This window comes from Pseudoduganella violacea, assembly GCF_014191875.1.
Taxonomy (GTDB): Bacteria; Pseudomonadota; Gammaproteobacteria; order Burkholderiales; family Burkholderiaceae_D; genus Rugamonas; species Rugamonas violacea_A.
This window is the reverse complement of sequence record NZ_JACHXD010000002.1, coordinates 230,687-285,426: the sequence shown is the minus strand read 5'-3', so window position 1 is coordinate 285,426 and position 54,740 is coordinate 230,687. Positions and strand designations below refer to the sequence as shown.

Sequence of the window (54,740 nt, the reverse complement as noted above, 5' to 3'; positions counted from 1 at the left end):
AGCCGGGAAGCGTTCGATGCCGCGCTGCAAAGCGTGATCGACGGCTACGCGCCCGACCTGGTGGTGCTGGCCGGCTTCATGCGTATCCTGACGCCGGGCTTTACCGCCCATTACGCCGGCCGCATGCTGAATATTCATCCCTCGCTGCTGCCGCTGTTCCCCGGCCTGCACACGCACGAGCAGGCGCTCGCCTCGGGCCTGGCCCAGCATGGCGCCACCGTGCACTTCGTCACCGCCGAGCTGGACCACGGTCCTATGGTCGACCAGGTGGCGGTGCCGATTTTGCCGGGCGACACAGCCGACACGCTCGCCGCCCGCGTGCTGGAACAGGAGCACAAGCTCTATCCGCGCGCCATCCGCTGGTTTATCGAAGGTAGACTGACGGTTGAGGACGGCAAGGTCCATGTGGACCACACAACCCATTAACCAAGGATTTACATGAGATTGCCTCCAGCAATTCTCGCCAGCGCCGAAGAAGTGCTGCGCGAGATTCTGCGCTTTGCGGCGCCCGCCGACACCACCCTGTCCCGTTACTTCAAAGACCATCCGCGTTTGGGCGGCCGCGAGCGCGGCGCCATCGCCGAATGCATTTACGCGGTGTTGCGCAACAAAGCCTTCTTCACCGACTTCTCGGAAGCGGGCGGCGGCGCCACCATGCGCCGTCTGGCCCTGCTCGGCATGAGCGACGCCGTCGGCATCGACGCCTTGGGCGGCCTGACCCAGGACGAGCGCGAGTGGCTGGAGCGCGTGACCCAGATTGACCGCAAGCTGCTGCATAAATCGATGCGCACGAATATGCCGAAGTGGCTGTTCGACAAGCTGGTCGCGCAGTACGGCGAGGAAGAAACCCTGGTGCTGGCTGACGCCCTGAACACCCCGGCGCCGCTGGACCTGCGCGTCAATGCGCTGAAAGCCAACCGCGACGACGTGGTGGCTGAACTGGCGGCCGCGCCGATCGTCGCCACGCCGACGCCTTACTCGGCCCTCGGCCTGCGCGTGCTGAAGAAGCCGGCCCTGCAAAATCTGCCGCTGTTCAAATCCGGCGCGATCGAGGTGCAGGACGAAGGCAGCCAGGTGCTGGCCCAGATCCTCGGCGCCAAGCGCGGCGAGATGGTGGTCGACTTCTGCGCCGGCGCCGGCGGCAAGACCCTGGCCCTGGGCGCGCAGATGCGCAATACCGGCCGCCTGTACGCTTTCGACGTGTCGGAAAAGCGTCTGGCGAAGCTGAAGCCGCGCCTGGCGCGCAGCGGCCTGTCGAATGTGCACCCGGTTGCCATCGCCCACGAAAAAGATGCCAAGATCAAGCGCCTGGCCGGCAAGATCGACCGCGTGCTGGTCGACGCGCCATGCTCGGGCATGGGCACGCTGCGCCGCAATCCCGACGTCAAATGGCGCCAGCAGCAGGAAGCGATCGCCGAACTGCAGGAAAAACAGACTGCAATCCTGGACGGCGCCGCCCGCCTGGTGAAGAGCGGCGGCCGTCTGGTCTACGCCACTTGCAGCCTGCTCGATGAAGAGAACGATATGGTGGCCGCCAAGTTCATCGAAAGCCATCCCGACTTCGTGCTGATCCCGATGCACCAGGTGCTGGCCGAGCAGAAGATTGAGCTCGAGATGGGCGACTACCTGAAGCTGCTGCCGCACAAGCACCAGACCGACGGCTTCTTCGCCGCCGTCTTCGAGCGCAAACCGATGCCGAAGAAAGCGAAGGAAGAAGACGCCTCCGACGACTAATCTACCGCCGCGCTCGTGTCCACCATGGGGTCAGACCCCAATCGGACACGAGCTCGACCGGGGCTTACGGTTGGGATCATGTTCGATTGGGGGCTGTCGCCCCAAAAAAATCGGACACGAGCTCCGCCATAGGCTTCTGCTGGGTTCGTGTCCGATTGGGGTCTGACCCCAGGGTGGACACGGACTCGGCAGTGAATGGAATCTAAACCTATGAAACAAGTGCCATTGACGAATTTACTGAACGATCTGGTGGAGGATTTGCATAATCCCGGCCTGTTGTGGCAGTTGCTCGCCGTGGCCGCGTCGATCTTGCTGGGTTGGGGGCTGTCGCGCTGGCTGCGCGCGCGCGTCGAACAGCAGCGGGCGCAGACGAATGTGGGACGCTTCGGCGTCGAGAGCTTTGCGCGCGTGGTGGGGCCGCTGGCGATCGTCAGCTTGCTGGCGCTGTCGCAGGCGGTGCTGGCGCGCTGGCAGCATGTGAACCTGATCAAGGTGGCGCTGCCGATCTTCGGCTCGCTGGCGGTGATCCGCTTTACTTTCTACCTGCTGCGCCGCGTGTTCGCGCGCCAGGGCCAGATCGGCGCCACCATGCTGACCTTCGAGAAGCTGTTCCAGCTGCTGGTGTGGCTGGCCTTCGCGCTCTACATCACCGGCATGTGGGACGATATCTTCTACTTCCTCGACCATACCGTCGTCCCGCTCGGCAAATACAAGGTGACGATCGCCGCCATCCTGCAGGGCATCGTGTCGGTGGCGGTGACGCTGGTGCTGGCGCTGTGGGCCGGCGCGGCGCTGGAAGAGCGCCTGATGCACGTGGAAGGCATGCATTCGAATTTGCGCGTGGTGTTGGCGCGCATGGGCCGCGCCGTGCTGATCCTGGTGGCGGTGCTGGCCAGCCTGTCGATGGTGGGCATCGATCTGACCGTGCTGTCGGTGTTCGGCGGCGCGCTTGGCGTCGGTCTCGGCCTGGGCTTGCAGAAGATCGCCAGCAACTATGTGTCGGGCTTCGTCATCCTGCTCGACCGCAGCCTGACCATCGGCGACACCATCACGGTCGATAAGTACAGCGGCCAGGTCACGCGCATCAATACCCGCTACACCGTGCTGCAAGGCCTGGATGGGGTGGAATCGATTGTGCCGAACGAGATGCTGGTGTCGGGTGCGGTGCAGAATTCCTCGCTGTCGAACAAGAACCTGGCGCTGACCGCCAAGGTCTCGGTGGCCTACGATACCGACCTCGACCTGGCGCTCCGGTTGCTGGAAGAGGCCGCCGCTTCCATTCCGCGCGTGATGAAGGAGAAGCCACCCTCGGCCATGCTGCAGACTTTCGGCGCCGACGGCCTCGATCTGGCCGTGGTGTTCTGGATCGCCGATCCGGAAAACGGGCGTGGCGGCGTGACTTCGGATGTCAATCGGGCAATCTGGAAAGCCTTGAAAGAAAACAAAATCTCTGTACCTTTCCCGCAACGCGAGATGCGTATCATCGGCCCTCTGCCGGGCCAATCTGCCTAAGAAATAATCAGTGATTCAGGGAAATCCCCTCTCTGGGAGGGGCTGAATCAGCGTACAATTGCGCCAAGAAACACTGAGAACACCGGCCGCCCAAGGCTGGGATGGGACTTCACTCTGGAGCAGTAATGGATTTCAGCTTACACGCAGTACTTCAATTCATCGATCAAGGCCTGACCGGCTTTTCCGGCTGGCAGACCGTCGCCTTTACGCTGATCGTCACCCACATCACCATCGCCGCCGTCACGATCTATCTGCACCGCCACCAGGCGCACCGCGCGCTGGAGCTGCATGCGATCCCCAGCCACTTCTTCCGCTTCTGGCTGTGGCTGACCACCGGCCAGGTGACCAAGCAGTGGGCCGCGATCCACCGCAAGCACCACGCCAAATGCGATACCGAGGAAGATCCGCACAGCCCGGTCACGCGCGGCATCAAGAAAGTCTTCTGGGAAGGCGCCGAGCTGTACCGTGCGGAAAGCAAGAACCAGGAAACCCTGGACAAATACGGCCACGGCACGCCCGACGACTGGATCGAGCGCAATCTGTACACCCGCTTCAGCTGGCAGGGCGTGGCCCTGATGCTGATCGTCGACCTGCTGCTGTTCGGCGTGAAAGGCGTGTCCGTCTGGGGCGTGCAGATGCTGTGGATTCCCGTGACCGCCGCCGGCATCATCAATGGCATCGGCCACTACTGGGGCTACCGCAATTTCGATTGCTCGGATGCGGCCACCAATATCATCCCGCTGGGCTTGATCATCGGCGGCGAGGAGTTGCACAATAATCACCATACGTATGCGACCTCGGCCAAGCTGTCGTCGAAATGGTATGAATTCGATATCGGCTGGGGCTATATCCGCATGATGGAAATGGTGGGCCTGGCCAAGGTCAAGAAACTGCCGCCCGTGCCGAAGTTTGCTCCCGGCAAGGTGCAGGCCGACTTCGACACCCTGCAGTCGGTGATCTCCAACCGCTACGATGTGATGGCGAAATATGCCAAGTCCATCAAGCATGCCTGGAAGGAAGAACTGGAGCACCTGAAGGAAAAGGCGCAGCTGGAAAACCGCTTCCTGAAATCCTCGCGCAAGCTGCTGCAGCGCGAACCGGGCAAGCTGGAAGCGCCGCAGAAGGAACAATTAATCGAATTGTTCCAGCATAGTAAGGCGCTGGAAACCATGCACAATATGCGCGTCGAATTGGGCGTGATCTGGGAGCGTTCCCATTTCACCCGCGACCAGCTGCTGCAGAAACTGCAGGATTGGTGCGAACGCGCCGAAGCCTCCGGCATTAAATCGCTGCAGGAATTCTCCCTGCGCCTGCGCAGCTACGCTTGATAATCGCGTCGCTTAAAGCTAACGGCCCTTCGGGGCCGTTTTTATTTGACCCGAAGATTCGGCGTTTGATTGATCTCGGCTGAATGGGCACTTGGCCAGCGCAAGGGCCGGGCGCGGTGGGTTACCTCTGAGCGCGGGTGAAAATCGCGTCAGCAAATGGTTTGAACGAACTCATTTCTAGTTCGATAACTATATCGATGCGCCTTCGGACTTAATATGCCGGGCATAAAAAAACCGCTCCAGAGAGCGGTTTTTGCGGAACGCAGATCGATTATTTGATCTTGGTTTCTTTGTACGTCACGTGCTTGCGAGCTTTAGGATCGAACTTCATGATCTCCATTTTGCTCGGCATGGTGCGCTTGTTTTTGGTGGTGGTGTAGAAGTGACCGGTACCTGCGGTCGATTCCAGCTTGATTTTGTCGCGGCCAGTTTTTGCCATGATAGCTCCCTATTTAGACTTTTTCGCCACGAGCGCGCATGTCGGCCAGCACGGCGTCGATGCCGACTTTGTCGATCACGCGCAGACCGGCGTTGGACAGACGCAGGGAGACCCAGCGGTTTTCAGATTCAACAAAAATGCGACGGTTCTGCAGGTTAGGCAGGAAACGACGTTTGGTTTTGTTGTTTGCATGGGAAACATTGTTGCCGACCATCGGCTTCTTCCCAGTGACTTGGCAAACACGTGCCATGGTGCACTCCTTTGGTAACTTCCGAAATTGGAAAAAACAAGAGTATATAGAAAAAACTCTGCTTTTTCAATCACTTGCGAAAAACAAATGTGTCTCGCAACAATGAAAAAATTTAACATTTATCCTTGCCTGCGCCAACGCCTTGTTTCATAACGGTAAACCGTCAAATCTGCCCATGTTCGGCGAAGGAATGCACGGCCGGGCCGGCCACCACGAAATGGTCGAGCACGCGGATATCGACCAGGGCCAGCGCCTGGGCCAGCGCCCGCGTCAGCCGCAGATCGGACTCACTGGGATCGGCCGTGCCCGAAGGATGGTTGTGCGCCAGCATGACGCTGGCGGCGTTCTGGTTGAGCGCCTCGCGCACCACTTCACGCGGATAGACGCTGGTATGGGTCAAGGTGCCGCGAAACATTTCGCGCGCCGCGATCAGGCGGTTCTTGACGTCAAGAAAGAGCACGTGGAAGGATTCGTGGGGCTGGCTGGCCATGGCCAGGCGCAGATATTCCTTGACCGCCTGGGGCGAGGCCAGGGCATGGCCGCTTTGCAATTCTTCATTGATGGCGCGCCGCGCCAATTCCATCACGGCCTGCAGCTGGGCGAACTTGGCGCCGCCCAGGCCGGGGATGCGGCAAAACTCCTGGAGTCCGGCGCCGCACAGGGCGCGCAGGGAGCCGAAATGGCGCAGGGTGTCGGCCCCCAGTTCCACCGCGTTCTTGCCGCGCACGCCCACGCGCAGGAAGACGGCCAACAACTCGGCATCGGACAGTGCTTGCGCGCCGTGCCGGATCAAGCGTTCGCGCGGCCGTTGCTGTTCCGGCCAGTCTGCAATACCCATATCGCCTCCTGCTTGGTGGAAGAAGGCAATTATGGCGGCCCCTCAGGGAAGGGGTTTTGAAGCGGCGCAAGCCTGGGCTTGCAAAGACTTCAGGAACGCGACAGCACGAAGGCGCCGACAACGATCAGGCCGGCGCCGGCCAGGCGGGTCGGGCTCAGGTTTTCGCCCAGCATGACAAAGCCGATCAGCATCACCAGCAGCATGGTGAAGGCCGTCATCAGCGGGTAGGCCAGGCTGATCTGCAAGCGCTGCAGGGCGATGCTATAGCAGATGAAACCCAGGCCATAGGTGCCGCAGGCGCCGCCCAGATAGGCCAGGCGGCTCAGCGTCCAGCCGGCATCTTCCTGGTGTGATAGTTTGATTAATAGGGTGGCCATGGCGCTGGCCAGGGAGGCCAGGACGCTCCAAAAATAACCGCTCAGAATAGGTGTCATGGGTTTGTACGTGAAAAAGAAGGGGCGGCCGGCGGGCCGGGCAGCAGTATACCTCCAAGACCGCCGTTCAGGCCGGAGGGCTGGCTGGCGCTTGCCGCCAGCACATGGCGAAGGGGATCAGCAGCGGATACAAGCTCCACACCGCGCGCCCATCCACGCGCACCGACAGCGCCGCGTACAGTGGCGGCAAGGCCAGCAGCAGGAGCAGGCTTTTCAAGGGACGCAGGGCGGGCGGCGCCTGGCGCATGCCGAGCAGGGCGAGCGGCAGCACCACGCTGATGGCGGCGGCGATCGAGGCCAGTGAGCGCACGTCGAGCAGGGCATTGAGCAGCGTTTGCACGCTGGGCGTCCACACATAGCTGGGCAGGCCGGGAATCAGCCACCAGCGCACGGCCAGCAGCCAGCCGCCCGCCGTCGCCAGCGCGAGCAGGCCGGCGCCGAGTGAAATCTGGCGCGCCGCCAGCAGCCAGAACAGCAACACGATATTTTCCTCGCGCACGGCGGTGGCCAGGATGCCGGCGCCCGCCGCCAGCCAGGGTTGGCCCGAAACCACGGCCAGCACAAAGGCGGCGCGGGCGCAGATGGCGCCCGGGTCGACCAGCAGATAGGGCGCGTACCAGATGGTCGGCACCGATACGATGAGCAGCAGGCCGCCCACGATGGCGCGCTGGCGGCCCAATTGCAGGCGCTGCACGGTGAGCGCGGTCATCACGGCGGCGGCCGTGATGAACAACCAGTTGAGCGTGGCAAAGCTGTTATGCAGCTCGCCCGGCGCCAGCGCCGCCAGCGCCGGTACCAGCAGGCGGTAAGGGAAGGGCGCGCGCAGCTCGCCCACCGGAATGTCGCCGCGCAGGTAGCGCGCCGTGTCGTAATACGCCAGCGAATCCTCCACCGTGCCGCCCCAGCGCCACCACATCAGGGCCAGGGCCAGGGCGGCAAAGCCGCCAATCAGGGCGAGCAGGGGCAAGCCTTGCAAACGGGGCAGATGGGAGCGCGGGGAAGAGTTCTGCAATTTCGACAACCGGAGACGGGTGAAACTTGCCATTATAATCAAATTGGTGGTCGCTATTTCTGAATGGAAATTAAAGAAGCGCAGCCTGGATGGCAGCCGGCTGCGCTCTTGGCGCGCAAGCTGGCTTACAATACTGGTTTGCAAGCTCACTGAAACGCCATGTCTAACGCGCAAACTGCAGTCGTCACCAAATCGGCTTACCTCACTCTCCATTACCGTCTGGCCACGCTGGACGGCCAGGACATTGTCACCACCTTTAACGGCACCCCGGCCACGCTGATGCTGGGCCAGGGCCAACTGGCGCCGGTGCTGGAAGAACTCCTGCTGGGCCTGCCGGAAGGCACGCACCAGACTTTCGACCTGGTCGCCGGCCAAGGCTTCGGCGAACGCAATCCGGAGCTGGTGCGCGTCGTTTCGCGTGCCACCCTGGATGAAAACTCGGCCGCCGACGCCGATTACAAGGTCGGCGACCTGGTCGAGTTCAACGCGCCGGGTGGCGGCCGCTTTGCCGGCGTGCTGCGCGAGTTGGGCGAGACGGAATGCCTCTTCGACTTCAACCACCCGCTGGCCGGCCAGCCGCTGCGTTTTGAAGTGAACCTTATCTCGGTGCTGTAAAACACTATGGAAAAAGAAATCCTCCTGGCCCAGCCGCGCGGCTTTTGCGCCGGCGTGGACCGCGCCATCGAAATCGTGGAGCGCGCGCTGCAGCAGTTCGGCGCGCCGATCTATGTGCGTCACGAGATCGTGCACAACGCCTATGTGGTGGCCGACCTGCGCGCCAAGGGCGCCATCTTCATCGAGGAGCTGGACGATGTCCCGGCCGGCAACACCCTGGTGTTCTCGGCCCACGGCGTGTCCAAGGCGGTGCGCGCGGAAGCCGAGGCGCGCGGCCTGAGCATCTTCGACGCCACCTGCCCGCTGGTCACCAAGGTGCACGTGGAAGTGGCCAAGATGCGCAAGCAGGGTTGCGAGATCATCATGATCGGCCACGACGGCCATCCCGAGGTGGAAGGCACTATGGGCCAGACCGAAGCGGGCATGTATCTGGTGGAAACGGTGGCCGATGTGGCCACCTTGAACGTGCAGAATCCCGAGCAGTTGGCGTATGTCTCCCAGACAACGTTGTCAGTAGACGACACTATTGACATCATTTCGGCCCTGAAACAGCGATTCCCGCATATCATCGAGCCGAAAAAAGGGGACATCTGCTACGCCACCACCAACCGCCAGGAAGCCGTGAAGTTCATGGCGCCGCAAGTGGAAGTGGTCATTGTGGTCGGCAGTCCGAATAGCTCGAATTCCAACCGCCTGCGCGAAGTGGCCGAGAAGAAGGGTACGCCCGCCTATATGGTGGACAACGCGGCCCAGATCGACGCCGCCTGGCTCGAAGGCCGCCAGCGCGTCGGCGTCACCGCCGGCGCCTCGGCGCCCGAAGTGCTGGTGCAGGCCGTGATCGACCGTCTCAAGGAGCTGGGCGCGAAAAGCGTGCGGCCGCTGGACGGGGTGCAGGAAGCGGTGACGTTCCCGCTGCCTAAGGGTCTGGAAGGAAACAAGAGCGCCTCGGCCTGAATCGTGTTGCGGTCCGCTTCGGTTGTGTGAATATAATTTGGCGGTGTCCCCGTATTTTAAGTATTAGTTTTTTGTGAACCTCGCTATGATTGGCGAAGTCATGGAAGATTGTCGTTTCGACCTTTTTCTGCCAAATGCGGAAAAAAGCCGGCGCGGCCAAGGTGCAGTAGGGATATCGCAGTAGATGGATGCAGGACCGGCCAGCGGCATCTGGCCGGACAGGCGGCGTCAAACGGCGGCACCATGGGGTTCATCCCCTGGTGCCGTTTTTCTTACGCAGCCGCAGCAGTGTTTCACACAACGCGAACTGAAGGGGCAATCTCACGATGGATACCTTTATCCAACAAATTCTCAACGGCCTGGTGCTGGGCAGCATGTATGCGCTGGTCGCCCTCGGTTACACGATGGTGTATGGCGTCCTGAACCTGATCAACTTCGCCCATGGCGACGTGCTGATGATCGGCGCCATGATCGGCATGTCCATCCTGCATTTACTCGGCGTGTACGCGCCCGGCCTGCCTGGCTATGTCCAGCTGGCCATCGCCATCATCGGCGCCATCCCGGCCTGTATGCTGGTCAACATCCTGATCGAACGCATCGCCTACCGCCGCCTGCGCAATGCACCGCGCCTGGCGCCCCTGATCACCGCCATCGGCGTGTCGATCCTGCTGCAAACCTTCGCCATGATGATCTGGAAGCGCAATCCGCTGCCCTTCCCGCAAGTGCTGCCGACCGAACCGATCATGATCGGCGGCGCCGTCATCAGCCAGACCCAGGTGCTGTTGCTGGTGCTGGCCACCCTGTCCATGGTCGGCCTCGTGCTGCTGGTCGAGAAAACCCGCATGGGCCGCGCCATGCGCGCCGTGGCCGAAAACCCGCGCGTGGCCGGTCTGATGGGCGTGGATTCGAACAAGGTCATCGTCGCCACCTTCGCCATCGGCGCGGCGCTGGCCGGCGTGGCCGGCGTGATGTGGGGCGCCAATTACGCCACCATCCAATACACCATGGGCACGGTGCCGGGCCTGAAAGCTTTCTCGGCGGCGGTCCTGGGCGGCATCGGCAATATCTACGGCGCCATGATCGGCGGCCTGGTACTGGGCGTGATCGAAAGCCTGGGCGCCGGTTATATCGGCGAATTGACGGGCGGCTTCCTCGGCAGCCACTACCAGGACATCTTCGCCTTCGTGGTGCTGATCCTGGTGCTCACCGTGCGTCCTTCCGGCATCATGGGCGAGCGCGTCGCCGACCGCGCCTGAGCGCAGAAAGACAAGAGGACACAAATGGCACTCCTGAATTTCGACCTGCAAAAGAACCGCACCAAGGCCTACACCAGCATGGCCGTGGTGCTGGCGCTGATGATTATCTTCCCGTTCGCGGCGGCCCCCTTCGGCAATTCCTGGGTCCGCATCGTGGACCTGGCCCTGCTCTACATCATGCTGGCCCTGGGCCTGAACATCGTGGTCGGCTTTGCCGGCCTGCTCGACCTGGGCTATATCGCCTTCTACGCGGTGGGCGCCTACATGACCGGTATCCTGGCTTCGCCGCAATTCGCCACCTTGCTCGAATCGCTGATCAATATGCACCCGGCCTTCGGCGAGGCGCTGGCCGTCATGCTGGGCGAAGAGATCCGCACCAGCGGCATCCACCTCTCGGTCTGGTTCATCGTGCCGCTGGCGGCGGCGCTGGCGGGCCTGTTCGGCGCCATCCTGGGCGCGCCGACCCTGAAGCTGCGCGGCGACTACCTGGCCATCGTGACCCTGGGCTTCGGCGAGATCATCCGCATCTTCATGAACAATCTGAACGAGCCGATCAACTTCACCAACGGCCCGCAGGGCATCAACTTGATCGACCCGATCCGCGTGTTCGGCCTGTCGCTGGCGGGCGAGCCGGGTTCGCGCGCGACGGTGGTGCTGGGCGGCTTCTCCATGCCCTCGGTGAACGCCTACTACTTCCTGTTCCTGCTGCTGACCATCGTCACCATCTTCGTCACCGCGCGCCTCAAGCACTCGCGCCTGGGCCGCGCCTGGGTCGCCATCCGCGAAGACGAAATCGCCGCCAAGGCCATGGGCATCAATACCCGCAACGTCAAGCTGCTGGCCTTCTCCATGGGCGCCAGCTTCGGCGGCGTGGCCGGCGCCATGTTCGCCTCCTTCCAGGGCTTCGTCTCGCCCGAATCGTTCGCGCTCAATGAATCGATCGCCGTGCTGGCCATGGTAGTCCTGGGCGGCATCGGCCACATCCCCGGCGTGGTGCTGGGCGGCGCGCTGCTGGCGGCCTTGCCTGAAGTGCTGCGCCATGTGGTGGAGCCGGCGCAGGAAGCCATGTTCGGCCATGTGCTGATCGAAGCCGAAGTGCTGCGCCAGCTGCTGTACGGCCTGGCCCTGGTGTGCATCATGCTGTACCGTCCGGCCGGCATCTGGCCCGCGCCCAAGCATGAAGACCGTCCCGACGCGGACTCCGACACCAAACAGCAATCGAGCGGCGTGATCGCGGCGTGAGGATAGTAGACATGAGCAATGAAGTCCTTTTGAATATCGCCGGCGTCAATAAGCGCTTCGGCGGCCTGCAGGCGCTGACAGATGTCGGCATCAAGATCATGCGCGGCCAGATCTATGGCCTGATCGGTCCCAACGGCGCGGGCAAGACCACTTTCTTCAATGTGATCACCGGCTTGTACCAGCCGGATACCGGCACCTTCGAACTGGCGGGCAAGCCTTATTCGCCTTCCGCCCCGCATGCCGTGGCCAAGGCCGGCATCGCGCGCACCTTCCAGAACATCCGCCTGTTCGGCGAGATGACGGCGCTGGAAAACGTGATGGTGGGCCGCCATGTGCGCTCGCACCAGGGCGTGTTCGGCGCCATCTTCCGCCACAAGGCCGCGCGCGAAGAGGAGGCCTCGATCCGCCGCCGCGCGCAAGAACTGCTGGACTTCGTCGGCATCGGCCAGTTCGCCAGCCGCACCGCCAAATACCTCTCGTACGGCGACCAGCGCCGCCTGGAAATCGCGCGCGCCCTGGCCACCGATCCGCAGCTGTTGGCGCTGGACGAACCGGCGGCCGGCATGAACGCCACCGAAAAGCTGGCCTTGCGCGAGCTGCTGGTCAAGATCAAGGCCGAAGGCAAGACCGTGCTGCTGATCGAGCACGACGTCAAGCTGATGATGGGCCTGTGCGACCGCATCACCGTGCTCGAATACGGCAAGCCGATCGCCGAAGGGCTGCCGGCGGAAATACAAAGCAATCAGGCCGTCATCGACGCCTATCTGGGAGGATCGCACTAATGGGTGCCAATGTTCTGAAAGTAGCGGGACTGAAGGTCGCGTATGGCGGCATCAAGGCAGTCAAAGGCATCGATCTGGAAGTGAACAAGGGCGAGCTGGTGACGCTGATCGGCGCCAACGGCGCCGGCAAGACCACCACGCTGAAAGCCATCACCGGCACGCTGCCCGACTGCAAGGTCGAAGGCACGATCAGCTATATGGGCCAGTCGCTGAAAGGCAGCAAGTCCTTCCACCTGGTCGAAAAAAAGCTGGCCATGGTGCCGGAAGGACGCGGCGTGTTCACCCGCATGACCATCCACGAAAACCTGATGATGGGCGCCTACACGCGCGACGACAAGGCCGGCGTGGAAGCCGACATCGCCAAGTGGTACGACATTTTCCCGCGCCTGAAAGAGCGCTCGGCGCAGCTGGCCGGCACCCTGTCCGGCGGCGAGCAGCAGATGCTGGCGATGGCGCGCGCGCTGATGTGCCATCCAGAGCTGCTGCTGCTCGACGAGCCGTCGATGGGCCTGTCGCCGATCATGGTCGACAAGATCTTCGAAGTGATCCGGAATGTATCGAAAGAAGGCATCACCATCCTGCTGGTCGAGCAGAACGCCAAGCTCGCCTTGGAAGCCGCCGACCGCGGTTACGTGATGGATTCCGGCCAGATCACCATGACCGGCAACGCCGACGACATGCTGCACGACCCCCGCGTCAAAGCCGCCTACCTCGGCGAATAGCCCTTTGATCCAGCGCAAAAAATGTCCACCCTGGTGTCAGGCACTGGAGTAGGACATTCTTTGATCTAGATCAGCAAATGTCCCACCCTGGTGCCTGACACCAGGGTGGGACATTTTTTGATTTTGATCAAACGTTGGTGGCGAGCAGGGCGGCGAGGCGGGGCAGGTCGATGTTGCCGCCGCTGAGGATGATGCCGATGCGCTGGCCTTTTAACTGTTCTTTCATCTTGCGCGCGGCGGCGTAGCCGAGGCAGCCGGTGGGCTCGACCACCAGCTTCATGCGGGCGGCGAAGAAGCGCATGGCGTCGACCAGCTCTGCATCGCTGGCGGTCAGGATATCGGTCGCTTCGCGCAGCACGATGGGGAAGGTGTAGTTGCCCAGGTGCTGGGTCTGGGCGCCGTCGGCGATCGTTTGCGGCGTGTCGATGTGGACGATCTTCCCGCTGCGGAAGGATTGCTGTCCATCGTTGCCGGCTTCGGGTTCGACGCCGTAAACCTTGCATTGCGGCGACAGCGCGCGTGCCGAGAGCAGGCTGCCGGACGTCAGGCCGCCACCGCCCATCGGCGCGAACAGGGCGTCGAGCTGGCCCACTTCCTCGAACAATTCCTTGGCGGCGGTGCCTTGGCCGGCGATGACGTCGGGATGGTCGTAGGGCGGAATCAGGGTCATGCCATGTTTCTGCGCCAAGTCGCGGCCGATCTGCTCGCGGTCTTCCTTGTAGCGGTCGTAGATGATGACGCTGGCGCCGTAGCCGCGCGTGGCGGCGACCTTGGATTCGGGCGCGTCGTGCGGCATGATGATGGTGGCAGGGATGTCCAGTATCCGCGCCGCCAGGGCAATCGCCTGCGCGTGGTTGCCGGACGAGAAAGCCACGACGCCGGCCTTGCGCTGCTGCGCGTCGAATTTCGACAGGGCGTTGAAGCCGCCGCGGAATTTGAAGGCGCCCATGCGCTGCAGGTTTTCGCATTTGAAGAAGACTTCGGCGCCCAGTTCTTCGTTGACGGTGCGCGAGGTCAGTACCGGCGTGCGGTGGGCATGGCCTTCGATGCGGCGCGCGGCCGCTGCGACATCTTCGTAAGTGGGCAGTATCAGTTCGCTCATTGCTTTCCTTTCGTATTTACCAGGGCCAGGCGATGCTGCTGCCCGCGCCTTCCGTTACGGCGCGCCGGTACAGCATGCGCGCCACCGTCAAGTCTTGCAGGGCAAGGCCTGTCATATCAAAAATCGTGATGCTGTCGTGCGCCGGACGCTGGCCAGCTTGCGCCAGCAGCGCGCCGATTTCCTCGGCGGGCAACGCGGGCGCCCATTGCAGCTCGCCCACTTGCCGCGCTTGCGCCAGATCGTCGGCCCAGAGATGGGCGCGTTCCAGCAAGCGAGGCGGCAGCTCGCGCTTGCCGCGCGTGTCGGCGCCGACAGCGTTCAGGTGGGTGCCTGGCTGCACCGCATCGGCTGCAAATAAAGGCGTTTTGCTTGGCGTGGTGGTGATGACGATGTCGCTGTCTGCCACGGCGGCATCGGCGCTGACGCCGGGCGCGATATCGCAGCGCTGCGCGAACGCGGCTTCGAAGGCGCTGTCGCGGCGCGCATCGGAAGCGAGGTAGCGCACCTGGCGCAGGCCGGGCAGGGCGCGCAGCGCGTAGTCGAGCTGGGCGCGCGCCTGCACGCCGGTGCCGAAGACGCACAGGCGGCTGGCATCGGCGCGGGCCAGCGCCTGCAGGCCCAAGGCGCCCGCCGCAGCGGTACGCTCGGTGGTGACGGCGTTGCCGTCGATGAGGCATTGCGGCCGGCCCGTGGCGGGATCGTGCAGCAGGATGGTGGCCTGGTGCGCGTCGCCGCCCGCATTGCGGTTGGCGGGCCAGAAGCCGGCCGCCTTGTAGCCGAGCAGGCCTTGGGTCGGCACATCGCCGGCCTTGATGCCGAAGACGGCGCCGCCCGGCAGCGCTTCGCGCACCAAGGGGAAGATGCGGCCGGCGCGCTGCTGGTGCAGCAGGAAGGCTTCGCGCACCGCGTCCAGCACGGCGTCGGGATGCAGCAGGGCGGCGACCTGGTCGCGGTCGAGCAGGAGCAGGCGGGCGTTACTTCGCATAGTTGTACACCGTGGCACGTGAGACGCCCAGATGCTGGGCGGTGATTTCCATGGCGCGCCGCAGATCGAGCAGGCCCGCGCTTTTCAGTTCGCGCAGCAGGTTGCGGCGCTCGTCGGCTTTGAGCGCGCGCGGCGTGGTGGCCAGGCGCGCGGCAAACTGGTCGATGCGGGCGCGGATGGCGTCGGCGCCGGCTGGGTCCAGGCTTTCCTGGATAGCGGCGTTGGCGTCCACGCTGCCGAACTGGCCGAGCAGGCTATGCAGGCTGCGGAACAGGCTCAGGTCGACGTTCATGCACAGGGCGGCGACGTAGTTGCCTTCGTCGTCCTTGATGCCGATCGAGGTGCTCTTGGCTTGCCGTCCATCGGGGAAGTGGTTGGGGTAGTTGGCCAGCACTTGCGGATAGGCCGGGTCGGCGATGCGCGCCAGGCCCAATTCGGTGGCCGGGTCGCCGGGCTGGCGGCCCGACAGATTGTTGTGGATGGCCAGCACCGTGCTGTGCGGGTCGCGCAGATCGTGCAGCACCACTTCGCAGAACGGGGCCAGGGTCTGGCCCAGGCCGGCGGCGATGTGCTGCAGTTGCTCGATCAGGTGGTCGTGGTCTTTGCTTTGCATTTTTACAGATTATCTCGTTTTGGATTAAATGTAAACTGGAGTCCAATGCGGCGCGATTTAATATTGCTGTAAGGAAATGTTGCTAAGGTGATGTTTTGCCATTCAAGGGATGACTATGCAAAGCAAGATGATCTTTTCGGCCACGGTGCTGGCTGCGCTGCTGGCCGGCTGCGGCGGCGACAATGCGCCGGCCGGCGGCAAGACGGGTGTGGAAGGCACGCGCAGTGCTGCCGCCCCGCAGCGCGCAGCGCCGGCCAAGATGGTGCTGGCCTATTACTCCGGCTATGCCAATAACTACAAGGCGCTGACCACGCACTACGCCAACTTCAATGCCGTCGCGATCGACTACTGGAATATCACGGCCGAGGGCGTGGTGGTGGGCAATGGCGATCCGGCGCCGTCGAACGCGATTGCCTTCCTGAAGTCGAAAAAGATCCCGATTTACGGCTGCATCTCGAACGTGGACGGCGATTGGAGCCAAGCCATCGCGCACGGCGTGACCGGCACCTTCCGCAAGACGGCCATTGCCAATCTGCTGGCTTTCGCCAAGAAGAACGGCTTTGCCGGCATCAATATCGACTTCGAAAACGTCAACAAGGATGACCGTGCCAACCTCAGCGCCTTCATGGCCGAACTGGGCACGGTGCTGCATGCGAACGGCCTGAAGCTGATCATCAGCGTGCCGGCGTTCTCGGCCGTGGACGAGAACCACGAGTACAACCAGGCTTTCGATCTGGCCGCCCTCGGCCGCGCCGTCGACTACCTCCAGATCATGACATACGACCAGGCTATTCCGGCCTGGGATCCCGCACCGGTTGCCAGTTCGGGATGGATGGAAGATGCGCTCGACTATGCGGTCGCCAAAGTACCCGCCGAGCGCATCTTGAACGGTCTGCCGGCCTATGGCTATGACTGGGTTGCGGCCGGCAATGGCAGGCAAGTGTTCTGGAATGCCATTCCCGGCATGTTGAAGCAGCACGGCATCACACCGCGCTACGACATCGGCAGCAATTCCCTGACCTTCAGCTACACCGCCAGCGACGGCCTGCAGCGCACGGTTTGGACCGAAAACGCCCAGAGCATCACGCTGAAAGCCAGCCTCGTCAACGCCTACGGCCTAGGCGGCACCTCGGTCTACGCGCTGGGCATGGAAGACGCCAGCTTCTGGCAAGCCGTGCAAGCCGGCCTGAAAAAATAGACGGCGCACCGTTTGATCTAGCGCAAACAATGTCCCACCCTGGTGTCAGGCACCAGAGTCGGACATTCTTTGATCTAAATCAGCAAATGTCCCACCTTGGTGCCTGACACCAGGGTGGGACATTGGTTGATTTGGCGTAAAGGAGGGGCGAAAAAAAGCCCCGGGATGGAACCCGGGGCAGAAGAAAGCATCCGCTGGAGAGGAAACCACGGATGCCGAGGAGACCTTTGGACAGCGGGGAGGCCCGAAGGCCTTCCGTTTAAGCTTGCTTTTTGACGGCGGCAGCTGGGGCAGCCTTGGCGGCGGCGGCGGTGAATTGGTTCACGGCGGCGCTCAGGTTGGCTTCCACGGTTTCTGCGGCTTGCTTGGCGGTTTTGGTGAATTGCTCGTAGCCGGCATGGGCGCTGCCCAGGGCCGATTTGAACAGAGCCACGGCGTTTTCGGTGCCGGCTGGGGCGTTTTTGCTCACTTCTTCCACCAGCGAGATTACTTTGCGGTTGGTTTCGGCGATCTGGGTTTCAGCGGCTTTGCTGAACTCGGCTTGGGTGCCGGAAGCGATCGAGGCCAGGTGACGGCCATAGGCGATGGCTTTTTCAGCGGTCGGCTGGGCCTGAGCAGCGGTCAGCGAGAAGAATTCTTGCGGGTCTTTGGCAGCCAGCAGTTGCTTGGCGGTGACGGCGGACTCTTCCAGCGAGGCTTTGGCGGCGGTCAGGTTCAGGTCGACAAACTTCTCAACGCCTTCGAAGGCTTTGTTGGTCAGCGAGGAAAAGATGGCGAACTGGCTCTCGAAATTGGCCTTGGTCGCATTGGAAAATTGCTCAGGAATCGAAAACATTTAACTCTCCAGTAAGTAAATAGTCGTTGATTGAATACGCTGTTTGCTACCTGCAATGAAGCGTAAAACGGTTTTTCAGGGCCGAACAACAAATTGTGCAACGCAACAAACCCAATTTTACGGAACTGGGAAAAGATGTCAAGGAATATTTTGTGCGTTGCACAAAGGCATTAAATACTTGTTGTTACAGGGTTTTTTCTTGCTAGGGCAAGGTTTGAGTCAGGCAAAAATGCAGCGCTGCAGCGAAGCGGAGGAGGCTGGACGCTGCCGTGTTAGACTGCCTGTCCTGTTTCCAGCTTGCTAGCCGCCATGTCCGACACCTCTACAGCCAGCCCCGCCTCGGCTTTGCTCTCGCCGGTGCCGCTGTTTTTCGTCTTTCTGTGGAGTACGGGTTTCATTGTGGCCAAGTATGGTTTGCCCTACGCGCCACCGCTGACCTTCCTGCTGCTGCGTTTTCTCGGCGTGCTGGCGATCCTGGTGCCCGCCATTGTGCTGCTGAAAGCGCCGTGGCCGAGGGGGAGGGTGGGCCATATCGCCGTGGCCGGCATCCTGGTCCAGGCCGGTTATCTGAGCGGGGTGTGGTGCGCGATCAAGCTGGGCATGCCGGCCGGCTTGTCGGCCCTGATCGTCGGCATGCAACCGATCTTGACGGCTTTTGCCGCGCCCCTGCTGGGCGAGAAGGTGCGGCCACGCCAGTGGCTAGGCCTGGTGTGCGGCTTGGCGGGCGTGGGGCTGGTGGTGGCGGCCAAGATCACGCTGGTCGGCTTGAGCTGGCAGAGCGTGGCACTGTGCGTGGGCGCGTTGCTGGCGATGACAATTGGCACGCTGTATCAAAAACATTTCTGTCCGCGCTTTGATTTGCGCAGCGGCACGGTGATCCAGTTCTCGGCCTCCGTCCTGGTGCTGCTGCCCTTTGCCGTGGCGCTCGAAGGCCTGGGCTGGGATTTCGCCATGGTGCAGTGGACGCCGCAATTCCTCGGCGCCTGGGCCTGGTCGGTGCTGGCGCTGTCGATCGGCGCCATCTTCCTGCTGTTCGCCCTGATCAGCCGCAGCGACGCCACCCAGGTCACGAGCTTGATGTATCTGACCCCGCCCACCACCGCCCTGATGGCCTGGCTGCTGTTCGGCGAGGTTTTCAATCTGCTGGGCCTGGCCGGCATGGCGTTGGCCGTGCTGGGCGTGGTCTTCGTTGTGCGTCCATCCAAAAACTAAAGAGAATGCAAGCATGATTTCCAGTCCCGAACAGCAGGCGGTCGACGCCGCCATCACCTCGCGCCGCTCGATCCGCGCCTTCCTGCCGACGCCGCTGGCGCGCGAAGACATCGAACAAATCCTGCAAGTGGCGGCGCGCGCGCCGTCCGGCACCAATGTCCAGCCCTGGCGCGTGCATGTGCTGACGGGCGCGGCCAAGGAAGAGCTGAGTAGCCGCATCCTGGAGGCTTACCATGACCCACTCCAGGCCGCCACCCATACCGAGCCATATGCCTATTACCCGCGCCAATGGGTGTCGCCGTATATCGACCGGCGCCGCAAGGTGGGTTGGGATCTGTACGCGCTGCTGGGCCTGACGCGCGAGGACAAGGCCGGCATGGCGGCCCAGCACGGCCGCAACTACGCTTTCTTCGATGCGCCGGTGGGGCTGATCTTTACCATCGATAACATCATGGAGCAGGGTTCCTGGCTGGACTACGGCATGTTCTTGCAGAACATCATGGTGGCGGCGCGCGGCCGGGGGCTGGACACCTGCCCGCAAGCGGCGTTCACCCAATATCACCGGATTATCAGCGAATATTTGCGGCTGCCCGACAACGAAACAGTAGTCTGCGGCATGGCGCTGGGATATGCTGATCTAAGCAAGATTGAAAATACGCTAGTGACCGAGAGAGTCCCCGTTGCTGAATTTGTTAAATTTGCGGAGTAAATAAGCCGTTGCGCGCCAACGTCAAAGAATGAACATTGTGTCTTGCTCTTTGGCAAATTCTAGTGCCGCCAACCTTAATTTTGCTTGCGCTGGAGCAGTGTTTTGTTACACTGCAACGTAGGACCTTCTCTTCCGTACTGGGGAAAATCGAATGTATAAACTTGCAATCAGCGCCTTGATTTCCGCGCTCTTCATTTCCCTGCCCGTGGCGGCCGCTCCGGCCAAGCACGGGGCGAAGGCTGTCAGCGTCAAGAAGAACAAGGCCAGCGTGCGCCGCCAGGCCGCCGCCGATGAACCACGTATGGTCAAGCGCGTGGTGATGGTGCGCGGCAAGCGCAAGGTTGTCTACCAGCGCGTGGTGAGTGTGGGCGATGCCATTCCCGCCCGTCCCACCGTCGGCGATCTTGCCGGCCTGAACCTGACGCGCGATCCGCTCGACCTGAAATCGAATGTGGCCCTGGTGCTGGACCAGGCCAATTCCGAAGTGTTGTTCGAAAAGAATGCCAATGTGGCCCTGCCGATCGCCTCCATCACCAAGATGATGACCGGGCTGGTCGTGGTGGAAGCCAACCAGGACATGGATGAAATGCTGACCGTGAGCGAGGACGACGTCGACCGCGCCAAGTTCAGCAGCTCGCGCCTGAAAGTCGGTTCCCAGCTGAGCCGGCGCGATATGCTGCATATCGCCCTGATGAGTTCGGAAAACCGCGCCGCCTCGGCGCTGGGCCACAATTACCCGGGCGGCTTGCCGGCCTTCGTCGAGGCGATGAACGCCAAGGCGCGCCAGCTGGGCATGAGCGAAACCCATTACGTCGATTCCAGCGGCTTGTCGAAAAACAATGTGGCGAGCGCGCGCGACCTGGCCAAGTTGGCCCAGGCCGCTTACGAGCATCCGCTGCTGCGCGAATATTCGACGGCGCCGAAAGCGGTGGTGGAAGCGAATGGCCGTCCCATGCTGTTCGGCACCACCAACCGTCTGGTGGCGCCCAATTCGGGCTGGGAAATCGGCTTGCAGAAAACCGGCTTCATCAATGAAGCGGGCCGTTGCCTGATGATGCAGGCCGTGGTGGAAGGGCGTGCAGTGATCATGGTACTGCTCGACGCCAAGGGTTCGGCCGCGCGCGCGGCCGATGCGCTGCGCATGCGCAAATGGCTGAGCGCCTTGAAACCACCGGGCTTCTCCACCTCCACGGCGGCCAGCCCGGCCGTCAATACTTCTTACTCGGCAGCAGGCATGTAACCGAGCGTGGCGGAGATCTGGTTGGCGGTTTGCACCAGGTCTTCCAGCCACTCTTCCTGCAGACGGTCGGCCGGGGCCGAGATCGACAGGCCCGCCACCAACTTGCCCGAATCGTCGCGGATGCCGGCCGCCATGCAGCGCACGCCCAGCTCCAGCTCCTCATTGTCGCGCGCATAGCCGCGCGCGCGCACCAGGCTCAGTTCCCGCTCCAGTTTGCTCAAATCCGTGATCGAATTCTTGTTGTGCCCGGCCAGGCCGGTGCGCGTGGCATAGGCGCGGATGGCTTTCGGCTCGTCCACCGACAGGAACAGCTTGCCGGTCGAAGTCAGGTGCAGCGGACCGCGGCCGCCGATGGCGCGCACCACCTGCATGCCGGAACGCTCGGAAAATGCGCGGTCGATGTAGACGATCTCGTCGCCCTGGCGCACCGACAGATTGATGGTCTGCTGGGTTTTCTTGTGCAGGGAGCGCATGAAATCGAGCGCCGCTTCGCGCACGGAAAGCCGGCTCTTGACCACATTGCCCAGTTCCAGCAGGCGCATGCCGAGGCGGTAAGTGCCCGGTTCGACGCGGTCGACGAAGCGGGTCAGTACCATATCGTTGAGAATGCGGTGGGCGGTCGAGGGATGCAAGCCGGAAACCTTGGATAATTCCTTCAAGCTCACCGGGTCGGGATATTTGGCCAAGGCGTCCAGCAAGGCCACCATGCGCTCGATTACCTGAATGGTGGTCTTTTGTTCCGGGACGGATTCAATTTTCATGATGCGGTTGGTGCAGTGCAGTATTCGGTACTGCCTTTATACCATGATGTGAAAAAAATGGGAATTCTGTGTCATATTGGTGTCTGGAAAGTGTGAATAAATACTCACGCCCAGGCATAATGGCGCACCGAACCATCCGAGATCAGCGAGCATAGCAACATGGAACAGCCCGTCAGCGAATTCAAAAGCAAAAGCGGTTTGAAGCGCATCCTCTCCGCCTTCTTTTATTCCGTGGACGGCTTGAAATCGGCCTGGCGCCACGAGCACGCCTTCCGCCAGGAGTTGATGCTGTTTGTTTTCGGCGGCATTATCGCCATGTTCCTGCCGGTCTCGGCCTTCCAGAAACTGGTGCTGATCGGCGTGCTGGTGCTGGTGCTCATCGTGGAACTGATCAACTCGGCCATTGAAGCCGTGGTCGACCGCATTTCGCTGGATCGTCACCCGCTGTCGAAGAATGCCAAGGATTTTGGCAGTGCAGCAGTGCTGCTGGCCTGCCTGCTGGCCGGCGCCACCTGGGCGGTGGTGCTGTTCAACCGCTTTTATTGAGCGCCAGGCCGGCTATATAAGTTTGGGGTATATAAAACTTCCAAATCCTTAGTTCGCTTTTATAAACGGTGACAGTATCCTGAGGCTTCCAATTCAAAGGGGAATCCTGATGCTGTCCAAGAAAATCTTTGCTGCTGCTGCCTTTGCTTCCGCTGTTCTGCCTGCGTTCGCCGCCGATGTGAACCTGCTCAATGTGTCCTACGACCCGACGCGGGAACTGTACCAGGATGTGAACGCCGCCTTTGCCAAAGACTGGAAAGCGCGCACCGGCGACAATGTGAAGATCAAGCAGTCGCATGGCGGCTCGGGCAAGCAGGGCCGTGCCGTGATCGACGGCCTGGAAGCCGATGTGGTGACGCTGGCGCTGGCCTACGATATCGATGCCATCGCCGAAAAAGGATTGCTCAACAAAGAGTGGCAAAAACGCCTGGGCCATAACTCCACGCCTTACAGCTCGACCATCGTTTTCCTGGTGCGCAAGGGCAATCCAAAAGGCATCAAGGACTGGGGCGACCTGGTGAAACCGGGCATCGCCGTCATCACTCCGAATCCTAAAACTTCCGGCGGCGCGCGCTGGAACCACCTGGCCGCCTACGGCTACGCCCTGCGCCAGCCGGGCGGCAATGAAGCCTCGGCGCGCGACTACCTGAAAAAACTGTACAAGAACGTGCCGGTGCTCGATTCCGGTGCGCGCGGCGCCACCACCACCTTCGTCGAGCGCGGCATCGGCGACGTGCTGCTGGCCTGGGAAAACGAAGCCCTGCTGGCGATCAAGGAGTTGGGTCCGGACAAGGTGGAAATCGTCGCGCCTTCCGTCAGCATCCTGGCCGAACCGCCGGTCGCCATCGTCGACAAGGTGGTCGACAAGCGCGGCACGCGCAAGGTGGCCGAAGCGTATCTGAGCTTCCTCTACACCGATGCGGCGCAGGAGCTGATCGCCAAGAACTACTACCGTCCGACCGTGGAGAAGGAAGCGAAGAAATACGCCGCCCAATTCCCGAATGTGAAGCTGTTCACGATCTCGCAGGTGGCGGGCGACTGGGACAAGGCGCAGAAGACCCACTTCGCCGATGGCGGCGTGTTCGACCAGATCTACCAGCCAAGCAAGTAATCCACCAGGGGAGGGCATATGGCAGCCAGCTTGCTTTCGCACTATCGGGTTCTGGTGGCGCCGGGCTTGAACAATAGCGGGCCGGATCATTGGCAGAGCCGCTGGCTGCGCCTGTATCCGAGCTTTCGCCGCGTCGAGCAGGAGAATTGGGACGATCCCCACTTGCCGACCTGGGGCGCGCGCCTGGACACGGTGCGCGCCGAACAGTCGCGCCCCACGCTGATCGTGGCGCACAGCTTCGGCAGCCTGACCACGGCCTACAGCCTGGCGCGCGATCCGCACCTGGTGGCCGGCGTGCTGCTGGTGGCGCCGGCCGATCCCGAAAAATTCGGCGTCACGCATTTGCTGCCGCATGAAAAGCTGCCCTGTCCCTCCATCATGATCGCCAGCACCAACGATCCCTGGATGTCGGCCGCGCGCGCCGCGCTGTGGGCCAAACGCTGGGGCAGCGAATTTATCGACGGCGGCGCTCTAGGGCATATCAACTCCGAATCCGGCTTGGGCGACTGGATTTTCGGCCAGCGCCAATTGCAAATATTGGCGGAACGTGTGCACAATGAGCGGCTGTTGTCTGTTTAATCATCTTAGGAGACCATTATGACTTTACGCCTTGGCGACACCGCGCCGGATTTCGAACAAGACTCCTCGATCGGACCAATCAAGTTCCACGAATGGGCAGGCAATTCCTGGGTTGTGCTGTTCTCGCACCCGGCCGACTTCACCCCGGTCTGCACCACCGAGTTGGGCCTGACCGCCAAGCTGAAACCGGAATTCGACAAGCGCAATGTGAAAGCGATTGCCCTGTCGGTCGATCCGGCCGAAGCCCACAAGGAATGGATCAAGGACATCGAAGAAACTCAGAAAACCGTGGTCGGCTTCCCCATCATCGCCGATTCCGACAAGAAGGTTTCGGTGCTGTACGACATGATCCACCCCGAACAATCCGTGACCGCCACCGTGCGCTCCCTGTTCGTGATCGACCCGAACAAGAAAGTGCGCCTGTCCATCACCTACCCGATGAGCACCGGCCGCAACTTCGACGAAGTGCTGCGCGTGATCGACGCCCTGCAACTGACCGATGCCCACACCGTGGCCACGCCCGGCAACTGGAAAGACGGCGACGATGTCATCATCCCGCTGACCGTGCAAGACCCGGAAGTGATCAAGCAAAAATACCCGAAAGGCTATACCGCGGCCCGCCCCTACCTGCGCGTGACCCCGCAACCGAACAAATAAGGCTTTGCTGAGTGGGTTCAGCTTGGACGCCCCGCGGGGCGTCTTTTTTTTTTTGCGGCCGAGCCCGTGTCCACCTTGGTGCCAGGCACCAAGGTGGACACGGGCTCGGCGGTATGGGGTGGGTTTTTTGTGGCAACCCCGGTTTTGGCATCTAAGCAAATGACAAAAGGTTAGTTTGTTTTATAACGCGGCAATGCGATTATGCGGCCCTATTATCTGGAAATGTAATAAGAGGGAGCCCTATGTCAGCAGTCGCTTTGCCGGCTTCAGTGCCGGCGCCAGCCCCAGCCAGGAGCGCACCGTATCGGGTGATGCCGGGCTTTAATCTCTCGCTTGGCTTCACCATCTTTTACCTGACGCTGATCGTCCTGATCCCGCTGTCGGCCGTGTTCCTGAAAACGTTTACCATGAGCTGGGAGGGTTTCTGGAGCGCCGTCTCGTCCGAGCGCGTGGTGGCCTCCTACCGCCTGACCTTCGGCGCGGCCCTGATCGGCGCCTTCGTCAATGTGATTTTCGGCGGCATCGTGGCCTGGGTGCTGGTGCGCTATCACTTCCCCGGCAAGCGCCTGATCGATGCGCTGGTCGACCTGCCTTTCGCGCTGCCGACCGCCGTTGCCGGCATCACGCTGACGGCCCTGTATTCCTCCAATGGCTGGTTCGGCCGCTTCATCGAGGGCGTGCTGGGCATCAAGGTGGCGTTCACGCCGATCGGCGTGGTGATCGCGCTGACCTTCATCGGCCTGCCTTTCGTGGTGCGCACGGTGCAGCCGGTGCTGGAGGACGCGGAGCGCGAGCTCGAAGAAGCGGCGGCCAGCCTGGGCGCCAGCGCGCTGCAAACCTTTATCCGCGTGGTCTTCCCCACCATCCTGCCGTCGCTGATGACCGGCTTCGCGCTGGCCTTCGCGCGCGCCACCGGCGAATACGGTTCGGTGATCTTCATCGCCGGGAATATGCCGATGGTGTCGGAGATTACGCCCCTGTTCATCATCACCAAGCTGGAACAATACGACTATGCCGGCGCGACCGCGATCGCGGTGGTGATGCTGGTGGTGTCCTTCTTCCTGCTGCTGGCGATCAATCTGCTGCAAGCCTGGGCGCGCGGCAAGGGAGGCAAGAAATGAGCGGCGCACCTGTATCGACGCCACGCCGTGGCGAGCTGCCTTCGGCACCCGATGTGCTGGAACCGGTCTGGGTGCGCGGCGTATTGATCGCCGTGGCGCTGACCTTCCTCACGCTGTTCCTGTTCGTGCCGCTGGTGGCGGTGTTCGCCGAGGCGCTGAAAAAAGGCTGGGAAACCTATGTCCACGCCATCGTGGAAGACGACGCCATCTCGGCCATCAAACTGACTTTGCTGACGGCGGCCATCGCCGTGCCCTTGAACCTGATCTTCGGCGTGGCGGCGTCGTGGTGCATCGCCAAGTTCGAATTCCGCGGCAAGAGCCTGCTGCTGACGCTGATCGACCTGCCGTTCTCGGTGTCGCCGGTGATTTCGGGCCTGATCTATGTGCTGCTGTTCGGCGCCCAGGGCTGGTTCGGCCCCTGGCTGCAGGAACACGACATCAAGATCCTGTTCGCCGTGCCGGGCATCGTGCTGGCGACCATCTTCGTCACTTTCCCGTTTGTGGCGCGCGAGCTGATTCCGCTCATGCAGGCGCAGGGCAATGAGGAAGAGGAGGCGGCCGTGGTGCTGGGCGCGTCCGGCTGGCAGACCTTCTTCCGCGTGACGCTGCCGAATATCAAATGGGGTCTGCTGTACGGCGTGATCCTGTGTAATGCGCGGGCCATGGGCGAGTTCGGTGCGGTGTCGGTGGTATCCGGCCATATCCGCGGCGAGACCAACACCATGCCGCTGCAGGTGGAGATTCTCTACAACGAGTACAACTTCGCCGCCGCCTTTGCCGTGGCGTCCCTGCTGGCCCTGCTGGCCCTGGTGACGCTGGCGCTGAAAACCTTTATCGAATGGCGCTTGCACGAGAACCGCGCCGACGAAGCTACGGAGCATTGATATGACCATCGCAGTCAAGAACATCAACAAGCGTTTCGGCGATTTCGTCGCCCTCAACAACGTCTCGCTCGACTTCCCGCAGGGCGAGCTGACCGCGCTGCTCGGCCCATCGGGCTGTGGCAAGACCACGCTGCTGCGCTGCATCGCCGGCCTGGAACATCCCGATTCGGGCCAGGTGCTGCTGGATGGCGAGGATGCCTCCGACCGCCATGTGCGCGAGCGCCAGGTGGGCTTCGTGTTCCAGCACTACGCGCTGTTCAAGCATATGACGGTGTTCGAGAACGTGGCTTTCGGCCTGCGCGTGAAGCCGCGCGGCGAGCGTCCGTCCGAAGACCAGATCCGGCGCAAGGTCAAGGATCTGCTGGAGCTGGTGCAGCTGGACTGGCTGGCCGACCGCTATCCACCCCAGCTTTCCGGTGGCCAGCGTCAGCGTATCGCCTTGGCGCGCGCGCTGGCGGTGGAGCCGCGCGTGCTGCTGCTGGACGAGCCATTCGGCGCGCTGGACGCCAAGGTGCGCAAGGAGCTGCGCCGCTGGCTGCGCCGCCTGCACGACGAGCTGCATGTCACCTCGATCTTCGTCACCCACGACCAGGAGGAGGCGCTGGAAGTGGCCGACCAGGTGGTGCTGATGAACAAGGGCACGGTGGAGCAGCTGGGCGCGCCGGAGCAGGTCTACAACCATCCGGCTTCGCCCTTCGTCTACGGCTTCCTCGGCAATGTGAACGTGTTCCACGGCCGCGTGCACGAAGGCGTGCTGGCCAGCGGCGACATCAGCTTCAATGTGCCGGACCACGGCGGCGTGCGCGATTCGCAAGGCACGGCGTATGTGCGCCCGCACGATCTGGAGATCGACCGCTACACCAGCGGCGCCGAAGGCATCATCGTCAAGCTGCGCCGCGCCCACGCCATCGGCCCGCTGGCCCAGCTGGACCTGGAGCGCGCCGATAACGCCGAATTGATCGAGGCCGTGATGTCCAATGAACGCTTCAGCCATTTGGGCTTGAAGGATGGTGAAACCCTGGTCGTGCGGCCCAAGCGCCTGCACGTCTTTGTCGACGGAGGTGCGACCCTATGAATTTCCAACAACTGCGTTCGATACGCGAAGCGGCCCGCCGCAATTACAACCTGACCGAAGTGGCGAACGCCTTGTTCACCTCCCAGCCTGGCGTGAGCCGCCAGATCCGCGAACTGGAGGACGAACTGGGCGTGGTCATCTTCGAGCGCAACGGCAAGCGCCTGACCGGCTTGACCGAACCGGGCAAGGGCATCCTCAAGATCATCGACCGCCTGCTGGTGGAAGCGGAAAACCTGCAGCAGGCCAGCATGGAATACACGGGCCAGAACAGCGGCACGCTAACCATCGCCGCCACCCACACCCAGGCGCGCTATGCGCTGCCGAAGGCGGTGCAGAGCTTCCGCACATCCTTCCCGGACGTGCGCATCGCCTTGCAGCAAAGCGCGCCGGACCATATCGCGGAGTGGGTCTTGTCGGGCAAGGCCGATATCGGCATCGCCACCGAAGGCCTGTCGCAGTTCCCGGACCTGGTATCCTTCCCTTGCTACCGCTGGAGCCACCTGGTGGTGGTGCCGGACGGCCATCCGCTGCTGGCGCGCACCCCGGTCAAGCTGGAAGACCTGGCCGAGTTCCCGCTGATTACCTATGACGTCGGCTTTACCGGCCGTGGCCACATCGACGCCGCATTCGCGCGCGCCGAAGTGCGTCCCGACATTGTGCTGACGGCGATGGATTCGGACGTCATCAAGCAGTATGTGACGCTGGGCCTGGGCGTGGGCATTGTGGCTTCCATGGCTTTCGACCATGGCCGCGACAAGGGCTTGCGCGCCATCGAGGCGTCCCACCTGTTCGCCGCCAACACCACGCGGCTGGCGGTGCGCCGCGGCGCCTATCTGCGCGCCTATGCCTATGAATTCATCCAGCAGTTCGCGCCGGAGCTGCGCCGCTCCGATATCGACCTCGCCTTGAACGGCGCCGAAGCGGCTTGATTTCAATCTTTCTGTGATGGCAAGAGGCGTGCTGCGGCACGCCTTTTGTTTGGCCTGAGGCTTTTTTCGCGGAAGCGGACCGCCTATACTCCTTGATATCGGCAGTACCAATCAGCCGCTGCGCGGCGCGCAGCGTCCCCCACACGAAGCATCGATATGGGAGCGACAAATGAATATTGGGAACTGGAAGATAGGCGTGCGCCTGGCGGCGGGACTGGGGCTGGCGCTGCTGTTCATGATCGGCATCTCCGCCATCGGCATTCTGAATCTGGGCAAGCTCGATGAAGGCACCGACGATCTGGCCGCCGACAAGGTTCCCAAGGTGATCGAAGCCTATGAGGCCATCGGCGGCGTCAACGATATCGCCCGCGCCATGCGCAATGCGATGCTGAGCAGCGATGCCGAGACTGTGAAAAAGGAACTCAAGCGCGTCGAGGACAAGAAGACCGAAATCGCCGGCCACCTGGATAAGCTGGCCAAGCTGATTGAAGACGATACCGATGCCGAGAGCAAGGCCAAGTTGAAAGCCGTGCTGGAGGCGCGCGACCGCTATCTGGTGGTGCAGGCCAGCTTCCTGCAGAAATCCGCCGACGGCGGCAAGCGCGATGAGAGCGTGGCCTATCTGCTGAGCGCCGTGCGCAAGGAGCAGACCGCCTACCTGAATGCCCTGACCGACCTGGTGAAGTACCAGACGGCCGCTGTGGCGCAGGCTCGAACGGCAGCCGGTGAAGCCTATGCCGGCGCGCGCAATATGATGGTGGCGCTGACCCTGGTGGCGACGCTGCTGGCGGCATCGGTGCTGTGGCTGGTCACGCGCAGCATCACCAGCCCGCTCAACCGGGCGGTAGGCATGGCGCAGGCGGTAGCCAGCGGCGACTTGACCATGCGCGTGGAATGCCATACGCGGGACGAAACGGGGCAGCTGCTGCGCGCCCTGGCCCATATGAACGACAGCCTGGCGCACACCGTTGGCAAGGTGCGCTCGGGCAGCGATACCATCACGACCGCATCGAATGAAATCGCCAGCGGCAATCTCGATCTGTCCAGCCGCACGGAGCAGCAGGCTTCCAGCCTGGAAGAAACCGCGTCGTCGATGGAGGAGCTGACGTCGACCGTGACGCAAAATGCCGAGAATGCGCGCCAGGCCACGCAGCTGGTGGTGGCGGCGTCCGAGTTCGCGGTCAAGGGCGGGCAGGTGGTGGGCGAGGTGGTCTCCACCATGGGCGCCATCAAGGAAAGCTCGGGCCGCATCGTGGACATCATTTCGGTGATCGACAGCATCGCCTTCCAGACCAATATCCTGGCCCTGAATGCGGCCGTGGAAGCGGCGCGCGCAGGAGAGCAGGGCAGGGGTTTCGCGGTGGTGGCGTCGGAGGTGCGCAATCTGGCGCACCGTTCGGCGGCAGCGGCCAAGGAGATCAAGGAGCTGATCGGCCACTCGGTGGAAACCGTGGACGCGGGTTCGCGCCTGGTGGCGGAAGCGGGCAGCACGATGGACGGCATCGTCAGCTCGGTGCAGCAGGTGGCCGATATCATGCGCCAGATCAGCGCCGCTAGCCAGGAGCAAAGCAGCGGAATTTCCCAGGTCAATCAGGCCATCGTGCAGATCGATGACGTCACGCAGCGCAACGCCGCCCTGGTGGAGGAAGCCGCAGCGGCGGCGCAATCGATGCGCGAGCAGGCGGAGATGCTGGCCGAGGCGGTCGCCGTGTTCAAGATCGGCGGGCAGCAGGGCGGGCACCAGGCGCCGCGCGGCGGGCAGGGGCCAAAACTGGCTTTGGTAGCGTAGTGAAGGAGCGAAGGACTGCGGCCGTTGAGCGAGGCCGTGGTTCTGCTGCCGCCAGGTGGCTTACTGGCCGGGGTTCATCAGGCGGGCGTGGATGGCGTCGACGGCGGCCACCATGTCCGGCGGCAGGCGCAGGCTGTAGGCGTCGATGTTTTCCTTGAGCTGGGCTAGGGTGGTCGCGCCGATGATGGTGGAGGCGACGAACCAGCGCGTGTAGCACCAGGCCAGTGCCAACTGGGCCGGCGTCATGCCGTTGGCGCGCGCCAGCTTGGCATAGTGGCCCACCGCCTCCAGCACGCCGGGACGCACATAGCGCGGGCTCCAGTTGGGCGGGAAGATGGTCAGGCGGCCATGCGCCTTGGGATTGTCGTGGTACTTGGCCGTGAGCTGGCCGAAAGCCAGCGGGCTATACGCCAGCAGGCTCACTTCGGCGCGGTAGCAGGTTTCGTCCAGCAGGCTGGTTTCGAAATGGCGGGCCGTCAGGTTGTACAGGTTCTGGATGGTGGCGATGCGCGGCAAGCCTTTCATCTCGGCCTGCTTGATGAATTCCGTCACGCCCCAGCAGGATTCGTTGGAGACGCCGATGTGGCGGATTTTGCCTTCTTCCTGCAATTTACCGAGCGCCGCCAGTGTGTCTTCGATGGCCACCGAGGGCCGTTCTTTCTGCGGATCGAAGACGCTGGCGCCGAAAATCGGCAGATTGCGGCTGGGCCAGTGCAATTGGTATAAATCGATATGGTCCGTTTGCAGGCGGCGCAGACTGGCTTCGACGGCGGCGCGGATATTCGCCTCGTCCAGATTGTGCTGGCCGCCGCGTATCCAGTGCATATGCGGATTCGGCCCCGCCACCTTGGTCGCCAGCACCACCTTGTCACGCTGGCCGGATTTCTTCAGCCAGCTGCCGATATGGCGTTCGGTGCTGCCCTGGGTTTCCGCGCGCGGCATCACGGGATACATCTCGGCCGTGTCGATGAAGTTAATGCCGCGTTCCAGCGCGTAGTCGAGCTGGGAGTGGGCATCGGCTTCCGCATTCTGCTCGCCGAACGTCATGCTGCCGAGGCAGATGCGGCTGACGCGCAGATCGCTGCGACCGAGGGTGATGTGGTCCATGCGCGGCTCCGGTAAAGGGCTTAACTGCGGTGATCAGCGGCGCAGCGCGTCGGCGCAGTCGCGCACCAGGGCCGGGCCGGCGTAAATCAGGCCGCTGTACAGCTGCACCAGCTGGGCGCCGGCGTCGATCTTGGCCTTGGCGTCGCTGCCGCGCATGATGCCGCCCACGCCGATGATCGGCAGGGCGTCGCCCAGTTCCGCCTTCAGCAGGCGGATCACCTGGTTCGACAGCTCGAACACCGGCGCGCCGGACAGGCCGCCCGCTTCCGCGCCATGCTGCATGCCTTCGACGGCCGTGCGGCTCAAGGTGGTGTTGGTGGCGATCACGCCGTCGATCTTGTGGCGGACCAGGGCGTCGGCGATATTTTTCACCTGCTCACCATCCATGTCCGGCGCGATTTTCAGGGCCAGCGGCACGTAGCGCTTATGCTGGTCGGCCAGGCGTTGCTGGGCGTCCTTCAATTGGCCGAGCAGGCCATCGAGTTCGGAGCCGCCCTGCAATTGGCGCAGGTTCTTGGTGTTGGGCGAGGAGATGTTCACCGTCACATAGCTGGCGTAAGGGTAGACCTTCTCCAGGCAGTGCAGATAATCGTCGGCCGCGCGTTCGATCGGCGTATCGGCATTCTTGCCGATGTTCAGACCCAGCACGCCTTCGCGCTTCTGGTAAAAGCGCGAGGATTGCACATTCGATACGAAGGCGTCCACACCGCCGTTATTGAAGCCCATGCGGTTGATGATGGCGTGCGCCGCCGGCAGGCGGAACATGCGCGGCTTGGGGTTGCCGGGCTGGGCGCGCGGCGTGACGGTGCCCACTTCGATGGAGCCGAAGCCCAGGTCGGCCAGCGCGTCGATGTAGGCGCCATCCTTGTCCAGACCTGCCGCCAGGCCCACCGGATTCTTGAACAGCAGGCCCATGACGGTGCGCGGATCGGGCTTGGGCTGGCGCACGAAGGCGCGCGTCAGGCCAAGCGCGGAGCTGCGCTTCAAGGCGGGCAGGGTGAAATGGTGGGCGGATTCAGCGTCCATCGAGAACAGCATCGGACGGGCGAGGGAGTACAGGAATTTGTCGGACATGGAGGGCCAAAAGTGAGAATTTGCGCGTATTTTACCGCGCCAGCCTTGGTCCCAAGCCGGTTTTAGCGCTGCAGCACGCTCCATACGCCTTTGATGCGCGCTTCCAGCGGCTGGAACTTGATCTTGTAATTCATCTTCGGACTCTCCTCGATCCAGTAGCCGAGATAGATATAGGGCAGGCCCAGTTCCTGCGCCTGGGCGATCTGCCACAGCACGTTATAGGTGCCGAAGGAGGCGCTCGGCACGTCGGGATCGAAGAAGGTGTAGACCGAGGACAGGCCGTCCGACAGCACGTCGATGATGCTGACCATGCGCAGCGTGCCGTCCGGCTCGCGGAACTCGACCAGGCGCGTATTGACCCGGCTTTGCAGCAGGAACTGGGCGTACTGGTCGCGGCTGTCCTGGTCCATGCCGCCGCCGGCGTGGCGCGTGCTCTGGTAGCGCAGATACAGATCGTAATGTTCGTCGGAGAAGGACAGCGTGGCCACGCCCGCCGTCAGATTCGCATGGCGCACCCAGGCGCGGCGCTGGCCGCGCGTCGGCTGGAATTCGTTGACGACCACGCGTACCGGGATGCAAGCCTGGCAGCCGTCGCAGTAGGGCCGGTAGGTGAAGATGCCGCTGCGGCGGAAGCCGCTTTTCACCAGCTCGGAATAGACGTCGGCATTGATCAGGTGCGAAGGCGTAGCCACCTGCGAGCGGGCTTGCCGCGTGTCGAGGTAGCTGCACGGATAGGGCGCAGTGGTATAGAACTGCAGCGTGGCAAAGGGAAGGTCGTTTAAGTGCGTCATGCCCGTCCTTGTTGATAGCCGTCTGGACATATCATAACGCGTTCTGCGCGCAAGAGTGAACGCATGCGCCGTTCAGGCCGCGGAAAAATATGGCGGGAGGGGCGTCCAGTCGATGATCTGTGGCGCTGCGATATTCTTTTGTACATGTTCCAGGAATGCGCTGCGTGGAATGGGCCTGGCGCCGAGCGAGGCCAGGTGGCCGGTTTCCTGCTGGCAGTCAATCATCGCCACGCCATGCCGGCGCAGGAAATGCACCAGGTAGGCCAGGGCGATCTTGGAGGCGTCGGTGACGCGGGCGAACATCGATTCACCGTAGAACATGGTGCCGATCGAGACGCCATAAGCGCCGCCCACCAGCTCCCCGTCCAGCCACAGTTCGGACGAGTGGGCGTAGCCCAGCTTATGCAAGCCGGTATAGCCTTCGATGATGTCTTCCGAGATCCAGGTGCCGGGGCCGTCGCGGCGCGGTGCGGCGCAGGCGCGCATCACGTCCTCGAAAGCGGTGTCGAAGCGCACCTGCCAGCGGCCATCGGTGCGGCTGCTTTTCTCGATCTTCTTCAGGGTTTTTTTCAGGCTGTCCGAGATGCGGAAATGCTCCGTCAGCAGCACCATGCGCGGATCGGTGCTCCACCACAGAATCGGCTGGCCCTCGGAAAACCAGGGGAAGATGCCGCGCTGGTAAGCGGCCAGCAGGCGACGGGGCGAGAGGTCGGCGCCGGCCGCGAGCAGGCCGGGCGCGTCGGCCGTCAGCGCTTCGGAAACATCGGGAAAGGGCGTGTGGGCGTCGAGCCAGGGAATCATGTGCCGGTCGGACTGCGCATCGGGCGGTTGATGTCCTGGGTGTGGAAACCATAACTGCCGCCGGCGCGCATGCGCGCACGGTCGGCAAAGAAGAATTCCAGGGTGTTGTGAACGGTGGGGAAGGCCAGCTCGTCCCAGGGAATCTCCGCCTCGGTAAACAGCTGCACCTCCAGGCTTTCCTCGCCGGGCGCAAAGTTCAGGTCGCGCAGGGTGGCCAGGTAGAACATATGCACCTGGTGCACCTGGGCCACGTTGAGCAGGGTGAACAGGTTACCCAGTTCGATATTCGCGCCGGCTTCCTCCTCCGTTTCGCGGATGGCGGCGGCCGAGGTGGTTTCATTGTTTTCCATGAAGCCGGCGGGCAGGGTCCAGAAGCCGTAGCGCGGCTCGATGGCGCGGCGGCACAGCAGCACTTTCAGTTCGCCATCCCGCTCCCAGACGGGGATGGAGCCGATCACCATCTTCGGATTCTGATAGTGGATGGTTTCGCATTTGACGCAAACATAACGCGGCCGGTTATCGCCGGCCGGCACCATCAGTTCGACGGGATGGGCGCATTCGGAGCAGAATTTCATGGATGGCTGTGGTGTAAGTCTTTGATGTGAGTCATGTCTCATGCTTACTTTACACTGATTGCGGCCGGATCGCGTACATCCTTTGCGCTGCGCGCCGCAGCTTTTTGCGGCCGGGGTGTGCATAAATGCCATCTATCGTGAGAAGAAGTGGCATAAATATTGCCTAAAGCCGCCGCTTGCCCTATAATACGTTCATCAGACGCGGGGTGGAGCAGTCTGGCAGCTCGTCGGGCTCATAACCCGAAGGTCACAGGTTCAAATCCTGTCCCCGCAACCAGAATTCTTGAAAAAGCCGTTGATTCTCTTAAGGAATCAGCGGCTTTTTTGCGTTTGTGGCACTATTTCTATTGAGGAAGTAAAAAACCTTGAAGCTGCCTGGGCGGCTGCGGCCATGCAGTTGACACTCATCAATGTAAGATGACTTCACTCAGCCCGATTTACAAGTTAAGGACTACGGAACCGTCGATGCCACTGCAAATGTCCATGATTCTCTTCAATGAGACGCCTGTATTTTCTATTGAAGCTTTGCAAGCCAGTCTGTCAGCCAATTGGCCCGAGCTTGCACATATCTCCGATATTTCCGAGCAGGCGGGTACTCTGTCGTTTCGTTTAGATATGGCAGATATCGTGATTGGAGTGATGCCAGCGCCCATTCCCTGGTCGGACTTGGAGGGGCCATGTGCAAGCAGTCGGCTTTGGCCTGATGCCGCATCTGCCATACGGGAGCACAAGAGTCACGCGATCGTCACTGTCAGCGGGGAACTGCTCCCGGTGCCGCTTTCCACGCTGCTCACGCAAGTCACGGCAGCGCTGATGGCCTCGACGCCAGCATCGATTGGGGTCTTCTGGACCAATGCCGCCCTGCTTGTGCCGCCAAGCCTCTTTGCCGACTTCGCGGTCGAAGTCATGCCATTGGCCCTGCCATTGGCCATTTGGATCGACTGCCGTGTGGGGTGGCTTGAGGGAACATCCCTCAGTGCCGGCTTTACCACCGGCTTGGCAGAACTTGGGCTAATGGAATTGGAGGCGCACGGAGCGACAGAGTCTCCGGCCGAGCTAAAGAAACGATTCGACGCGATCGCTGAATACCTCCTGGAAAATGGCCCGGTCATCCAGGACGGAGATACCATTGGCGAAAGCGCCAGCGAAAAGATTCGCATTGTGTATGCCAACTCAATCTTTGGCGCAAAGGACGAGGTTATGCGGCTCGTCTACGAATCCGACTCAGAAGGGAGCGCTTGAAGCGCCGGTCTTGAGAGCCTTGAGCGGCGCTGCGCTTCCTTGTTTGCCTGGTTTTTCTGACAAATTGTTACAAGGAAACATGTAGCAGGTTTCCAGAAAATCATTTATAACAGGCAAACCTTTCATAGTGGGAGATGTAATGAGTATTGCTGCAAACGTGATTCGTGCGACCCTCGGTGCTGTGTTGGTGCTGGGCGCCGGCTCCGCGATGGCGCAAATGTCGCGCAATGTGACGGCATCGGAAAAGATTTCGATCGGGACCATGTCGATCATCGCGGCGCCGGTGGCCAGCGTGGCGGGCAGCGCGCAGGGCAGCGAGGGCGCCTCGGTCGGCGTGGCGGCGGTGGGCGTGGGCAGCGCTTATGTGGTCTCGGGCATCGCGCAGGGCGTGGGCGATACGGTGGAGATTATTCTGTCGGCCGTGGGTTCGGCCGGCAAGCTGTCGGTGAAGGTCACGGGCAAGACGCTGGGCGCGATCGGTGTGTCGGTCGGCACTTCGGTGCAGGTGCTGTCGGAGACGACGGGCACGGTGCTGGTGGCGTCGGGCAAGGTGCTGGCTTTTATTCCTAACGAGATCGGCCAGGCGCTGCTGAATCAGAGCCGCCTGCCGGCCAACTGAGGCTGAGCCATGAAATTCGCTACCCGTGTCGCCGCCTGCGCGCTGATCGCCGCGGCGTTTGCCGCGCCGGCCCAGGCGGGACAGTCCTGCGAAGACCGGCCCATGACGCCCGCCGCGCTGAACGAGGCGATGGGAACGGGCCGCATGCTGATGGGCGAGTTGAACGATTCCGGCAGCGATGTGGTGCTGATCGGACGGCAAGGACAGGACTTGTCCAAGTACCGCGTGAAGTACACGCACCTGGGCATCGCCTTTCGCGCCGCGCCGAATCAGCCTTGGCGTGTCTACGAGCTGCTGAACGAATGCGGCACGGCCCGTTCCGAGCTGTGGATGGACGGCCTGGCCAACTTCTTCCTCGACGATCCGTTCACCCTCGACTCCATCATGCTGGTGCCGCCGCCGCGCGTGGCGGCCCGCCTGGCCGAATATCTGCGCTCGCCGGCGCTGCTGCATGGCTTGCACGAGCCTAAATACAATATGGTGGCCTACCCCTTCTCCACCAAATACCAGAACTCGAACCAATGGGTGCTGGAAGTGGTGGCGGCGGCGATGGCGAGCGATGTGAAGGTACAGAACCGCGAGCAGGCGCAGAGCTGGCTGAAACTGGCGGGCTACCAGCCGACCGAGTTGAATATCGGGCCGCTGACGCGTTTGGGCGGGCGCATCGTCAAGGCCAATATCGCGTTTGACGACCATCCAAGCGCGCTGCGCTTTTCCGACCGCATCAACGCGGCGACGGTCGATTCCATCACCGCCTTCCTGCGCAAGCGCGACGAGGGCTGGAAGATCCGCGAATTGCGCGGCAAGCGCTAGGCGTTTTTAGCCCCCGGGTAGCGTGTGGATCAGGCGCTCTCGTTGGGGCGGCCGTGCAGGCTGGCCCACAGGTGGGCGGCGGCCATGGTGCGGTGCGGCTGGTATTGCTGCAGAATGCGTTCGGTGCGCGCCATATCCGGCTTGCTGTCCTCGCCCAGCAGGCGTTGCAGGGCGGCGCGGATGGCGACATCGCCATGCAGCGAGCAGTCGGCGTAGCCGTAGCCGCGCAGCAGGCCGTAGTTGACGGTCCAGGGGCCGATGCCTTTCACGGCCAGCAGGGCTTTGCTGATCTCGTCGATGCTGTTGTCCGCCGCTTGCTCCAGGCGCAGCTCGCCGCTGGCGACGAGGGCGGCGAAGCGCAGCAGCGTCTCCGCCTTGGCGCGCGAGAATTTGCGGCTGGTCAGATCCTCGGCGCTGAGGCGGGCCGCGCCGGCGGCTTCGGGATAGCACCACAAGCCGCTGGAATGCTGGCGCCCCGCCTGCAGGATGAAGGTGCGGCGCAGGGCGATGGCGAAGGGCAGGTTGATTTGCTGGCCGATGATGGCCCAGGTCAGGGCTTCGAACACGGTGGCCGACTGCACGATGCGCAGGCCGGGATTGGCCAGCACCAGCGGGCCAAGCATAGCATCGTCGCGCGCGAAGTCGAGGAAGGCTTGCGGATCGATGCGCAGCCCCAGCATATTCAGCGCCGCATCGCGGATGCGCTGCTGCAGCGACGCCGGCAAAGGCTGCGGACAATCCGCATCGGCCTCGCATTCGGCGGCGGCAGGCGACAGGTGCAGCGTCAGCGCCACGGCCACGTCGTCGAGCAGCATGCCCTTGCGGATGCGCTCCGGCCGCACTTCTTCCGCCACGCTCTCGGCATCGCGGCTATGAAAGGCCTGCACATCCTGCAAACGGTAATTCGCGGGCAGTGAAATCGTAAAGCGCATTCTCATCTCCAACAAATACGAACCGCCGAGCCCGTGTCCACCCTGGGGTCAGACCCCAAGGTGGACACAGACTCAGCCATTGGGCTGGTATTGTGGCGCAGGGGGCGGGGACGCGCTAGCTGTTTCTTGCGCCGATATCGCGGCGTGGGGGAACTTGCAGGACGGCGGGGACGCCATTTTTGACGGCGGTGATTTCGGCCAGGATCGAGATGGCGATTTCGGCCGGGGTTTTGCTGCCGATGTAGAGTCCTACGGGGCCGTGCAGGCGGTCCAGTTGTTCGGGCGTGAGGTCGAATTGGCGCAGGCGTTCGCGCCGCTTGGCGTTGTTGGCGCGCGAGCCGATGGCGCCGACGTAGAAGGCGGGCGATTTCAGCGCTTCCATCAAGGCCAGGTCGTCGAGCTTGGGATCGTGCGTCAGGGCGACAATGGCGCTGCGCGAGTCGGGCTGCATGTCGAGCACGAGGTCGTCGGGCATGGCGTGGACCAGGGGCACGCCGGGCAATTGCCAGCCGGCGCGGTAGTCTTCGCGCGGGTCGCAGACGGTGACGTGGTAGTCCATGGCGCTGGCGATCTGCGCCAGGAAGCGCGAGAGCTGGCCGGCGCCGATGATGAGCAGGCGCCAGCGCGGGCCGTGCTGGGTCCACAGTTCGTCGCCGTGCCGTTCCAGCACGGGGCCGGCGGTGGCGGGGGCCAGCGTCACGGCGCCGGTCGGCAGATGCAGGCGGCGCTGCACCAGGCGGTGCTGGGCCAGTTGGTCCAGCAGTTCGTCGATGCGGCTATGGGCGCCCAGCGGTTCGAGCGCCAGTTCGATGGTGCCGCCGCAGGGCAGGCCGAAGCGGTGCGCTTCGTCGGCGCTGATGCCGTAGCTGACCAGCTCCGGCGTGCTGCGGGCGATGCCTTCGCGCCGAACGCGTTCGATCAGGTCGTCCTCGATGCAGCCGCCGGAAACGGAACCGACCACGCGGCCGTCCTCGCAGATGGCCAGCATGGCGCCGATGGGGCGGGGGCTGGAACCCCAGGTCCGCACCACGGTTATCAGTTCGCAGCGCAGGCCTTGGGCGAGCCAGGCGGCGCTGGTTTTGAGCACTTCGAGGTCGATGCTGTCCATCACCGCACTATACTACGCGGCCGGGCGGGATGCCGATCGGGCTTGTATCAACTTAGCGTTTGCGGGCGCAGACTGCTTTCAGGGCGCGCTCGTATTGGCTGCCTTTTTCCACCGGCTCGGCGTCGTAGGATTCGTATTTGTAGGTGGCGAGGGCTTCGCCGCGTGCCATCGGCTCGGCGTAGTAAAGCTGCGACACCAGGGTGATGCTGCGCTCTTCGCAGGAATACAGGTGCTGCTGCTTGAGCGAACGGTAGATTTTGCCGTCGGGCGCGGTCTGGGGCTGGCGGAACGATTGCAGCAGCCAGGCTTTGCGTCCATCCTTGCCACGCTGGATGCTGCCGCGCTCCAGATAGAGCGTGCTGTCCTTGTCGCTGCGCAGCTTGCGCAGCGGCGCGGCTTGGACGGCGGCGGGCAGCAAGGCGGCCAGCAGCAGGATGGAACACGCGAGCTGGCCGGAGGTCTTCATGGTCTTATGGAACGAGCGGGCGCTTGCCGGCCTGCCTGGCCTTGATCTCGCCCACGGTCCGGTCGATGGCGGCGTAGCGCGCCGTGGTGGCGGGATGGACCGCCATATAGCCGTTCAGCACCGAGGACGGATACTGGGCCGCGAGGCGCTGCCAGAAAGCTTTGGCGCGGTCGATGTTGTAGCCGGCGCGCGCCAGCATGTACAGCGCGAGCTGGTCGGCCGCCACGTCCATTTCTTGCGGCATCGGCTTGATGCCGCCGCTGCCGATCAGCAGCGAGAGGTCGGGCCGCACGCTGGCGAGGTTGTCGATCATGCTGGCCAGCGCGGCGTTCTGGCGCAAGGTGCCGGCGTGGCCCAGCACATTGTGGGCGATGTCCTTGGCCAGCACGAAGGCGATGGCTTCGTCGCTTTGGGCGAAGTTGATCATGCCGCGCGTGAGCAGCACGCGCGAGCCGTCGGCGTAAGAGTTGATATTGTCGGCGTTGCCCAGGTCGACGCGGTAGGCGCAGGCGCGGGTGACGGGCATGTTCAGCACCTGTTCGCGGCCGTTGCGCGAGATGGTCATGCTGAGCGAGGCGCGGCTGGAGACCAGCGGGCCAAGCACGCCGGCCGCTTCGGTTTCGGCGTCGCGTCCGGTGGGCAGGGTCTTGCCGTTGGCGGCGACCAGGCCGTCGCCCTTGCGCAGGCCGGCGCTGGCGGCGCCACTGCCGGCCAGTACGCCGGAAACTTGCAGGCGGTCGTTATAGCCCAGCACCGCGCGCGCGGCGTCGGCGTATTCGCCAGGATAGGAGTATTTGTTCTTGGCCGTGAAGCCGAGCAGATTGCGCGCCTGGGTCTTGCACAGGTCGGCGTTGTTAATCAGCAGGGGGGCGGCGACGCGGTACAGGCGGTCCTGCAGCGCCACCATGGTTTTCAGGGTGTCCTGGGCGGCCAGCATGCGTGGCGTAAGCACTGGCGCGGTTTCGGCCGGCGGCGTAGCGGGCGTGGGCGCCTGGCTGACAGGAGCCTGGGGCTGGAAGGTGGAGCAGGCCGATAAGAGCAGGGAGGCCGCTGCGAGTGAAATAAACGGCCTTGCGGCTCGTGCCATCCCTTCAAGCTTGATCATCCCTGCTGCCATAAACCTGTCCTTAGTGTTTGCCGGTGCTGCCGAAACCTCCGACACCGCGTTCGCTGGCGTCGAAGTCGTCCACGATATTAAAGCCGACTTGCAGGACCGGCACAATAATCAGCTGCGCCAGGCGTTCCATGGGGTTCAAGGTGAACGTGCTATGGCCGCGGTTCCAGGTGGAGACCATGAGCTGGCCCTGGTAGTCGGAGTCGATCAAGCCTACCAGATTCCCCAGAACGATGCCGTTCTTATGGCCCATGCCGCTGCGCGGCAGGATCATGGCAGCGTAGCCGGGATCGCCGATATGGATGGCCAGGCCGGTCGGCACCAGCACCGTCTGGCCGGGTTCGATGACCAGGGGCGCGTCGATGCAGGCGCGCAGATCGAGACCGGCGCTGCCAGGCGTCGCGTAGGCCGGCATCTGTTCTTTCATGCGCGGGTCGAGGATTTTGACGTCGATGGATTTCATGGGATTACTGGAACAGCGAGTTCTTTTCAATGCGTTTGGAGATTTCCGATACCAGCTGGCGCGCCAAGGTCAGTTTGTCGGCGCGCGGCAGGATGGTATGGCCGTTTTCATCGAACAGGATGATGGTGTTGTCGTCCTGGCCGAAAGTCTGGTGGCCGATATTGCCCACCAGCAGAGGGATGCCCTTGCGTTCGCGCTTGGCGGCGCCGTATTCCAGCAGGTTTTCCGATTCGGCGGCAAAGCCGACGCAGTAGGGATAACCGGCCAGGCTGGTGCGCGCGGCAACGGCGGCGAGGATGTCGGGGTTTTGCTCGAACTGCAGCTGCGGCACGCTGCCGTCGGCGCTTTTCTTGACCTTCTGCGTGCTGGGATTGGCCACGCGCCAGTCGGCCACGGCGGCCACCGAGACGAAGACGTGCTGGCCGCCCAGCGCATCCATCACGGCGTCGTGCATCTGCTGGGCGCTTTGCACGTTCACGCGCTGCACGCCGAAAGGCGTTTCCAAGGCCGTGGGGCCGGACACCAGCAGCACTTCGGCGCCGGCTTCGCGCGCGGCGCGCGCCACGGCATACCCCATCTTGCCGGAGGAAAGATTGGTGATGCCGCGCACCGGATCGATCGGCTCGAAGGTGGGGCCGGCCGTGATCAGGATGCGGCGGCCGGCCAGGGATTTGGGCTGGAAGGCGGCGATGATTTCGGCCAGCAGCTGTTCTGGTTCGAGCATGCGGCCCATGCCGGTTTCGCCGCAAGCCTGGTCGCCGGCGGCCGGGCCGAGGATGGCGATGCCGTCCTCGCGCAGCTGGGCGGCGTTGCGCTGGGTGGCCGGATTGGTCCACATTTCCACATTCATGGCCGGCGCCACCAGCAGCGGCACATGGCGTGGACGCGCCAGGCACATGGTCGAGAGCAGGTCGTCGCACACGCCGTGCGCCAGCTTGACCATGAAGTCGGCCGAGCAGGGCGCGATGATGATGGCGTCGGCGTCGCGCGTGACGTCGATATGGGCCATATTATTGTTCACGCGCGGATCCCACTGGCTGCTGAACACCGGCTTGCCCGACAGCGCCTGCATGGTGACGGCGGTGATGAAGTGGGTGGCCGCATCGGTCATCACCACCTGCACCGAAGCGCCTTCCTTGCTCAGGGCGCGGCACAGCTCAGCGGCCTTGTAGCACGCTACGCCGCCCGACAGGCCGAGAACGATTTTTTTGCCAGCGAGTTCCATCATGCTTCTCCCTCGGATTACTTATTCACCCGGCGCAGTTCGTCGAGTATGAACAGGCCGACGCCGACGCAGATGGCCGAATCGGCGATATTGAAGGCCGGGAAGTGGCCCAGGCCGCGCCAGTGGAAGTCGAGGAAATCGATCACATGGCCGTACACCATGCGGTCGATCACATTGCCCACCGCGCCGCCCAGAATCAGGGCCAGCGCCCAGCAGAACAGACGTTGGCCGGCGTGCTTGCGCAGCAGGTAGACGATGAACAGGGCGGCGGCGATGCCGATGGCGGTGAAGAAGTAGCGCTGCCAGCCGCTCTCATTGGAGAGGAAGCTGAACGCGGCGCCGCGGTTGTAGGCCAGCACCAGGTTGAAGAATTTGGTGACGACCAGTTCATCGCCCAAGCGGAACATCTTGGTGATGGTGATCTTGCTGAGCTGGTCGAACAGGATGACGATGGCAGCGATGCCCAGCCAGGGATTCATGCTGGGGGAAGAAGTCGAGAAGGTTTTCTTGTTGGTTGCCATGGATATGTGCCAGGATTGCGTGGCCGTCAGCGCGCCGCGACGCGCTGACGGGACGGTGGTGATGACTTATGCGTACTGGCGCTGTTCGCCGGCGCCGAACAGATTGCTGTGGCAGCGGCCGCACAGGCTTGGGTGCTCCGCATGGCTGCCCACGTCGGCGCGGTAGTGCCAGCAGCGCTCGCACTTCTCGGCGCTGGAGGCGGCCACGTTCACCGCTTCATCCGCTTCGGCCGCCACTTCGACGGCCTTGGCCAGCGAAGTGATGAAGACGAATTTCAGCTCGTCGTCCAGGCTGGCCAGCACTTTGTACTTGTCGCCGGATGCCTTGATCTCCAGTTCCGCCTGCAGCGAGGAGCCGATGGCGCCCGAAGCGCGCAGGTCTTCCAGCTGCTTGGTCACGTCGTTGCGCACGGCGCGGATGGCGGCGTACTTCTCCAGCAGGGCGGCGCCATCGGCCAGTTGCGGCAGCTGCCACCAGGTCTGGGTGTAGATGGTTTCGTCGCTGGCCTGGAAGGCTTCCGAACCGGCGAAGATGGCCCAGGCTTCCTCGGCCGTGAAGGACAGCACCGGCGCCATCAGGCGCAGCAGGCTTTGCGTGATGTGCCACAGCGCGGTCTGGGCCGAGCGGCGCGCCTTGGAATCGACGGCCGTGGTGTACAGACGGTCCTTCAGGATGTCCAGGTAGAAGCCGCCCAGGTCTTCCGAGCAGAAGTTCTGCAGCTTCGACACCACCGGGTGGAACTCGTAGTTCTCGTAATGCTTCTCCAGCGTGGCCTGCAGGGCGGCCATATTGGCGATCGCATAGCGGTCGATTTCAGCCAGTTCGGCCAGCGGCACGGCGTTCTTGGCCGGGTCGAAGTCCGAGGTGTTGGCCAGCAGGAAGCGCAGGGTGTTGCGGATGCGGCGGTAGGACTCGGTGACGCGCTTGAGGATCTCGTCCGAGATCGACAGCTCGCCGGTGTAGTCGGTGGCGGCGATCCACAGGCGCAGGATGTCGGCGCCCAGGGTGTCGGAGATCTTCTGCGGCGCCAGCGTGTTGCCCAGCGACTTGGACATCTTCTTGCCTTCGCCGTCCACGGTGAAGCCGTGCGTCAGCAGCGCCTTGTAGGGCGGCTGGCCGTTCAGCATGGAGGAGGTCAGCAGCGAGGAGTGGAACCAGCCGCGGTGCTGGTCCGAACCTTCCAGATACAGGTCGGCCGGGAAGGCGCTCTGCTCGGCGTGTGAGCCGCGCAACACGGTCTGGTGGGTGGTGCCGGAATCGAACCACACGTCCAGCGTGTCCTTGTTCTTGACGTACATGGCCGCTTCCTCGCCCAGCAGGGTGGCCGGGTCGAGCGTGAGCCAGGCTTCGATGCCGCTCTTCTCGATCAGCTGCGCCACTTGCTCCAGCAGTTCAGGGGTGCGCGGATGCAGATCGCCCGTTTCCTTGTGTAGGAAGAAGGCCATCGGCACGCCCCACTGGCGCTGGCGCGACAGGGTCCAGTCCGGACGGTTGGCGATCATGCCGTGCAGGCGCGCCTGGCCCCAGTCGGGGAAGAAGCGGGTCTGCTCGATGCCTTTGAGCGCGGTCTGGCGCAGGGTCGGGCCGCCGTCTTTCGGATGGGCGTCCATGCCGGCGAACCACTGCGAGGTGGCGCGGTAGACGATCGGGGTCTTGTGGCGCCAGCAGTGCATATAGCTGTGGTCGAACATCTTCAGTTCGAACAGGGCGCCCGCTTCGCGCAGCGCGCCGCAGATCGGCTTGGAGGCTTCCCAAATGGTCATGCCGCCGAACAGCGGCAGGCTGTCGACGTATTTGCCGTCGCCCATCACCGGTTTCAGGATCTCGTCGTCCTTCATGCCGTGCGATTTGCAGGACACGAAGTCGTCCAAGCCGTAGGCCGGGGCCGAGTGCACCACGCCGGTGCCGCTGTCGGTGGTCACGTAATCGGCCAGGTAGACCGGCGAAGTGCGGTCGTAGAAGGCGTCGCGCGCGTGCAGCGGGTGCTTGAAGCGGATGCCGGCCAGCGCTGCGCCGTCGCAGGTGCCGAGGGTGACGCCTTCGAGCTTGTAGCGCGTCAGGCAGTTTTCCACCAGATCCTGTCCCAGGATCAGCAGCAGGGGCTTGCCATCGCGCTCGGTCTGCACCAGGGCGTATTTCAGCTCGGGGTGCACGTTCAGCGCCTGGTTGGACGGAATGGTCCATGGCGTGGTGGTCCAGATGACGATGAAGCCATCGGCGGCAGGCAGGGCAGGCAGGTCGAAGGCCTTGGCCAGCTTGTCGTGCTCGGCGAAGGCGAAGCCGACGTCGATGGCCGGATCTTTCTTGTCCTGGTATTCCACTTCCGCCTCGGCCAGGGCCGAGCCGCAGTCGAAGCACCAGTTGACCGGTTTCAGGCCGCGGTAGACATAGCCTTTTTCCAGCAGCTTGCCGAGCGAGCGCAGTTCGTCCGCTTCATTGCCGTGGGCCATGGTCAGGTAAGGGTTGTCCCATTCGCCCAGCACGCCCAGGCGCACGAAGCCCTGCTTCTGGCGTTCCACCTGCTCCGAAGCATAGGCGCGCGCCTTGCTCAGCACCTCGGCGGTCGGCAGGTTCTTGCCATACAGTTTTTCGATCTGGATCTCGATCGGCATGCCGTGGCAGTCCCAGCCCGGCACGTAAGGTGCGTCGAAGCCGGCCAGGGTGCGCGACTTGACCACGATGTCCTTCAGGATCTTGTTGACGGCGTGGCCCAGGTGGATGTCGCCGTTGGCGTAAGGAGGACCGTCGTGCAGGATGAATTTCGGACGGCCGGCGGCAGCCTTGCGGATGCGCTGGTAGATTTTCTTGTCCTGCCACTGCTTGACCCAGTTCGGTTCGCGCTTGGACAGGTCGCCGCGCATCGGGAATGGGGTTTCGGTCATATTGACCGGGTATTTGCTCTCGGCCTTCTTTGCTTTGTTGTCGGACATATCGGATCTTTATGGTGTTCGTATAAGGGATGCGCTGGGCGCTCGATGAAGGCGGGCCAGGGTCAAATTCGGTCGGTTGCGTTGACGGCGCCGCTGCGCTCCATGAAGAAGGCGCGCGCCTGGTCGGAATCGCGCTGGATGGCGGCCGTCAGGGTGGGCAGATCGATGAATTTTTCTTCGTCGCGGATTTTGTGCAGGAATTCCACGCGCACCGCCTCGCCGTAGCACTGGCGGGCGAAGTCGAAGATATGCACTTCCAGCAGCACGCGGCCGCTGTCTTCCACGGTGGGGCGCACGCCGAGGCTGGCCACGGCGGGCAAGGGCGTCCCGGCCAGGCCGTGCACCTGCACGATGAAGATGCCGGACAGCGCGGGGCGGTGCGGCACGCGCAGGTTCAGCGTGGGGAAGCCGAGCGTGCGGCCCAGCTTCTGGCCATGGATCACATGGCCGGAAATCGAATAGGGGTGGCCCAGCAGCTGTTCGGCGTGGGCGAAATCGCCATCGGCCAGCGCGGCGCGCACGGCGGAGGACGAGATGCGGCTGGCGCCGTTCATCACCGTGGGCAGGGCTTCGACGTGGAAGCCGTACTCGCGGCCCGCTTCCATCAGCATCTGCACATTGCCGGCGCGGCGCGCGCCGTAGCAGAAGTCGTCGCCCACCATCAGCCATTTGACGTGCAAGCCTTCCACCAGCACGTCGCGCGTGAATTGTTCCGGCGTCAGGGCGGCGAAAGGTTCGGAGAAATGCTCGACGATGACGCGGTCGATGCCGTGGTCGTCCAGCGATTTGAGCTTGTCGCGCAGATTGGCGATGCGCGGCGGCGCTTTCGACATATCGCGCGCCTTGCGCGCAAAGAATTCGCGCGGATGCGGCTCGAAGGTCATCACGGCCGCTTCCAGGCCAAGACGGTCGGCGGCTGAACGCACCTGTGCCAGCAAGGCCTGGTGGCCCAGATGGACGCCATCGAAATTGCCTATGGTCAGGGCGCAGGGCGCGCGCGCCGCAGCATTGGGAAGTCCGCGAAATACCTTCATGGGGATTCTGTACTTAAAAAACGGGTCCGGAATGGTGGATTATACAGATTCAACTAAGAACCTCGCAGTGCAACATTCCCGGACCGGCGGCCAGGCAAAGAAAAAGCGCTGCCTGCGGGGCAGACAGCGCTTTGCGGGACGCGCCCGGCCCGTTACCGGGTCCGCGCTATTACATCGGATGGTTGATGTACATGGTCCAGTAGCGTGCCAGCTCGGCTTCGCCATGCTCGCCTTTCACACTTTTCAGGGTGCTCAGGGCGGCCGCTTTCTTGCCGGCGTTGAACTGGGCCAGGCCGAAGTGCAGCTTCATTTCTTCAGGACGCTTGGCGCTGCCGAACTTGATGGCTTGCTCGATCAGTTTCAGACCCTGGTCGCCCTTGCCTTCTGAGACCAGCGCGAAGCCCATATTGGCCAGGCCGTCGGCATCCTTGTTCTTGATCAGCTCAGCTTCCTGGGCGGCTTGGCCCTTGGCGTTGTCGGCCTGGGTTTTCAGCGCCAGGTCTTTCAGACGCTGGTGACGGCCGGCATCGGCGCCGGTGCCCAGCGCGCCTTTCTTGTAGCCTTGCTCGACGACCTTGAGCGCTTCGGCCGGATTGCCCGACTGCAGGGACAGCTGCGACATTTCCATGTACTCGCCCGGCTTGGCCAGCAGGCCCAGCGCCAGTTTCAGGCGCAGCACGTCGAGGTTCAGGGTGCTGGTCGAGAAGCCCGGCTTGCCGACCACGCGGTTCAGCAGGTCAGCCCAGTAGCTGGTTTTCGGATAACTGGCGGCCAGTTTTTCCAGGGTGTTCACATAACCAGCCTTGTCGTTCTGCTTGAGCTGGATATTGGCCAGCATTTGCAGGCTTTCTTCGCTGGCGCGGCCGCCCTGGGCTTGCAGTTCCTTGGCCGCTTCGGCGTACTTGCCGCTCTGGTAGTAGGACTGGATCAGCAGCTGGCGCATCTGGCCGTCGTTGCTGTCCTTCAGCGAACGCTGAATCCAGGTGATGGCTTTCGGATAGTCCTTGGCGCGGTAATAGATGCTGGCCAGGGCCTGGGTGAATTTCGGCGTTTCGGCGGCGGACAGGCGGCCGGAATTGAGCACCGTTTCGAGCGCTTTGACGGCGGTATCGTTGTCGCCGGCAGCCATGGCGGCCGACACGCGGGTACGCTCGATCATGTATTTTTCGTTGTCGGATTTGCCGCCGACCGCATCGGCTTCCTTCAGCTTGGCCAGGGCTTCCTTGTTCTTGCCGGCCTGTGCCAGTTTCTGTGCTTCTTGCAGGGGCTTGCCGACTTCGGCGCGGATGGCGTCGGCGGCGTGGGCTACCGAGCTCAGGCCGACCAGGGGGGCAGCTGCGTTAAAACCAATAGCGGCCATCACCAGGCCGAGATGAGCGAGACGAAACTTAGGCATGGGAAAAAGTTCTTTCATCAAAAAGCGAAATAGGCAGGGGAGGCCTGCCTATCCGGGGATCAAACGTAGCTTTATTGGAACTGTTCGTTACCGACCAGGCCAATCTTGGTTACGCCCAGACGCTGGGCCGAAGCCATCACGCCTGCTACCACTTTATACGACACCAGCTTGTTGGGGCGCAGATGCACCTCAGGCTGGTCAGCTTGCGCTGCCACGGTCATCAACTTCGCTTCCAGGGTCGAGCGGTCAGGAATAACCGCGTTGTCCCACAGAATGGTGCCGTCAAAGTCCACGTCGATCGTCACAACCACGGGTTCCTTGGTGGGCGGCGGCGGGGTGCCGACCGGCATATTCAAGTTCACCGAGTGATTCGCTTTCGGAATCGTGATAATCAGCATGATGATCAGCACCAGCATGACGTCGATCAGCGGCGTCATGTTCACTTCCATCATTGGTTCCGGATCCGCGCCAGCAGCGCTACCCGAACCGACATTCATACTCATGGGTGTGTTCCTTTTAAGATAGACGTCCCGCCAGCGGGGCGGACGGGACGTCCAGGGCTTTACATCTTGTCAGGTGGTTCGGTGATGAAACCGACCTTCTGGATGCCAGCACGCTGGGCAGTGTAGATGACCTTGCCGACGAATTCATAGCGCGCGTCTTGGTCGCCGCGCACATGCACTTCCGGCTGGGGCAGCTTTACCGCCTCTACCTTCAGAAAATCGAACAACTCATTGGTGTCCGCCATTTTCTTCTGGTTCCAGTAAATGTCACCATCTTTATTGATAACGATGTTGACGTTCTCTGGCTTAGTCTGGATAGCCTGGTTGGTCTCTTCCGGCAGAGTGATTTTCTGCAGTTTGAGCACGACCGGGCTGGTGATCAGGAAGATGATCAGAAGAACCAACATGATGTCCACGAGGGGCGTCGTGTTGATCTCTGACATTACGGTATCTTCTCCGCTCTCGGAGCCAACGGACATCGACATGGTTAATTACCCAATCTTTTTAGCGCCGGCAGCGCGGCCAGCAGCTTCGCTGGTGGACATGGCGCCGGAAATCAGCACGGAGTGCACGTCAGCGGAGAAGGAACGCACTTCTTCCATCGCGGACTTGTTACGACGTACCAGCCAGTTGTAACCCAGAACGGCAGGAACGGCGACCAGCAGACCGAAAGCGGTCATGATCAGCGCTTCACCCACAGGGCCGGCGACTTTGTCGATCGAGGCGTTACCGGTCATGCCGATGTTGGTCAGCGCGCCGTAAATACCCCACACGGTACCGAACAGACCGATGAACGGTGCGGTCGAACCCACGGTTGCCAGGAAGGACAGGCCGTCTTGCAGGCGGGACTGTACTTTGTCCACAGCGCGTTGGATGGACATGGTCACCCAGGTCGACAGGTCGATCTGTTCCAGCAGGGCGCCGTCGTGGTGGGCGGTCGCCTTGGTGCCCGATTCAGCGATGAAGCGGAATGGGGAGCCTTCGGTCAGGGTGGCGGAGCCAGCGGCGATCGAGGAAGCTTTCCAGAATTTAGCCGAAGTTTCCTTGGCTTGACGCATGATCTTCATCTGGTCGATCAGTTTGGTGATGATGATGTACCAGGAACCCATGGACATGATGATCATGATGATCAGGGTTGCGCGTGGCACGAAACCGCCATTCCACACGGCTTGCAGACCGAATGGGTTTTCCACTTCTTCCATATTGCCATGTTTGCCGGCAGCTGGAGCGCTGGCTGCAGGAGCGGCAGCAGCGTCAGCAGCTGGTGCAGCGGCCGTATCCGCTGGGGCGGCTGCAGGGGCGGCAGCGGCGGCCGAGGCCGGCGCGTCAGCGAAAGCTGGGGCGCTCACCAGGGCGGATGCTGCGGTCACCGAGAACAGCACAGCGGCCAGTACAGCGGACAAACGGGTATTCTTAAACATGCTTCCTCCAAATTGATAAAATAATCAGTTCGCTGGCTTAAATGACAACGAAATTACTAAGTTGTGAGACGGTGCTGCTGTCCCGGTTTACTCCAGCGTCCAGACGTATTGCATTTGCTTCCACGCTTGTTCCGGCTTGCCGTCGATCATCGCAGGCTTGAATTTACACTTGCTGATGCCCACTTGAGCGGCCTTGTCCAAGTCCCTAAAGCCACTGGATTTCACTAATTTGGATTCGACGACGCGGCCGTCGGCTCCAATCAGGAACGATAAGGTTACCGTGCCCGTTTCCTCGTTACGCAGAGACGACTTCGGCCATTCCGGTTTCGCGCAGGTGCTGAAATCAGCCACTGCTTCGACGCGAACCGATTGGGCTGGCGGTGCAGGCGGTGCTGGCGGTGCAGCCGGGGCCGGCTTCTGCAGTTCGTTAGTCGCCGGCTTCACGTTGGTCGCGTTGGCGATCACGTTCTGTGGCGGCGGGGTTTGCTGCACGTTCACTTCAACCGGTGGAATGAAGGGCGGTGGTGGCGCTTTCATTTCAGGCGGCGGCGGTGGCGGTGGCAGCTCCTTTGGCGGAGGAGGGGCAACCTCCTCGATGATCTTGGTCTCCACTGGCTCGGTCATCTTGCTGACCAGGCGCTTGCCCAAGCCAGACACGACACCGTAGCCAATCAGGATGTGCAACAAGATTACGATGGTAATGCCGGTGTAGTTCTTCTGGCTCTTACCGTTATGCGTGAAATTCATGCCTGCTTTCTCCAATACCTACTCTTTGCTGCAACTTAAACCCCTAAGGCGACAAAAAGCTCCAGCCGCATCCGGGACGTCGGCGAATTATACATACGAATTCTTGATTTTACATAGAATTTTGATCCCTAAAACCGGTTAAATTTCATGCTCTTAGCGGGCCCTGGAAGGCCCGTGAAACATGGTGCACTGCACCGTTCTGATACAAAACGCAAGACAAATCGGCCCAACTTTGGGGAGGGGTGCCGGCCACTATGGGGAAGTTTTCCGATCCGGGAAAAAACGGAATATTCTGCGCAGATAACCGTGGATCGGCAATGATTTATTTGGTATTCGATGTTGCTTTGTTGCAACCATTGCTCGATGTCTCCTCTGCCTCAGTATATGCAATTTCCAGGGCAAACGGCGCTCAAACGAATGGTAAATTAGCTAACATGAAAAAATACTACATACGGGAGTGGGGGTATGAATGGACTAGGCCGGCCGGACCAGGGGTGGCGGCCGGTTTAGCACAGCAGATGAGAAGGGGGCGGGCGGCCCCCGGGTGCAGATTTAACTATTGCGGGCGCGCTTTTCACGTTTGACTTCCAGCGTGCTGACCACCTGGCCGTCCGGGGCGACGGTATCGAGGTGCACATCGAAGCCCCACAGCCGGGCCACATGCTTGAGCACTTCGGCGGCTTGCTGATTCAAGGGGCGGCGCTGGAACTGGGTATGGCGTAGCGTCAGTGCGCGGTCGTCGCGCGTATTCACCGACCACACTTGTATATTAGGCTCGCGGTTGCCCAGATTGTATTGCTCGGCCAGTTGCTGGCGCACATAGCGGTAGCCCAGCTCGTCATGGATGGCCGACACCGACAGCTTCTCGTTCTTGTCGTCGTCGAGCACGGCGAAGAAGTGGAACTCGCGGATCAGGCGCGGCGACAGGAATTGGGCGATGAAGCTCTCATCCTTGAAGTTGCGCATGGCGAAGTCCAGGGTCTTGCGCCAATCGCTGCCGGCAATATCGGGGAACCATTCGCGGTCTTCGCTGGTCGGGTTCTCGCAGATGCGGCGGATATCGCTCATCATGGCAAAGCCCAGGGCGTAGGGGTTGATGCCATTATAGTAAGGGCTGTGCACCGGCGGCTGGTACACCACATTGGTATGGCTTTTCAGGAATTCCATCATGAAGCCGTCGCCGATCACGCCTTCGGCATACAGCTGGTTGAGGATGGTGTAATGCCAGAAGGTGGCCCAGCCCTCGTTCATGACCTGGGTCTGGCGCTGCGGATAGAAATACTGGGAAATCTTGCGCACGATGCGCACCATCTCGCGCTGCCACGGTTCGAGCAGCGGCGCGTACTTCTCTATAAAGTAGAGCAGGTTTTCTTCGGGCTCCTGCGGGAAGCGCGGCGCCGGCTTGTCGACTTCGGCTTCTTCACGGCGCGGCACGGTGCGCCACAGCTCGTTGATCTGGGATTGCAGATAGGCTTCGCGCTCTTTCTGGCGCGCCTGCTCTTGGGCTAGCGACAGCTTGGCCGGGCGCTTGTAGCGGTCCACTCCGTAATTCTGGATGGCGTGGCAGGAATCGAGCAGCAGCTCGACCGCGTCGATGCCGTGGCGCTGCTCGCACTCGGCGATATAGTTCTTGGCAAACACCATATAGTCGACGATGGCGTCGGCGTCGGTCCAGGTGCGGAACAGGTAGTTGCCTTTAAAGAAAGAGTTGTGCCCATAGGCGGCGTGGGCGATCACCAGCGCCTGCATGGTCAGGCTGTTCTCTTCCATTAAATAGGCGATGCAGGGATTGGAGTTGATGACGATCTCATACGCCAGTCCCATCTGGCCGCGCTTATAGCCTTTTTCCGTGGACAGGAAATGCTTGCCGAAAGACCAGTGGTTATACGAGACCGGCATGCCGACCGAGGTATACGCGTCCATCATCTGCTCGGCCGTGATGATTTCCAGCTGGTTCGGATAGGTATCGAGGCCGAAGTTTTCCGCCACGCGGCGGATTTCCTCATGGGCCTGCTCGATCAGTTCGAAGGTCCACTCCGATTGTTCGGGCAGGGCGCGCGGATGCGGCTGGCGTTTGATCATCTGGTTCATGATTATTTCGGCTGCTTCTTGAACAGTTCGCGGAACACCGGATAGATATCGGCCGGCGTGACGATTTTTTGCATGGCAAAGTTCGGATGGTGGTCCGGCACCTGGGCGTACTGTTCCCACAGATTCTGCGGCGGCCCGTCGGTGATCTCGACATAGGTGTAGTACTGCACCTTGGGCATGATGGTATTGATGAGCAGCTGGCGGCACAGCACGGAATCGTTGTCCCAGTTGTCGCCGTCCGAGGCCTGGGCCACATAGCTGTTCCACTGGCCCGGCGCGAAACGCTCGTCGATGATCTTGTTGAGCAGGTGCAGGGCCGAGGAGACCACGGTGCCGCCCGACTCGCGCGAGTGGAAGAATTCATCTTCGCTGACTTCGGAAGCGGCCGTATGGTGGCGGATGAAGACCACCTCGATCTTGTCGTAGACGCGCTTGAGGAAGAGGTAAAGCAGGATGAAGAAGCGCTTGGCCGTATCCTTGCGCTGCTCGTCCATCGAACCGGAGACGTCCATGATGCAGAACATCACGGCCTGGGTCATGGGCTTGGGCACCTTGATCCGGTTGCTGTAGCGCAGGTCGAACGGGTCGATGAAGGGGATGGCCAGCAGCCGCGTGTGCAGGTGGTGGATCAGCTTTTTCAGCTCGACCACGTCGGGATCTTCCAGCGGCGCGCCGGCCAGCAGCAATTCCTCGAGCTCGCGTTCGGCCTCGATCAGGCGCTTGCGCGAATTGCCGCCGACGGCGATGCGCCGCCCGAGGGCGCCGCGCAGGGAACGCAGCACATGGATATTGGACGGCGTGCCCGACACCGTGTACCCGGCGCGCTGCTGCTTGAACTCGGTGGTCGCGGTGAGCTGGGTCTTCACCATATGCGGCAGCTCCAAGTCCTCGAAGAAATAATTCATGAATTCTTCGCGCGACAGTTCGAAGATGAAATCGTCTTCGGTGAGCTGGTCGCTATTGCCGGCGCGGCCGCGCCCGGCACCGCCGCCGCCTTTGGGGCGGGTGATCTGGTCGCCTTTCTGGTATTCCTGGTTGCCGGGGTTGATCACTTCCCACACGCCGCCATGGGCATGGCCGAAGGTGGGCTCGTTCACGTCCTTGACGGGAATCGAGACTTTCTCGCCATTCTCAATATCCGTGATCGAGCGGCCCTTGATGGCGCGGCCCACGGCATCCTTGATCTGGCCTTTGTAACGGCGCAAGAAGCGTTCGCGGTTGACGGCGGACTTGTTCTTGCCTTGCAAGCGACGATCGATGAGGTAGGTCAAAACATGCCTCCTGCTGCTGCATTGGGACCGG

General features: G+C 62.3%; 57 protein-coding genes and 1 tRNA gene (1 of these 58 cut by a window edge). 27 read left to right on the top strand and 31 right to left on the bottom strand.

Annotation, left to right across the window (positions count from 1 at the left end; genetic code table 11):
- From purN to FHS03_RS04370, 4 genes are all read left to right on the top strand, one after another.
- Positions 1 to 426 carry the 3' portion of a phosphoribosylglycinamide formyltransferase gene (purN, locus tag FHS03_RS04385; protein ID WP_183439792.1) on the top strand. The gene continues 189 nt to the left of window position 1, outside the view, so 426 of the gene's 615 nt are visible here — the last part of the coding sequence; its start codon lies beyond the left edge, outside the window; its stop codon occupies positions 424 to 426.
- A 12-nt stretch (positions 427 to 438) separates the two neighbouring features.
- On the top strand, positions 439 to 1,734 hold the full coding sequence (locus tag FHS03_RS04380) for an RsmB/NOP family class I SAM-dependent RNA methyltransferase (RefSeq protein WP_183439791.1): 1,296 nt from the start codon (positions 439 to 441) through the stop codon (positions 1,732 to 1,734).
- A 210-nt stretch (positions 1,735 to 1,944) separates the two neighbouring features.
- Positions 1,945 to 3,246: a mechanosensitive ion channel family protein gene (locus FHS03_RS04375; protein ID WP_183439790.1), complete on the top strand. Its 1,302-nt coding sequence runs from the start codon at positions 1,945 to 1,947 to the stop codon at positions 3,244 to 3,246.
- Between the two features lie 125 nt (positions 3,247 to 3,371).
- On the top strand, positions 3,372 to 4,574 hold the full coding sequence (locus FHS03_RS04370) for a DesA family fatty acid desaturase (protein ID WP_183439789.1): 1,203 nt from the start codon (positions 3,372 to 3,374) through the stop codon (positions 4,572 to 4,574).
- Between the two features lie 271 nt (positions 4,575 to 4,845).
- Here FHS03_RS04370 and rpmG read toward each other — a convergent pair whose 3' ends face one another.
- From rpmG to FHS03_RS04345, 5 genes are all read right to left on the bottom strand, one after another.
- Complete coding sequence (rpmG, locus tag FHS03_RS04365; protein ID WP_183440043.1) at positions 4,846 to 5,016, bottom strand: 50S ribosomal protein L33; 171 nt, start codon at positions 5,014 to 5,016, stop codon at positions 4,846 to 4,848.
- Positions 5,017 to 5,026: 10 nt separating this feature from the next.
- The gene (rpmB, locus tag FHS03_RS04360; RefSeq protein WP_008451488.1) at positions 5,027 to 5,263 is read right to left on the bottom strand and encodes a 50S ribosomal protein L28; all 237 of its coding nucleotides are present in this window, start codon (positions 5,261 to 5,263) and stop codon (positions 5,027 to 5,029) included.
- Positions 5,264 to 5,426: 163 nt separating this feature from the next.
- Entirely contained in the window at positions 5,427 to 6,101 is a 675-nt protein-coding gene (radC, locus tag FHS03_RS04355) for a RadC family protein (protein ID WP_183439788.1), read from the bottom strand.
- Positions 6,102 to 6,190: 89 nt separating this feature from the next.
- Positions 6,191 to 6,535: a DMT family transporter gene (locus FHS03_RS04350; RefSeq protein ID WP_260108596.1), complete on the bottom strand. Its 345-nt coding sequence runs from the start codon at positions 6,533 to 6,535 to the stop codon at positions 6,191 to 6,193.
- A 67-nt stretch (positions 6,536 to 6,602) separates the two neighbouring features.
- A complete protein-coding gene (locus FHS03_RS04345; RefSeq protein WP_183439786.1) occupies positions 6,603 to 7,547 on the bottom strand; it encodes a hypothetical protein in 945 nt (314 codons plus the stop codon).
- Positions 7,548 to 7,706: 159 nt separating this feature from the next.
- Between FHS03_RS04345 and FHS03_RS04340 the strand changes: the two genes are divergently transcribed.
- From FHS03_RS04340 to FHS03_RS04315, 6 genes are all read left to right on the top strand, one after another.
- Positions 7,707 to 8,162 (top strand): FKBP-type peptidyl-prolyl cis-trans isomerase, encoded by a 456-nt coding sequence (locus tag FHS03_RS04340; RefSeq protein ID WP_183439785.1) that lies wholly within the window; start codon positions 7,707 to 7,709, stop codon positions 8,160 to 8,162.
- A 6-nt stretch (positions 8,163 to 8,168) separates the two neighbouring features.
- Positions 8,169 to 9,116 (top strand): 4-hydroxy-3-methylbut-2-enyl diphosphate reductase, encoded by a 948-nt coding sequence (gene ispH / locus FHS03_RS04335; protein WP_183439784.1) that lies wholly within the window; start codon positions 8,169 to 8,171, stop codon positions 9,114 to 9,116.
- 326 nt (positions 9,117 to 9,442) lie between these two features.
- On the top strand, positions 9,443 to 10,372 hold the full coding sequence (locus FHS03_RS04330; protein WP_050411862.1) for a branched-chain amino acid ABC transporter permease: 930 nt from the start codon (positions 9,443 to 9,445) through the stop codon (positions 10,370 to 10,372).
- 24 nt (positions 10,373 to 10,396) lie between these two features.
- Complete coding sequence (locus FHS03_RS04325; protein ID WP_183439783.1) at positions 10,397 to 11,614, top strand: ABC transporter permease subunit; 1,218 nt, start codon at positions 10,397 to 10,399, stop codon at positions 11,612 to 11,614.
- Between the two features lie 11 nt (positions 11,615 to 11,625).
- A complete protein-coding gene (locus tag FHS03_RS04320) occupies positions 11,626 to 12,396 on the top strand; it encodes an ABC transporter ATP-binding protein (protein ID WP_183439782.1) in 771 nt (256 codons plus the stop codon).
- Positions 12,396 to 13,118, top strand: coding sequence for an ABC transporter ATP-binding protein (locus FHS03_RS04315; RefSeq protein WP_050411865.1), 723 nt, complete (start codon positions 12,396 to 12,398; stop codon positions 13,116 to 13,118). Before FHS03_RS04320 ends, FHS03_RS04315 begins: the two co-directional genes overlap by 1 nt.
- Positions 13,119 to 13,245: 127 nt before the next feature.
- On the opposite strand, the gene FHS03_RS04310 is transcribed toward FHS03_RS04315, so the two are convergent.
- The 3 genes from FHS03_RS04310 to FHS03_RS04300 are packed head-to-tail and all read right to left on the bottom strand — an operon-like array spanning position 13,246 to position 15,818.
- Positions 13,246 to 14,220, bottom strand: a complete 975-nt coding sequence (locus FHS03_RS04310) for a threo-3-hydroxy-L-aspartate ammonia-lyase (RefSeq protein WP_183439781.1) — start codon at positions 14,218 to 14,220, stop codon at positions 13,246 to 13,248.
- 16 nt (positions 14,221 to 14,236) lie between these two features.
- Positions 14,237 to 15,205: an ornithine cyclodeaminase family protein gene (locus tag FHS03_RS04305; protein WP_183439780.1), complete on the bottom strand. Its 969-nt coding sequence runs from the start codon at positions 15,203 to 15,205 to the stop codon at positions 14,237 to 14,239.
- Complete coding sequence (locus FHS03_RS04300) at positions 15,195 to 15,818, bottom strand: helix-turn-helix transcriptional regulator (RefSeq protein WP_183439779.1); 624 nt, start codon at positions 15,816 to 15,818, stop codon at positions 15,195 to 15,197. The genes FHS03_RS04305 and FHS03_RS04300 overlap by 11 nt, the downstream gene beginning before the upstream one ends.
- Before the next feature lie 115 nt (positions 15,819 to 15,933).
- Here FHS03_RS04300 and FHS03_RS04295 point away from each other — a divergent pair, with 115 nt between their 5' ends.
- Positions 15,934 to 17,016 carry a glycosyl hydrolase family 18 protein gene (locus FHS03_RS04295; protein WP_183439778.1) on the top strand — a complete coding sequence of 361 codons (1,083 nt, stop codon included), beginning with the start codon at positions 15,934 to 15,936 and terminating at the stop codon, positions 17,014 to 17,016.
- 259 nt (positions 17,017 to 17,275) lie between these two features.
- Here the strand turns inward: FHS03_RS04295 and phaP are convergent, their stop codons facing one another.
- Positions 17,276 to 17,851: a TIGR01841 family phasin gene (gene phaP / locus FHS03_RS04290; protein WP_050411869.1), complete on the bottom strand. Its 576-nt coding sequence runs from the start codon at positions 17,849 to 17,851 to the stop codon at positions 17,276 to 17,278.
- Positions 17,852 to 18,160: 309 nt separating this feature from the next.
- Here phaP and FHS03_RS04285 point away from each other — a divergent pair, with 309 nt between their 5' ends.
- The 3 genes from FHS03_RS04285 to FHS03_RS04275 all read left to right on the top strand — a co-directional run bounded on the left by FHS03_RS04285 (position 18,161) and on the right by FHS03_RS04275 (position 21,012).
- Positions 18,161 to 19,063, top strand: a complete 903-nt coding sequence (locus FHS03_RS04285; RefSeq protein ID WP_183439777.1) for a DMT family transporter — start codon at positions 18,161 to 18,163, stop codon at positions 19,061 to 19,063.
- A gap of 13 nt (positions 19,064 to 19,076) precedes the next feature.
- Entirely contained in the window at positions 19,077 to 19,772 is a 696-nt protein-coding gene (locus tag FHS03_RS04280) for a nitroreductase (RefSeq protein WP_183439776.1), read from the top strand.
- Between the two features lie 151 nt (positions 19,773 to 19,923).
- Complete coding sequence (locus FHS03_RS04275) at positions 19,924 to 21,012, top strand: serine hydrolase (RefSeq protein ID WP_183439775.1); 1,089 nt, start codon at positions 19,924 to 19,926, stop codon at positions 21,010 to 21,012.
- On the opposite strand, the gene FHS03_RS04270 is transcribed toward FHS03_RS04275, so the two are convergent.
- The gene (locus FHS03_RS04270; protein WP_183439774.1) at positions 20,991 to 21,773 is read right to left on the bottom strand and encodes an IclR family transcriptional regulator; all 783 of its coding nucleotides are present in this window, start codon (positions 21,771 to 21,773) and stop codon (positions 20,991 to 20,993) included. The genes FHS03_RS04275 and FHS03_RS04270 overlap by 22 nt on opposite strands.
- Before the next feature lie 159 nt (positions 21,774 to 21,932).
- Between FHS03_RS04270 and FHS03_RS04265 the strand changes: the two genes are divergently transcribed.
- The 9 genes from FHS03_RS04265 (at position 21,933) to FHS03_RS04225 (ending at position 30,464) form a co-directional block, all read left to right on the top strand.
- Positions 21,933 to 22,319: a diacylglycerol kinase gene (locus tag FHS03_RS04265; RefSeq protein WP_050411874.1), complete on the top strand. Its 387-nt coding sequence runs from the start codon at positions 21,933 to 21,935 to the stop codon at positions 22,317 to 22,319.
- A 109-nt stretch (positions 22,320 to 22,428) separates the two neighbouring features.
- Complete coding sequence (locus tag FHS03_RS04260) at positions 22,429 to 23,430, top strand: sulfate ABC transporter substrate-binding protein (protein WP_183439773.1); 1,002 nt, start codon at positions 22,429 to 22,431, stop codon at positions 23,428 to 23,430.
- Between the two features lie 18 nt (positions 23,431 to 23,448).
- Positions 23,449 to 24,009: an RBBP9/YdeN family alpha/beta hydrolase gene (locus FHS03_RS04255; RefSeq protein ID WP_183439772.1), complete on the top strand. Its 561-nt coding sequence runs from the start codon at positions 23,449 to 23,451 to the stop codon at positions 24,007 to 24,009.
- Between the two features lie 18 nt (positions 24,010 to 24,027).
- Positions 24,028 to 24,666: a peroxiredoxin gene (locus FHS03_RS04250; protein ID WP_183439771.1), complete on the top strand. Its 639-nt coding sequence runs from the start codon at positions 24,028 to 24,030 to the stop codon at positions 24,664 to 24,666.
- Between the two features lie 242 nt (positions 24,667 to 24,908).
- A complete protein-coding gene (cysT, locus tag FHS03_RS04245) occupies positions 24,909 to 25,787 on the top strand; it encodes a sulfate ABC transporter permease subunit CysT (RefSeq protein ID WP_183439770.1) in 879 nt (292 codons plus the stop codon).
- A complete protein-coding gene (cysW, locus tag FHS03_RS04240) occupies positions 25,784 to 26,671 on the top strand; it encodes a sulfate ABC transporter permease subunit CysW (protein WP_183439769.1) in 888 nt (295 codons plus the stop codon). Before cysT ends, cysW begins: the two co-directional genes overlap by 4 nt.
- A 1-nt stretch (position 26,672) precedes the next feature.
- Positions 26,673 to 27,746, top strand: a complete 1,074-nt coding sequence (locus FHS03_RS04235) for a sulfate/molybdate ABC transporter ATP-binding protein (protein WP_183439768.1) — start codon at positions 26,673 to 26,675, stop codon at positions 27,744 to 27,746.
- Complete coding sequence (locus tag FHS03_RS04230) at positions 27,743 to 28,675, top strand: CysB family HTH-type transcriptional regulator (RefSeq protein WP_183439767.1); 933 nt, start codon at positions 27,743 to 27,745, stop codon at positions 28,673 to 28,675. The genes FHS03_RS04235 and FHS03_RS04230 overlap by 4 nt, the downstream gene beginning before the upstream one ends.
- 169 nt (positions 28,676 to 28,844) lie before the next feature.
- The gene (locus FHS03_RS04225) at positions 28,845 to 30,464 is read left to right on the top strand and encodes a methyl-accepting chemotaxis protein (RefSeq protein ID WP_183439766.1); all 1,620 of its coding nucleotides are present in this window, start codon (positions 28,845 to 28,847) and stop codon (positions 30,462 to 30,464) included.
- Positions 30,465 to 30,524: 60 nt separating this feature from the next.
- Here the strand turns inward: FHS03_RS04225 and FHS03_RS04220 are convergent, their stop codons facing one another.
- The 5 genes from FHS03_RS04220 to FHS03_RS04200 form a co-directional block, all read right to left on the bottom strand.
- On the bottom strand, positions 30,525 to 31,571 hold the full coding sequence (locus FHS03_RS04220) for an aldo/keto reductase (RefSeq protein ID WP_183439765.1): 1,047 nt from the start codon (positions 31,569 to 31,571) through the stop codon (positions 30,525 to 30,527).
- A gap of 33 nt (positions 31,572 to 31,604) precedes the next feature.
- Positions 31,605 to 32,645: a quinone-dependent dihydroorotate dehydrogenase gene (locus FHS03_RS04215; protein WP_183439764.1), complete on the bottom strand. Its 1,041-nt coding sequence runs from the start codon at positions 32,643 to 32,645 to the stop codon at positions 31,605 to 31,607.
- Positions 32,646 to 32,707: 62 nt separating this feature from the next.
- A complete protein-coding gene (locus tag FHS03_RS04210; RefSeq protein WP_183439763.1) occupies positions 32,708 to 33,436 on the bottom strand; it encodes an arginyltransferase in 729 nt (242 codons plus the stop codon).
- A 72-nt stretch (positions 33,437 to 33,508) separates the two neighbouring features.
- Positions 33,509 to 34,237 (bottom strand): leucyl/phenylalanyl-tRNA--protein transferase, encoded by a 729-nt coding sequence (gene aat, locus FHS03_RS04205; RefSeq protein ID WP_183439762.1) that lies wholly within the window; start codon positions 34,235 to 34,237, stop codon positions 33,509 to 33,511.
- On the bottom strand, positions 34,234 to 34,812 hold the full coding sequence (locus FHS03_RS04200; protein WP_183439761.1) for an NUDIX hydrolase: 579 nt from the start codon (positions 34,810 to 34,812) through the stop codon (positions 34,234 to 34,236). Before FHS03_RS04200 ends, aat begins: the two co-directional genes overlap by 4 nt.
- A gap of 200 nt (positions 34,813 to 35,012) precedes the next feature.
- On the opposite strand from FHS03_RS04200, the gene FHS03_RS04195 reads away from it, so the two are divergent.
- The 4 genes from FHS03_RS04195 to FHS03_RS04180 all read left to right on the top strand — a co-directional run bounded on the left by FHS03_RS04195 (position 35,013) and on the right by FHS03_RS04180 (position 37,486).
- A tRNA-Met gene (locus FHS03_RS04195) sits at positions 35,013 to 35,089 on the top strand.
- A 206-nt stretch (positions 35,090 to 35,295) separates the two neighbouring features.
- Positions 35,296 to 36,054, top strand: a complete 759-nt coding sequence (locus FHS03_RS04190) for a DUF4261 domain-containing protein (RefSeq protein ID WP_183439760.1) — start codon at positions 35,296 to 35,298, stop codon at positions 36,052 to 36,054.
- 139 nt (positions 36,055 to 36,193) lie between these two features.
- On the top strand, positions 36,194 to 36,673 hold the full coding sequence (locus tag FHS03_RS04185) for a hypothetical protein (RefSeq protein ID WP_183439759.1): 480 nt from the start codon (positions 36,194 to 36,196) through the stop codon (positions 36,671 to 36,673).
- A gap of 9 nt (positions 36,674 to 36,682) precedes the next feature.
- Positions 36,683 to 37,486 (top strand): DUF2145 domain-containing protein, encoded by an 804-nt coding sequence (locus FHS03_RS04180; RefSeq protein ID WP_183439758.1) that lies wholly within the window; start codon positions 36,683 to 36,685, stop codon positions 37,484 to 37,486.
- Between the two features lie 29 nt (positions 37,487 to 37,515).
- Here FHS03_RS04180 and FHS03_RS04175 read toward each other — a convergent pair whose 3' ends face one another.
- The 16 genes from FHS03_RS04175 to FHS03_RS04100 all read right to left on the bottom strand — a co-directional run bounded on the left by FHS03_RS04175 (position 37,516) and on the right by FHS03_RS04100 (position 54,709).
- Positions 37,516 to 38,418 (bottom strand): DNA-3-methyladenine glycosylase 2, encoded by a 903-nt coding sequence (locus FHS03_RS04175; RefSeq protein WP_183439757.1) that lies wholly within the window; start codon positions 38,416 to 38,418, stop codon positions 37,516 to 37,518.
- Positions 38,419 to 38,533: 115 nt separating this feature from the next.
- The gene (locus FHS03_RS04170; RefSeq protein WP_183439756.1) at positions 38,534 to 39,526 is read right to left on the bottom strand and encodes an XdhC family protein; all 993 of its coding nucleotides are present in this window, start codon (positions 39,524 to 39,526) and stop codon (positions 38,534 to 38,536) included.
- A 52-nt stretch (positions 39,527 to 39,578) separates the two neighbouring features.
- Positions 39,579 to 39,992 (bottom strand): surface-adhesin E family protein, encoded by a 414-nt coding sequence (locus FHS03_RS04165; RefSeq protein ID WP_183439755.1) that lies wholly within the window; start codon positions 39,990 to 39,992, stop codon positions 39,579 to 39,581.
- A gap of 4 nt (positions 39,993 to 39,996) precedes the next feature.
- Positions 39,997 to 41,079 (bottom strand): M48 family metallopeptidase, encoded by a 1,083-nt coding sequence (locus tag FHS03_RS04160; protein WP_229426058.1) that lies wholly within the window; start codon positions 41,077 to 41,079, stop codon positions 39,997 to 39,999.
- Positions 41,080 to 41,119: 40 nt separating this feature from the next.
- The gene (gene dut / locus FHS03_RS04155) at positions 41,120 to 41,569 is read right to left on the bottom strand and encodes a dUTP diphosphatase (protein ID WP_183439754.1); all 450 of its coding nucleotides are present in this window, start codon (positions 41,567 to 41,569) and stop codon (positions 41,120 to 41,122) included.
- 4 nt (positions 41,570 to 41,573) lie between these two features.
- The gene (gene coaBC / locus FHS03_RS04150) at positions 41,574 to 42,794 is read right to left on the bottom strand and encodes a bifunctional phosphopantothenoylcysteine decarboxylase/phosphopantothenate--cysteine ligase CoaBC (protein WP_183440041.1); all 1,221 of its coding nucleotides are present in this window, start codon (positions 42,792 to 42,794) and stop codon (positions 41,574 to 41,576) included.
- 17 nt (positions 42,795 to 42,811) lie between these two features.
- On the bottom strand, positions 42,812 to 43,315 hold the full coding sequence (gene lspA / locus FHS03_RS04145) for a signal peptidase II (protein WP_183439753.1): 504 nt from the start codon (positions 43,313 to 43,315) through the stop codon (positions 42,812 to 42,814).
- A gap of 66 nt (positions 43,316 to 43,381) precedes the next feature.
- Positions 43,382 to 46,246 (bottom strand): isoleucine--tRNA ligase, encoded by a 2,865-nt coding sequence (gene ileS, locus FHS03_RS04140; RefSeq protein ID WP_183439752.1) that lies wholly within the window; start codon positions 46,244 to 46,246, stop codon positions 43,382 to 43,384.
- A gap of 62 nt (positions 46,247 to 46,308) precedes the next feature.
- The gene (locus FHS03_RS04135; protein WP_183439751.1) at positions 46,309 to 47,280 is read right to left on the bottom strand and encodes a bifunctional riboflavin kinase/FAD synthetase; all 972 of its coding nucleotides are present in this window, start codon (positions 47,278 to 47,280) and stop codon (positions 46,309 to 46,311) included.
- A 169-nt stretch (positions 47,281 to 47,449) separates the two neighbouring features.
- Positions 47,450 to 48,676 (bottom strand): tetratricopeptide repeat protein, encoded by a 1,227-nt coding sequence (locus FHS03_RS04130; protein WP_229426057.1) that lies wholly within the window; start codon positions 48,674 to 48,676, stop codon positions 47,450 to 47,452.
- 71 nt (positions 48,677 to 48,747) lie between these two features.
- Positions 48,748 to 49,179 carry an ExbD/TolR family protein gene (locus tag FHS03_RS04125; protein ID WP_183439750.1) on the bottom strand — a complete coding sequence of 144 codons (432 nt, stop codon included), beginning with the start codon at positions 49,177 to 49,179 and terminating at the stop codon, positions 48,748 to 48,750.
- 59 nt (positions 49,180 to 49,238) lie between these two features.
- The gene (locus tag FHS03_RS04120) at positions 49,239 to 49,664 is read right to left on the bottom strand and encodes an ExbD/TolR family protein (RefSeq protein WP_050411901.1); all 426 of its coding nucleotides are present in this window, start codon (positions 49,662 to 49,664) and stop codon (positions 49,239 to 49,241) included.
- Between the two features lie 6 nt (positions 49,665 to 49,670).
- A complete protein-coding gene (locus FHS03_RS04115) occupies positions 49,671 to 50,600 on the bottom strand; it encodes a MotA/TolQ/ExbB proton channel family protein (protein WP_217907203.1) in 930 nt (309 codons plus the stop codon).
- An 87-nt stretch (positions 50,601 to 50,687) separates the two neighbouring features.
- Positions 50,688 to 51,347, bottom strand: coding sequence for an energy transducer TonB (locus FHS03_RS04110; RefSeq protein WP_183439749.1), 660 nt, complete (start codon positions 51,345 to 51,347; stop codon positions 50,688 to 50,690).
- 552 nt (positions 51,348 to 51,899) lie between these two features.
- The gene (locus FHS03_RS04105; RefSeq protein ID WP_183439748.1) at positions 51,900 to 53,438 is read right to left on the bottom strand and encodes a SpoVR family protein; all 1,539 of its coding nucleotides are present in this window, start codon (positions 53,436 to 53,438) and stop codon (positions 51,900 to 51,902) included.
- A gap of 2 nt (positions 53,439 to 53,440) precedes the next feature.
- Entirely contained in the window at positions 53,441 to 54,709 is a 1,269-nt protein-coding gene (locus FHS03_RS04100) for a YeaH/YhbH family protein (protein ID WP_183439747.1), read from the bottom strand.
- Positions 54,710 to 54,740 lie beyond the last annotated feature (31 nt).

Bases quoted from the DNA above. Each gene is read 5' to 3' on its own strand.
- FHS03_RS04160 (WP_229426058.1), bottom strand. From the start codon at position 41,079: ATGGCACGAGCCGCAAGGCCGTTTATTTCACTCGCAGCGGCCTCCCTG.
- FHS03_RS04295 (WP_183439778.1), top strand. From the start codon at position 15,934: ATGCAAAGCAAGATGATCTTTTCGGCCACGGTGCTGGCTGCGCTGCTG.
- FHS03_RS04180 (WP_183439758.1), top strand. From the start codon at position 36,683: ATGAAATTCGCTACCCGTGTCGCCGCCTGCGCGCTGATCGCCGCGGCG.
- ileS (WP_183439752.1), bottom strand. From the start codon at position 46,246: ATGTCCGACAACAAAGCAAAGAAGGCCGAGAGCAAATACCCGGTCAAT.
- rpmB (WP_008451488.1), bottom strand. From the start codon at position 5,263: ATGGCACGTGTTTGCCAAGTCACTGGGAAGAAGCCGATGGTCGGCAAC.
- dut (WP_183439754.1), bottom strand. From the start codon at position 41,569: ATGAAATCCATCGACGTCAAAATCCTCGACCCGCGCATGAAAGAACAG.
- FHS03_RS04375 (WP_183439790.1), top strand. From the start codon at position 1,945: ATGAAACAAGTGCCATTGACGAATTTACTGAACGATCTGGTGGAGGAT.
- ispH (WP_183439784.1), top strand. From the start codon at position 8,169: ATGGAAAAAGAAATCCTCCTGGCCCAGCCGCGCGGCTTTTGCGCCGGC.
- FHS03_RS04170 (WP_183439756.1), bottom strand. From the start codon at position 39,526: ATGGACAGCATCGACCTCGAAGTGCTCAAAACCAGCGCCGCCTGGCTC.
- FHS03_RS04350 (WP_260108596.1), bottom strand. From the start codon at position 6,535: ATGACACCTATTCTGAGCGGTTATTTTTGGAGCGTCCTGGCCTCCCTG.
- FHS03_RS04225 (WP_183439766.1), top strand. From the start codon at position 28,845: ATGAATATTGGGAACTGGAAGATAGGCGTGCGCCTGGCGGCGGGACTG.
- FHS03_RS04235 (WP_183439768.1), top strand. From the start codon at position 26,673: ATGACCATCGCAGTCAAGAACATCAACAAGCGTTTCGGCGATTTCGTC.
- FHS03_RS04320 (WP_183439782.1), top strand. From the start codon at position 11,626: ATGAGCAATGAAGTCCTTTTGAATATCGCCGGCGTCAATAAGCGCTTC.
- lspA (WP_183439753.1), bottom strand. From the start codon at position 43,315: ATGGCAACCAACAAGAAAACCTTCTCGACTTCTTCCCCCAGCATGAAT.
- FHS03_RS04125 (WP_183439750.1), bottom strand. From the start codon at position 49,179: ATGAGTATGAATGTCGGTTCGGGTAGCGCTGCTGGCGCGGATCCGGAA.
- FHS03_RS04330 (WP_050411862.1), top strand. From the start codon at position 9,443: ATGGATACCTTTATCCAACAAATTCTCAACGGCCTGGTGCTGGGCAGC.
- radC (WP_183439788.1), bottom strand. From the start codon at position 6,101: ATGGGTATTGCAGACTGGCCGGAACAGCAACGGCCGCGCGAACGCTTG.
- FHS03_RS04260 (WP_183439773.1), top strand. From the start codon at position 22,429: ATGCTGTCCAAGAAAATCTTTGCTGCTGCTGCCTTTGCTTCCGCTGTT.
- FHS03_RS04265 (WP_050411874.1), top strand. From the start codon at position 21,933: ATGGAACAGCCCGTCAGCGAATTCAAAAGCAAAAGCGGTTTGAAGCGC.
- FHS03_RS04310 (WP_183439781.1), bottom strand. From the start codon at position 14,220: ATGAGCGAACTGATACTGCCCACTTACGAAGATGTCGCAGCGGCCGCG.
- FHS03_RS04130 (WP_229426057.1), bottom strand. From the start codon at position 48,676: ATGCCTAAGTTTCGTCTCGCTCATCTCGGCCTGGTGATGGCCGCTATT.
- FHS03_RS04105 (WP_183439748.1), bottom strand. From the start codon at position 53,438: ATGAACCAGATGATCAAACGCCAGCCGCATCCGCGCGCCCTGCCCGAA.
- FHS03_RS04220 (WP_183439765.1), bottom strand. From the start codon at position 31,571: ATGGACCACATCACCCTCGGTCGCAGCGATCTGCGCGTCAGCCGCATC.
- FHS03_RS04275 (WP_183439775.1), top strand. From the start codon at position 19,924: ATGTATAAACTTGCAATCAGCGCCTTGATTTCCGCGCTCTTCATTTCC.
- FHS03_RS04115 (WP_217907203.1), bottom strand. From the start codon at position 50,600: ATGTTTAAGAATACCCGTTTGTCCGCTGTACTGGCCGCTGTGCTGTTC.
- FHS03_RS04380 (WP_183439791.1), top strand. From the start codon at position 439: ATGAGATTGCCTCCAGCAATTCTCGCCAGCGCCGAAGAAGTGCTGCGC.
- phaP (WP_050411869.1), bottom strand. From the start codon at position 17,851: ATGTTTTCGATTCCTGAGCAATTTTCCAATGCGACCAAGGCCAATTTC.
- FHS03_RS04325 (WP_183439783.1), top strand. From the start codon at position 10,397: ATGGCACTCCTGAATTTCGACCTGCAAAAGAACCGCACCAAGGCCTAC.
- FHS03_RS04185 (WP_183439759.1), top strand. From the start codon at position 36,194: ATGAGTATTGCTGCAAACGTGATTCGTGCGACCCTCGGTGCTGTGTTG.
- FHS03_RS04165 (WP_183439755.1), bottom strand. From the start codon at position 39,992: ATGAAGACCTCCGGCCAGCTCGCGTGTTCCATCCTGCTGCTGGCCGCC.
- coaBC (WP_183440041.1), bottom strand. From the start codon at position 42,794: ATGGAACTCGCTGGCAAAAAAATCGTTCTCGGCCTGTCGGGCGGCGTA.
- FHS03_RS04110 (WP_183439749.1), bottom strand. From the start codon at position 51,347: ATGAATTTCACGCATAACGGTAAGAGCCAGAAGAACTACACCGGCATT.
- FHS03_RS04215 (WP_183439764.1), bottom strand. From the start codon at position 32,645: ATGTCCGACAAATTCCTGTACTCCCTCGCCCGTCCGATGCTGTTCTCG.
- cysT (WP_183439770.1), top strand. From the start codon at position 24,909: ATGTCAGCAGTCGCTTTGCCGGCTTCAGTGCCGGCGCCAGCCCCAGCC.
- FHS03_RS04210 (WP_183439763.1), bottom strand. From the start codon at position 33,436: ATGACGCACTTAAACGACCTTCCCTTTGCCACGCTGCAGTTCTATACC.
- FHS03_RS04285 (WP_183439777.1), top strand. From the start codon at position 18,161: ATGTCCGACACCTCTACAGCCAGCCCCGCCTCGGCTTTGCTCTCGCCG.
- FHS03_RS04175 (WP_183439757.1), bottom strand. From the start codon at position 38,418: ATGCGCTTTACGATTTCACTGCCCGCGAATTACCGTTTGCAGGATGTG.
- FHS03_RS04340 (WP_183439785.1), top strand. From the start codon at position 7,707: ATGTCTAACGCGCAAACTGCAGTCGTCACCAAATCGGCTTACCTCACT.
- FHS03_RS04300 (WP_183439779.1), bottom strand. From the start codon at position 15,818: ATGCAAAGCAAAGACCACGACCACCTGATCGAGCAACTGCAGCACATC.
- FHS03_RS04270 (WP_183439774.1), bottom strand. From the start codon at position 21,773: ATGAAAATTGAATCCGTCCCGGAACAAAAGACCACCATTCAGGTAATC.
- FHS03_RS04315 (WP_050411865.1), top strand. From the start codon at position 12,396: ATGGGTGCCAATGTTCTGAAAGTAGCGGGACTGAAGGTCGCGTATGGC.
- FHS03_RS04200 (WP_183439761.1), bottom strand. From the start codon at position 34,812: ATGAAATTCTGCTCCGAATGCGCCCATCCCGTCGAACTGATGGTGCCG.
- FHS03_RS04305 (WP_183439780.1), bottom strand. From the start codon at position 15,205: ATGCGAAGTAACGCCCGCCTGCTCCTGCTCGACCGCGACCAGGTCGCC.
- FHS03_RS04250 (WP_183439771.1), top strand. From the start codon at position 24,028: ATGACTTTACGCCTTGGCGACACCGCGCCGGATTTCGAACAAGACTCC.
- FHS03_RS04370 (WP_183439789.1), top strand. From the start codon at position 3,372: ATGGATTTCAGCTTACACGCAGTACTTCAATTCATCGATCAAGGCCTG.
- FHS03_RS04230 (WP_183439767.1), top strand. From the start codon at position 27,743: ATGAATTTCCAACAACTGCGTTCGATACGCGAAGCGGCCCGCCGCAAT.
- cysW (WP_183439769.1), top strand. From the start codon at position 25,784: ATGAGCGGCGCACCTGTATCGACGCCACGCCGTGGCGAGCTGCCTTCG.
- FHS03_RS04135 (WP_183439751.1), bottom strand. From the start codon at position 47,280: ATGAAGGTATTTCGCGGACTTCCCAATGCTGCGGCGCGCGCGCCCTGC.
- aat (WP_183439762.1), bottom strand. From the start codon at position 34,237: ATGATTCCCTGGCTCGACGCCCACACGCCCTTTCCCGATGTTTCCGAA.
- FHS03_RS04280 (WP_183439776.1), top strand. From the start codon at position 19,077: ATGATTTCCAGTCCCGAACAGCAGGCGGTCGACGCCGCCATCACCTCG.
- FHS03_RS04255 (WP_183439772.1), top strand. From the start codon at position 23,449: ATGGCAGCCAGCTTGCTTTCGCACTATCGGGTTCTGGTGGCGCCGGGC.
- FHS03_RS04120 (WP_050411901.1), bottom strand. From the start codon at position 49,664: ATGTCGATGTCCGTTGGCTCCGAGAGCGGAGAAGATACCGTAATGTCA.
- FHS03_RS04190 (WP_183439760.1), top strand. From the start codon at position 35,296: ATGATTCTCTTCAATGAGACGCCTGTATTTTCTATTGAAGCTTTGCAA.